Here is a 56,814-nt window from a genome sequence, read left to right as displayed (position 1 = left end):
TTAAAGCGCCTCAACCGAAGAAATATCTTCCGACGACAAACGATCCCGTAAATTCAGCGCTGTTTCGCCTGACACAGGGTGGCTCCAGTCAGCACCGATGTCACATAAGGGAATCAACACAAAACTACGATCTTGCAAACGAGGGTGCGGAAGAATCAGTTCATCTGGTGCTGATTTTATTTGCGTTTGCAGGTCCAAATCGCGCCATTTCGCATATTTATCCAAATTTGGAAGAATCGCATTTCCAAAAGAAAGCAAATCCAGATCTAATGTTCGCCCCCCCCAACGTTCCTCGCGGACACGTGAAAAATGTGTTTCAACGTGATGCAACTCTGTCAGCAAGGCCCCTGCAGAAAGCGTCGTTTTTACCGACATCGCAGCATTCACATAGTCAGGCCCGCCCCCTTTCGGGAAGCAAGGCGTCCTGTAAAACTTTGAAATTGAACAAATTTGAATATCACGACTCGCAATCATCTCAATTGCTTCAGACAGCGTTCTTTCAGGTTTTTCTGCACCTCGTGGCAAGTTTCCCCCTAAAGCAATCCATGCTGTTGTCCTAATTTCATGCATTTTTGACCTTATTTCATAACGATGATACACTTGCGGCAGACGCTAATAGATTTAAATTACATGTAACTGCATCGCCAGAATTTTAATCACCACTCACGGAACGGCGTCGCAGATTTATACCGAAGGGACATATTTATGTTTTACAAAGACGAACGGCTCGCGCTGTTCATTGACGGGTCGAATCTTTACGCCGCAGCGAAGGCGCTGGGATTTGATATCGACTATAAACTGCTGCGACAGGAATTTATGCGTCGTGGCAAGCTACTGCGCGCATTCTACTACACTGCTCTCTTGGAGAATGATGAATACTCTCCAATCCGCCCACTGGTGGACTGGTTGAACTACAACGGCTTCACCATGGTCACAAAACCCGCCAAAGAATATACCGACAGCATGGGGCGTCGGAAAGTCAAAGGCAACATGGATATCGAGCTGACAGTCGATGCTATGGAACTTGCGCCACGTGTGGATCATATCGTGCTATTTTCGGGCGATGGGGATTTCCGCCCGTTGATTGCCAGCTTGCAACGTCAGGGGGTCCGGGTTTCGGTCGTCTCGACGATCCGCAGCCAGCCACCAATGATTTCAGACGAACTGCGCCGCCAAGCGGACAACTTCATTGAACTTGATGGCCTCAGAGATGTCATTGGCCGTCCTCCGCGCGAAGGCTCTGGAGATGTCGGCTATCCGGTAGAAAGTAGCGAGTAACCTCCTCAAACAACCAAACCAACGGGGCTCCCATAGGGGGCCCTGTTTGCTGTGATAAAAGCACAAGCAACATATCCACAGATCACTGGACCTCTCGCGCCAAAGTGCTTACCTCTCAATGTCAAGGAGAGACCACATCATGACAACACCCGAACTGACATTGTATCTTGCTGCCCCTCGTGGATTTTGCGCAGGCGTAGACCGGGCCATCAAGATTGTTGAAATGGCGCTCACAAAATGGGGCGCTCCTGTCTATGTACGCCATGAGATCGTACATAATAAATTCGTGGTCGATTCCCTGAGAGAGAAAGGTGCGGTGTTCGTCGAAGAGTTGGACGAATGCCCAAATGATCGTCCGGTGATTTTCTCTGCGCATGGCGTGCCAAAATCAGTTCCTGCGGCTGCCGAGCAGCGCAATATGGTCTATGTTGATGCCACCTGCCCGCTGGTTTCCAAAGTCCATATCGAAGCACAGCGTCATGCGGAAAATGGGCTGCAGATGATTATGATTGGCCACAAAGGCCACCCCGAGACGATCGGCACCATGGGACAGCTGCCTGATGGTGAAGTATTATTGGTTGAAACCGTCGCCGATGTTGCCGCTGTCGATGTCCGCGACCCGGATAAAATCGCATTCGTCACACAAACGACTCTGTCCGTTGATGACACCAAGGATATAATTGCCGCCCTTGAAATCCGGTTCCCTAATATCATCGGGCCACATAAAGAAGACATTTGCTACGCCACCACCAATCGCCAAGACGCGGTTAAGGCTGTGGCGCCAAAGGCCGATGCGCTTTTGGTGGTTGGGGCTCCGAACTCTTCCAATTCACGCCGCCTGGTCGAAGTGGGCGCAAAAGCCGGTTGTGACTACGCGCAGCTGGTTCAGCGCGCTGAAAACATCGACTGGCGCGCGCTTGAAGGTATTCGCTCTGTGGCGATTACCGCAGGCGCATCTGCACCTGAACTGCTGGTCAACGAAGTTATTGATGCGTTCAAAGCCCGTTTTGACGTCACGGTAGAGCTTGTTGAAACAGCCGTGGAAACAGTGGAGTTCAAAGTACCGCGCGTCTTACGCGAACCGGCCTGATCGTTCAAATTTCCCACTGTTTCAGGACATCCATTCATGATCACAGCACAATTCCTGTTTACGACACTTGTTGTCGTGCTAATCCCCGGCACCGGTGTGATCTTTACCCTTGCGATGGGCCTCAGTCAGGGACGTATTGCTGCACTTTGGGCGGCTCTGGGCTGCACATTGGGGATTGTCCCACATCTGGTTGCTGCAACGTTTGGGCTGGCTGCCATTTTGCACAGTTCAGCCCTTTTGTTTCAAGCTGTCAAATGGGCCGGTGTTGTTTATCTTTTGTGGCTTGCACTGAAAAGCCTGCAAACCAGTGGAGCACTCGCGATCAATGGGCAACAGCCCAGAGCAAACGGCGTCGCAATCGCGCGGCGTGCCGCATTGATCAACATTCTCAACCCCAAACTTTCACTGTTCTTTCTCGCCCTTATACCACCATTTTTGACCGGCAATGCAGAAACGGCCACTCTCGAAATGACATCATTGGGTGGTGTCTTTATGCTGCTGACACTTGCAATCTTTACCATCTACGGCCTCTTTGCAGCGCAGGCACGCGATTTATTGCTGACCAGCGAGAAAGCGATGCGTTGGCTTAACTACAGCTTTGCAGGCATTTTTGCGTTGCTTGCAGGGCGTCTGGCGCTAGAGCGCAGCTAAATCTGTATCATCTCAAATCTGACAAACACCAAGAAAAGCCAGATCTGCTCGTTTTCACGCTTTGCGCTCCCCTTCCTTTCCCGTTAAGGGTCAAAACATGGCACAACTTTTTGCATATACAGATGGCGCCTGCTCCGGGAATCCCGGCCCCGGCGGATGGGGCGCGCTATTGCGTGCAATGGACGGCGACAACATCGTGAAAGAGCGCGAGCTCAGCGGTGGCGACGCTGAAACCACAAACAACAAAATGGAGTTGATGGCTGCCATTCAGGCACTGGAAAGCCTGTCGCGCCCATCAACTATCACAGTGGTCACCGATAGCGCTTATGTCAAAAACGGCGTCACCGGCTGGATTTTCGGTTGGAAAAAGAATGGCTGGAAAACAGCCTCTAAGAAACCTGTAAAAAACGTCGAACTCTGGCAGCGTTTGGATGCAGCGCAAGCACGTCATCAGGTAACCTGGGAATGGGTCAAAGGCCACGCAGGCCATCCTGAAAACGAACGGGCCGATGAATTGGCACGCGCAGGCATGGCCCCATTCAAAGCATCCAAAAATTAAATGGATCTGCCGACGATCCTAGATACAGCGTCTGTGGTGGTTTTTGCATTGACAGGTGCATTGGTCGCCAGCCGCGCGCAGTTGGACATTGTTGGTTTTGCTTTTGTCGCCTGTCTGACTGCAGTTGGCGGCGGCACAATTCGCGATCTTTTATTAGACCGCCACCCGGTATTTTGGGTTGCAGAACCTGCCTATATCCTTTGGGCGACAGCAGCAGCAGTCGGAATCTTTGTCACAGCGCATTTGCTTGAAAGCCGTATGAAATGGGTTATCTGGCTCGACAGTTTTGCGCTCGCCGTTGCAGTCCCGGCTGGGGTGGCTGCAGCCTTGGAAACGCAGCAACACCCCGTCGTTGTCGTTCTTATGGGGATGGCGACCGGGTCTTTGGGCGGCTTGATGCGTGACGTCGTCTGCAACGAGGTGCCTTTGGTCTTAAAACAGGGTGAACTATACATCTCTTGCGCTATGGCAGGCGCGATTGCTGGATTGATCACCCTGCAATTTGGGCTGCCCATCAATACGGCACTGCTGGTCTGCGCAGCAACAACATGGGCGCTTCGGGCAGGGTCTATCACCTTCGGGTGGCACATCCCAGTCTACAAAAGCCGCCCTCCGCGACAATGAGACCGCTTAGAGCTGCTGGCCCTTGACGATGGGAAACCCGCGCAAGAAAACCTCCCGGTCCTGAGCGCCCTTGCCTGCCCGTTGCAAGCGTAAAAGCTCCACTGCACCTTTGCCACAGGCAACCGTCAGCGTCTCGTCCAAAACCGTTCCCGGTTTACCTGCCCCGCTCGCCAAACGCGACACCAAAAGTTTCACGCGCTGCCCGTCGATTTCACACCAAGCACCGGGGAAAGGTGACAAGCCGCGAATCTTGCGATCCACCTCTTCCGCAGGCCTTGACCAATCGATCTGCGCCTCTGCTTTGTCGATCTTTTCTGCATAGGTCACGCCCTGTTCAGGCTGAGTTTCTGGGGTGAGGGACGACAATTGCGCAAGCGCTTTCACAATCAATACAGACCCCTGTTCAGACAGGCGATCATGCAGGATTGCTGTTGTTTCTTCTGCGCCGATCATCAGGACATCGCGCAACAGCACCGGCCCTGTATCAAGCCCGGCCTCCATTTGCATAATGCAAACGCCCGTTTCCGCATCCCCAGCCATAATTGCACGGTGGATCGGAGCAGCCCCGCGCCAGCGAGGCAAAAGGCTTGCGTGAATGTTCAAACAGCCAAATTTCGGCGCATCCAACAGCGCTTGTGGTAAAATCAACCCATAGGCCACAACAACCGCAACATCAGCATTGAGTGCTGCGAAGGCTTCCTGTTCCTTTAAAGACTTAACAGAAACCGGATGTCGCACCTCAAACCCCAGTGCCGCAGCGCGGGCGTGAACGGGGGTGGGGCGGTCTTTTTTGCCGCGGCCGGCAGGCCGTGGAGGTTGGCAATACACAGCGGCAATTTCATGCCCCGCGGCAACCAACGCATCCAGAACCGGAACCGAAAAATCCGGCGTGCCCATAAATACCACACGCATCAGCAGCACCCACAGCTGGGTTTCGCGAATTTCTTGGACTTTTTAACCAACATGTCCCGCTTCATTTTTGACAAGTGGTCAAAGTACATTTTGCCATTCAGATGATCGATTTGATGCTGAACACTGGTGGCTTCAATACCGACAAAATCACGCTCGACCACTGCACCGGTTTCATCCATGAAACGTACCGTGACAGCCCGGGGGCGCTTAATCGTAGCAGAAACGCCTGGCAAGTTTGGGCTGGCTTCTTCATGCTCGCGCAGCTCAATCGATTTGTGCAAAATCTCAGGGTTGGCCATACGCACGGCCTTCCCACGCTCGGTTGAGCCATCCACAACTGCAAGACGCTGTAGGACGCCGATCTGGTTCGCCCCCAGACCAACCCCCGGCATGGCTTCCATCGTATCAATCATATCCTGCCAAATCTGGCGCGTTTCCTCTGTGATCTCGACCACAGGATCAGCAACGCTACGCAAGCACTGATGAGGCCATGGCAGGCATTTACGAACAGTCATGGCACTTCCCTTCAACCGCGCGCGCGCTCGCGTTTTAGCTTTTGCATTTTGCGCGTAATCATCTGGCGCTTAAGAGGCTTGAGATAATCAATGAACAGTTTTCCTTCGAGATGGTCGATTTCATGCTGAACGCAGGTCGCCCACAGATCATCAAAGGTTTCGGTCTGCAAATTCCCATCCCGGTCCATCCACTCCACATCGACAACCTTAGGACGGGTGACTTCTGCGTACTGATCCGGGATCGACAAGCACCCTTCTTCATAGACGTTCGTCTCGTCCGAGGCGGCCACAATACGCGGGTTGAACATCACGAGCGGCCGCGAGACCTCACCTTCTTCCTTAACGCAATCCAGCACGATCACCCGCTGCAACACGCCGACCTGCGGGCCTGCAAGGCCGACACCAGGTGCGTCATACATAGTCGCCAACATATCATCAGCCAAAGTGCGCAACGCGTCTGTGATGTCCTCAACAGGTTCACAGACCTTTTTCAGGCGGGGATCAGGATGGATCAAAATCGGACGTATCATGATTTGCATGTAAGACATTGTACCCCTGCTCGCAACGCCTCTTGCAGATCTGATCAAAGCCGATAGCTTCGCCCTAATGATAAAAGGAGCATCCCTTTGGATTTTGATACGCTGATTGACCGCCGCAACACCCATTCAACCAAGTGGGACAAGATGGAACGCCTTTATGGCGTATCACCCGATGAAGGGCTGTCCATGTGGGTGGCAGACAGTGATTTTCAGGTCGCAGGCCCGATCCGTGACAAGCTGCAACAACTCGTAGATCAAGCAGTCTTTGGCTATGCTGACGCAGAAGGACCTTATCGCGAGGCCGTTCAATGGTGGATGCAGAGCCGACACAACTGGACAATCGATACAGATTCGATCTTTAGCACCACGGGATTGTGTAACGCGATCGGTCTTTGCCTTGACACCTACACCCAGCCTGGAGATGGCATCGTCCTATTTACGCCCGTCTATCACGCCTTTGCCCGTGTTGTACGTGCAGCCGGGCGAGATGTCGTTGAATGCCCGCTGGTGAACACATCAGGCCAGTATGAAATGGACTTTGACGCCTATGACGCGCAAATGACCGGGAAAGAAACGATGGTCATTCTCTGTTCTCCTCATAATCCAGGCGGTCGTGTCTGGACCCAAGATGAACTGCGTGGGGTCGCCGATTTTGCAAAGCGCCACAATCTGCTTCTGGTTTCAGATGAAATCCATCAGGATCTGGTCTTCAAAGGACATCGCCACATCGCAATGCAAAACGCGGCTCCAGACATCACAGATCGTTTGTTGATGCTGACAGCCCCATCAAAAACATTCAACATCGCTGGGCTCCATACAGGCCAGGTGATCATCCCAGATCCAGCGTTACGTGCGCGCTTTGCCGCAAAAATGTCTGCCCTTTCCATTGAGGTGAGTTCAATCGGTCAATTTGCAACCACCGCCGCCTATTCTCCCGAAGGTGCCGCCTGGGCTGATGCGCAAATTGCCTATATCGAAGAAAACACAAAGATTTTCGAACAAGCCATCAGCGAGATTCCCGGGCTGACCCCAATGCGACTGCAGTCGACCTACCTGTCCTGGATTGATTTTTCCGGCACCGGTATGGCGCATGAAGAGTTCATCCAACGCGTGGAACAGGGTGCAAAAATTGCGGCCAATCATGGCACGACCTTTGGCACCGGCGGCGAGAGCTTTCTGCGTTTTAACCTGGCCACGCAACGCACACGTGTCGAAGACGCTGGCACACGCCTGAAGACAGCCTTCTCAGATTTGCAATAAGCCTCGCTTCGCTCAATCAACAGAACCGGGCAACGCCCGGTTCACTACTACACGCGGATGGCGGACGTCCACCTATCAGCTTGGACCTTCAATAAATCCAACAGGGGCGTCAGGCGCGCGATAAAAATCCAAGGGGGCAGCATCTGTCGCTGGGGTTGCCCGTTTGAATTCATAGCGCATTTCACCTGCCTCTTCTTCGGAGGCTACGATCAGGCATTGCGATACGTAACGCGCACCATCAAAGAGGTCGACCAACCCACGCAGCTGAGGTGTGTTCGCGGCTTCGACTGAAAACCCAGTCTCCCAGAGGCGCAGGACCGCAAAGCTCTCCCCGTCTGTATAGATACGCATACGGCTTGATTTACGCATATGTTTCATGCGGGCCTCATCAAGCGCATCCTGCACAGCTTGGGGAATATAGGTTGTCATGATTTGGACCTTTCTGGTCAGCATCTTCCTACATCTGACTCTTGGCCAAACCACCTTAAAATCAAGTGAAGATTTTATGTGGTTGATCCCAAAGCGCCTGTAAAATCGCTTGTGCATAGCTGCAGATACGATGCGCGCAAGACGCCGTTTTCGCAGGTACATTCAAGCCCTATTGTATCTTAAACAACATAGGAGTGCAATTTATGGGACTGTTGATTGACGGCCAATGGCACGACAAATGGTACGATACGAAATCCCAAGGTGGTGCATTCAAACGATCTGAGGCGCAATTCCGCAACTGGATCACTCCAGACGGAAGCCTAGGACCCTCCGGCAAAAGCGGTTTTAAGGCCGAAAGTGGACGCTATCATCTTTATGTCTCACATGCGTGCCCCTGGGCACACCGCACTCTGATCTTTCGTGAACTGAAAGCACTGCAAGCCCATATTACTGTCTCTGTTGTACATCCTGACATGCTGACCGAAGGGTGGACCTTTGACACCGATGAGAACGGCGCAACGGGCGACAACCTGTTTGGCTTCAGCCGTGTACATCAGATCTACACGCGTGCTGACCCAAACTACAGCGGACGGGTCACTGTTCCTATTTTATGGGACAAAGAGCAGAACACGATCGTTTCCAACGAAAGCTCTGAAATCATCCGCATGTTCAATTCGGCCTTTAATGACGTAACAGGCAATTCGACAGACTATTGGCCTGAAAGCTTGCGCGAGCCGATTGAAGCAATCAATGACCGCATCTACCATACGGTGAACAACGGCGTTTACAAATCGGGCTTTGCCACCACACAACAGGCCTATGATGCAGCTGTCAAACCGCTGTTTGAAACGCTGGACTGGCTTGAAGATCTACTATCACAGCACCGATACTTGCTAGGCACGCGCATCACCGAGGCAGATTGGCGCCTTTTCACGACTCTTGTCCGCTTTGATCCAGTGTATCATCTACATTTCAAATGCAACCGCAACCGGCTGGTCGACTTTCCGCATCTCTGGGCTTATACACGAGAGCTTTATCAACTGCCCGGCATCAAAGAGACCGTGAATTTTGCCCATATCGAGCGGCATTATCACTATAGCCACGAAACCATCAATCCGCACCGCATCCTTCCAATCAATCCCAATATTGACTGGCAGGCCCCTCACCTGCGCGGCTGATCCGTTCTTTGCGGCATTGCTTGATTTATAGCTGTTGCTGCTTCATATGGCATAGGATCGCCGTATGAAGCGGCGTAGCAAGAGATAGCAAAGCCCCAGATGAGCATCGAGACTGCCCCTAACCCAAGCGCCAAACGGGATCACGGTGGCAATCTGTCTGCCGCCATGAAAACTTATGGCGGTCAACGAGACACATGGATTGATCTGTCCACTGGCATCAATCCAGTGCCCTACCCGGTGCAGGGCATATCTCATTCAGATTGGAGCGCTCTGCCGGATCGCACCGAACAAGAAGCTCTGCTGCAAGCGGCCCGTATATTTTGGAATGTCCCAGATGAGGCTGCTATTTTAGCCGCCCCCGGTGCTTCCGCTTTGATTGCCGCGATCCCGGCGCTTGCTGAACCGGCGCAAGTCGAGATCACACCACCGACCTACAACGAACATGCTGCAGCCTTTCGGGCACGCGGCTGGCACGTCAAAGAGACAGGCCTCTGTCCCGCGCGTGTTTTGGTACATCCAAACAATCCCGACGGGCGACTTTGGGCACCGCAAGATGCATCCGCGCCGCTCACAGTGATTGACGAGAGCTTTTGCGACGTTTGCCCAGAACACAGCCTGATTGCACAAAGCGCGATCAAAGGCCGGGTCATACTCAAAAGCTTTGGCAAGTTCTGGGGGCTAGCCGGCCTTCGTCTTGGCTTTGCAATTGGGGACTCTGACCTCATTATGCGCCTCGCGGAATGGCAGGGACCGTGGGCTGTTTCAGGCCCAGCCCTTCGGATCGGAGAACGCGCGTTAAGGGATCTCGCATGGGCAGAAACAACGCGTGTCCGTTTGGCGCAAGATGCGCAACGGCTTGATCAACTTATTTGTTCAAAAGGTGGTGCTCTTGTGGGCGGCACCGATCTGTTCCGGCTATATGAAGTTGATGATAGTACGTCCTGGCAAGATCGTCTGGCACAGGCACATATCTGGAGCCGCGTTTTCCCCTATTCCAAGACGTATCTGCGTCTCGGCCTGCCTGCACAAAATGACTGGTCCCGCCTAGAGGCTGCCCTGTGATCACCGCAATTCTCCTCGTGCCTGCCTTGATCCTAGATGCGGTATTAGGTGAACCGAAATGGCTTTGGTCGCACATACCACACCCAGCTGTACTGATGGGGCGGCTGATCGACGCCTTAGACACACGTTTAAATCAAGGCCCTCATCAACGGCTCAAAGGGGTAGCGACCGTTGTCGCCCTACTCTTCATAGGGCTTTTCATTGGCTTTGCCTTACAAACCTTGGGTGCAGTTGTAACTGTTTTGACCGCAGCAATACTTTTGGCGCAACGGTCGCTTTGTGATCATGTTCACGCTGTCGCTGAGGGATTGCAAAAGGACCTCGCAAGTGGGCGCTACGCCGTGTCCATGATCGTGAGCCGTGACACAGCAGATATGACCACGGCACAAGTTGCACGTTCTGCCATTGAAAGCGGTGCCGAAAACTTGTCAGACGGGGTGATCGCGCCTGCATTTTGGTTTCTGGTTGCAGGCCTTCCGGGACTAATCACTTACAAAATAATCAATACAGCCGACAGTATGATCGGCTACCGAACTCCTCGACATGAGGCGTTTGGATGGGCTGCCGCACGTCTTGATGATGTACTCAATTGGGTGCCTGCCCGCCTTACATCCGCATGTATCACGCTTGTCTCCCTTCAGCCAAAAGAATGGAGCAATATCTGCCGCGACGCGCGCAAGCACCGCTCGCCCAATGCTGGCTGGCCCGAAGCTGCAATGGCACGTCTTCTGAGCGTTTCACTGGCCGGTCCTCGTTCTTATGACGGAGAGATGCGGTCTTTCCCTTGGGTCTATGAGGCCGGACGCAAAGATTTAACAGCACAGGACATTCACCACTGTGTGATGGCACTTTGGAAGATATGGGGGTGCTTTCTGGTGCTAACTGTTGCGCTTGCCCTCCTGTTCTAGATAACAAGGACCAGACTTCATTTCGATTTGGATCGGATCTATGCGTTTTCTTTCCCTTGTATTTGCCACGACATTGGCACCGCTCACCGCTTTTGCGCAATGTGGCGGAAATTTTTCCAGTTTTACCGAATCCATGAAAAACGAAGCGGTCAATGCAGGGTATGAACCCGCGCTGGTCCGCCGTTTCTTTGCAAACGTGCGCCAAGACCCAAAGGTTCTGAAAGCGGATCGCGCGCAGGGCGTGTTTCAAAAACCCTTTATCGATTTCACGCGCCATCTGATTTCGCAAAATCGTATCAATCGCGGCCAGACCATGTCGCAAAAATACGATGCAATCTTTCGCCGGATTGAAAGCACATACGGTATTGACCGTGGCGTTTTGCTTGCGTTCTGGGCCTTTGAAACAGACTATGGCAGCTTCCAAGGCGATTTTAACACCCTGAATGCGCTGGTCACACTCGCACATGATTGCCGCCGCCCTGATCTTTTTCGCCCACAGGTTTTTGCGGCCCTAGAATTGTACAAGAATGGTGACTTTGATCCCAATACGACCACTGGCGCCTGGGCCGGTGAAATTGGCATGGTGCAAATGCTGCCCGGCGACATTCTGGAAAACGGTGTCGATGCAGATGGTGACGGGCATGTCCGTTTGAAAACCTCGGCCCCTGATGCGCTGATGTCTGGCGCCAAGATGCTTTCGAGTTTTGGATGGAAAGCCAGCGAACCATGGCTGCAAGAGGTCACAGTACCCGCCAACATGGATCTTTCAAAAACGGGGTCCAACCAAAAATTATCGATAAATGACTGGCAGGCCATGGGTGTTGTGCCTCGCTCAGGCACATGGGAGGCACGCGACACCGAGGCCTCACTGATCCTGCCGCAGGGACATAAAGGCCCAGCCTTTATCGCTTATCCAAATTTTGACGTTTACTTTGAATGGAACCAAAGCTTCACTTATGTTTTGACCGCTGCATATTTCGCCAATCGGTTGGAGGGTGATCCCGTTTATCAGGCTGGCAACCCTGAACAGGGACTTAGCGGGGCACAGATGAAGCAATTGCAGAAGGCATTGCAATCAAAAGGACATGACGTCGGTAAAGTCGATGGCATCTTAGGTGCAAAGACCCGCATCGCCGTTCAAAAAGAACAAAAACGTCTTGGTCTGCCTGCGGATGCATGGCCAACGCCTGCTTTGTTGCAGAAATTATAAAACGGGCTTAGCGCACCGGAAACCGGTCCCCGGTTTCCGTAATCACAACGACACGCCCCGCAGATCGCACCAAGAGATCACATCGCATGGTTCCGTTGATAAAGTCGACGCAAATGCTGCCATCTTGCGCGATATGGTAAGTGCCCCAAGCGGTGCCGGACCCATTTTCAACACCATAGGTGTAGGCATAAGCGCCGCCTGCTCCGTAAAATGATTCTCCGTCATCAAAGAACAAAAGAGACTGACCCGGGAGAGCTTGCAGCTCATCATGAGAGAAAGGCTGATCACCTGGGCGCAATTGCCAATCTGCGGCATGAAGCAAGCCCGCAGAAAGATAGAAAAAAAGGAGCATGACTAGTCTCATGCTCCCATCATAACTGAATACGGGGTGATACGGCTTTCACGTTGCCGTGACCACGTCAGGCCACCATGGTTTCTGCTTTCTTCAGGTCGACCGATACCAGTTGGCTGACACCTTTCTCCTGCATCGTGACACCAAACAAACGGTCCATCCGCGACATTGTCACTGCATGGTGCGTGATAATCAAAAAACGGGTGTCTGTCTGACGTGTCATCTCATCCAGCAAATCGCAGAACCGCGTCACATTGGCATCATCAAGCGGCGCGTCGACCTCGTCCAAGACACAAATAGGCGCTGGATTTGACAGGAAAACAGCAAAGATCAAAGCAAGCGCTGTCAACGTCTGCTCCCCCCCTGACAAGAGCGACAACGTTGATAGTTTTTTGCCCGGCGGCTGACACATGATTTCCAGACCTGCATCCAGAGGATCGTCACTTTCAACCATCATCAGCTTTGCTTCCCCACCACCAAACAGGTGTTGAAACAGCATTGAGAAACTGCTGTTTACCTGTTCAAAGGCCGTCAAAAGCCGTTCTCGCCCTTCTTTGTTGAGCCCTGCAATTCCTCCGCGCAAGGTTTTAATCGCTTCTTCAAGATCGCTTTTCTCAGAGACTAGCTGGTCATGCTCTTCCTGAACCTCACGCGCGTCTTCTTCCGCACGCAGATTTACCGCGCCTAAATTATCGCGTTGTCGTTTCAACACAGCCACTTGTTCTTCAAGAACTTCTGCGCTCTCCATATCATCGACAGCGATATCGAGCTGTTCTAACAACACCTCCGGGGTGACTTGCTGCTCTTCCAGAATACGGGCCGCAGCTGCGTTGAGTGTTTCCTTTGCACTTTCCGCCAAGGCCTCGGTTCGCGCCCGTTCCTCTCGTGCGTCAGATGCAAGGCGTTCTGCGTCGCGCTCTGCCTGAACCGCATCACGTAGCACAGCTTCAGCCGCAACCACAGCTTCGGTAGCAGATGACTTACGCAGTTCGGCTCCGGTGATCGTTTCTGCCAGCTCTTCACGTGTTTCTGCGATCTCTGCGGGCAACGCCATTGCCGCTTCCAATTCATCTTCGGCGGTTTCACGCCGTGCGATCAGTTCTGAGACGCGTTTAGCGGCCGTTTCCTGACGATGCTTCCACCCAGACAGTTCTTTTGTCACCTCTTGTGCGCGACGCAAACGGGCCGCTCCTTGGCGGCGCAGCTCATCATGAGTAGATCGATGTGTCAGCATCGTGATCCGCGCCGCTTCTACGGTGTGCTTGATATCTTCAACCGTGGCGCGTGCAGCATCCAGATCGCCAAGATGAGATTGTCCCGCCTGCGCTTCGGTCAAACGTGACTGGGCCTCAGCTGCGTCACTCTCATGACGCGCAACTGCAACGCCCAAAGTTTCCACCTTGCCCTGCGCCACATTGCGGTCTGCTTCTGCACGGCTTAACGCGCGCGCCGCCTCTGCCACACGTTGGTCTGCTGTCCGGCGCGCCTGACGCGCTGCTTGTTCGGCCTGTTTTGCCGTCTCTAGCTGACTGAGCTGTTGTTCGTGGGTTTGTCGCACAGTTTCAGTACGTGTAGCACAGTCATCTGCGTCCTGTTTGAGACGCGCAAGGCGGTTCATTTGTTCTAACCGCAACGCCGCAGCACTTGGCGCATCCTCAGCCCAGGCCCGGAACCCATCCCAACGCCAAAGATCGCCAGTCACTGTCACAAGACGCTGACCCGGGAGCAGATCGACCTGCAACGCCTGTGCTGTCTCAGCATCCACAACCCCGATTTGCGACAAACGCCGTGCCAAGGCCGCGGGAGCCTTCACATAGGCTGCAAGTGGCGTAACACCTTCAGGCAAAGCCAGGGCATTATCGTATTGGGGGAGATCCAACCAACCGCTTGGGCCGTCGGCCTGTGCCAAAGGCGCGCGCAAATCATCAGCCACCGCTGCCCCTAGCGCCTTTTCAAAACCTGACTGCACCTGCAGATCATCAATAATTTGACCGCCTTCAACCGTGTCGCGCTCCACCAATTTAGCAAGAGCGGTAACTTCAGCCTGCAGCGCGCCAAGTTCACCTTCGGCCTCGCCGCGTGCTTTGCGCGCATCTGCCTCTTGGGTTTCACAACCCGCACGCGTTTCTTCGGAGGACATCAATTGTTCTTCAGCAGCTTCCACAGCGTCGCGCGCCAGTTCTTCGGCCTCACCGGCTTGTTCCAGACGGTCTTGTGCACTTTCCAAAGCCTCACGCGCAGCTTCTGCCGCATCGCGCGCGCTTGCCCCTTCGTCAGCCGCACGTGTCAAAGCACGCTGGCAATCTTCAACAAGCCGCCGCGCAGATTGGTGACGCGCGGCAAGACGCGCCACATCTTCTGTCACCTGTGCCAGATTGTCTTCGCGCTCTTTCAGAACCTCTGTGGCAGCTTCTGCTGTTTCTTCGGCTTCCTGCAAGCGGTCATCCTGACCATCACGAGCCTTATCCAGCTCACGTGCTTCCCACTGCAGACGTTCAATCGTTTCACCGGCATCGCGGCTCAGACCGCCTTCGCGGTCAATATCCTGCCCCAGTTGGCCAATGCGATTGTTCAGCGTCTCGATGGTTTGTCGTGCTTGGGCTTCTTGCTCACTTAACGTATCTCGCTGGGCAAAAAGGCGTTGAAGCACAGCAACCGCAATCGCCTCTTCCTCCCGAAGGGGGGGCAATGCATTTTCTGCTTCACCACGCTTTTCACCAGCTAATCGTGCCAAAGCTTCAGCCTTAGCCGCCTGAGTAGACCGGGTTGTCAACGCCGCTTGTGCCGCGACGCATGCCTGATCTGCCTCAAGCCAACGACGATACAATAACGTGCCTTCCGCCATGCGGAGGTTTTCACCAATGCTACGATAGCGCATCGCCTGTTTGGCTTGACGGCCCAATTGTGAAAGCTGGCTTGCCAGTTGCTCGATCACGTCATCGACACGCAATAGGTTTTGCTCGGTGTTCTTAAGCTTCAGTTCGGCCTCGTGACGACGCTGATAGAGACCTGAAATACCTGCGGCTTCTTCCAGAATGCGACGACGTGCTTTGGGCTTTGCATTGATCAGCTCAGCAATCTGACCCTGGCGTACCAAAGACGGCGAATGCGCCCCCGTAGAGGCATCCGCAAATAGCATCTGCACATCACGTGCGCGCGTATCTTTGCCATTGGCCTTAAACGCACTACCTACATCACGGGTAATACGTCGAATGATTTCCAATTGATCCTGATCGTTAAACGCCGCTGGCGCCAGACGATCCTGATTGTCTATAGTCAAAGAGACTTCTGCAAAGTTGCGCGCAGGCCGCGAACTGGCCCCCGCAAAGATCACATCTTCCATTCCGCCACCGCGCATGGCCTTGGGGCGGGTTTCGCCCATCACCCAGCGCAATGCTTCCAAAAGATTGGATTTGCCACAACCATTGGGGCCAACAACACCTGTCAGACCATCTGCAATAGTAAGATCTGTGGGGTCCACAAAACTCTTGAAGCCGTTCAGCTTAAGTTTGGAAAAGCGCAACTTGGTCTCTCATTTTATCAGCAATGCCAGATTTCACCCCGTCCAACAGAAGCTGTCAATGAAAATACCACAGTATTAAGCATCAAATACGCTGTATTCCGCTACATCTAGTGGTATGACAGAGGCCGTTCAGACCCGGATGAGACCGATCATGTCAGGTTGACCGCGTGTAACGCTGTTTCCTTAGTCCTGCAATGGCAATGGGCGCGAACCCCATACTTTGATCCACTGGATAGCACCCAGCCAGCAAGGTTTCGCCAAAACGCTATACAGCCGTCAGCACCCGCGCCAGGCGCTGCACCCCTTCCCTAATGCTATCTGGCTTTCCACAAGAAAAGCTCAAACGGGCGGTATTTGCGCCGCTGCCATCTGCATGAAAGGCTTGGCCCGGTACGAAAGCTATTTTTTCTTGCTCAAGCGCCCGTTTTAACAGCGCAGCGCCATCAATATGCGGTGGCAAGGTCAACCACACAAACATACCGCCCTCTGGCTGGCTCCAATGCACACCATCAGGCATATAGGACGTCAGCGCATTCAACATCACATCTCGCCGCTCCCGGTAACTCTTCCGCAAATACTCCAGATGCGCAGGGAAACCCTCGCTCAACACATGTGAAACCAGCATTTGGTTCAGCGTTGGAGAATGAAGATCCGATGCCTGCTTGATCAGAACCATCTGGTCGATCAGCGGTTTCGCAGCAACAATCCATCCCACACGCAAACCTGGTGCAAGCGTTTTGGAGAAAGACCCACAATAAAGCGTTCGACACCTGTTGATATCGCCAGTACGCTTCAGCTCTAACGACAGAATAGAGGGGATCGCCTCTCCTTCGTACCGCAAGGCCTGATAGGCAGCATCTTCAATCACAGCACAATCAAGCGTTGTTGCGCGATCCAACAACGCCTCACGTGCGCCACATCCCAGCGTTTCGCCCGTTGGGTTGGAAAAATCCGGAACAACATAGGCGAATTTTACGCAGCTGCCTGCCGCTTGTGCGGCTGCAGTCGACACTTCAGGTGACTGGTTCCCTTGGACCTGCAACCGATCGTAACGCGGCTCGTAGGCATTAAAAGCAGCAAGCGCGCCCAGATAGGTCGGAGATTCGACCAAAGCCGTATCCCCCGGCGACAGGAAGAGTTTGCCAATATAATCTAGCGCCTGCTGCGACCCGGATGTGATTAAAATATTTTCAACACCACAAGGAACGCCAAGATCCGCCATATGCGCCTTTAACTGCTGGCGCAGACCAAGATCGCCCTCGCTAATCGAATATTGCAAGGGCTCTGCCTGTGTCAGAACCTCAGCCGAGGCTCTTTGAAAGGCCTCTCTTGGAAAGAATTCTGGATCCGGAATACCCCCCGCAAAGGAAATCACCTCTGGCTGATCCAACAGTTTCAAAAGCTCGCGAATTTCCGAAGCTTTCATAAAGTGATGGCGAGATGCGAGTAATCTTTCAAATTCCATGTCAAATCTTTCCACTTGATACTTCGATAGACTTACTTGAATGGAAATATATGTCAATATTGCTGACATATATTTTTACTGCACTTGAGCCCACCCCTTACTCGTGGTCATATAGGTTGACCAATTTCTGGAAGACCCAAAATCCATGCCCTTTCAAAAAGTGACACCCGAAAAACTCTCGACCTCTGTCGTGCGCCAAATAGAGCAACTGATCTTGCGCGGTGTCTTATCACCAGGGGATCGCCTGCCAGCAGAACGGGATTTGGCAGAACGCCTCGGTGTTTCACGCCCCTCCCTGCGTGACGCAATCGCAGAGCTGCAAGCCCGGGGATTACTCAGCGCGAAACCGGGGTCCGGTGTCTACGTGGCAGATGCATTGGGCTCTGCATTTTCACCTGCGCTCGTCGATCTCTTCGCCAATCACGATGAAGCAGTCTTTGACTACCTGACTTTTCGTCGTGAAATCGAAGGGCTGGCTGCCGAACGCGCTGCACGGCTTGGCTCAGAAGATGATCTAAAAGTCATACAGGCCATATTTGACAAAATGGTCGCAGCAGGAGGGCCTGCGCATTCAGATGAAGCAGCGCGACTGGACGCGCAGTTCCATGCTGCAATTATGGATGCGAGCCACAATGTGGTCATGTTACATGTCATGCGCTCTATGCTTGAACTACTGCGGGAAGGTGTTTTCTATAATCGCCGCATTATGTTCCAACGCCACACCAGCCGCGATGCGTTGATTGCCCAACATCGCGACATCAACATGGCGATACAGGCGCGTGATGCCGTTAAAGCCCGTGCCGCGGTTGAACACCATTTGGATTATGTCAAACAAGCCCTGGCAGATCATCAACGCAGCGAACGCAATGCCCATGTTGCACGTCAACGACTAGAACAAGAAGATGCGCGCAATTAGTCCCGCCTAGCAACTTAAATAGCGCAATGCTGCAACACCCGCCCAGCGCCCTGTGGCGAGACACGCTGTAAGCAAATACCCCCCTGTTGGCGCCTCCCAGTCAAGCATCTCTCCCGCACAGAAAACGCCGGCGCGGTCGCGCAACATCAATCCGCTATCAAACGCAGCTGCGTGCACACCACCTGCGGTCGAGATTGCCTCATCCATGGGGCGCAGACCTTCATGAAGCACAGTCACAGATTTCAGAAGCACGGCCAAATCAAAGGGGGCCTGCGGCAGGGGGCGCGCAAACTCCTGCAAAACAGCCAAGGCAGCGGGCGACAGCTTAAGCGTTTTTCGCATATGATTAGAAAACGACGTTTTGCCTTGAGAACGCTGTAGACGCTGCACAATTTGATCTACTGTCAAATCTGGCAGTAAATCTATCGTCAGCGCAGCCCCGTCACGTATTGCGGCCGAAACACTATAGATACCTCCGCCCTCGAGTCCTCGCTCCGACAAAACTGCCTCTCCACGCGATGTCAGATGTCCTGCACAAAGGGCGATCCCTTTTAACGGGGTACCCAAATGACGGTGTATATGACCAGACCACGTGATACTCAGCCCGGCATTGGCAGGCTTGAAGGGAGCCAATGAGATATTGGCCGTTGCCAATGTTTCAGCCCAAACACCATCGGATCCCAAACGCGCCCAACTGGCACCGCCCAGCGCAAGAATGGTAGCGCGCGCTGTTTTCTTTTGAAACCCGTCGGGGGTCTGAAATAATAACCCTTCGCCCTCCCATCCAGTCCAACGCCACCTTGTAGAGACCCTCACGCCTTGTGCCTCTAATCGGGCGAGCCAAGCACGCAACAGAGGAGACGCTTTCATTTCTGTCGGGAAAACACGACCAGTGGAGCCGCTGAACACCTGCCGCCCTAAGCCCGTGGCCCAAGCCTGCGCTTCTACCGGACCAAAGGCCTGCAGCATAGGATCCAACCATGATCGCGCGGAACCGTAGTGAGGTAAGAACGCCTCAAGCGGTTCGTCTTTGGTCAAATTCAATCCAGACTTTCCAGCCATCAAGAATTTTCGTGCGACAGAAGGCTTGGCTTCCGCAACCAGCACTGACAGGCCAGACGCACTAAGGATATCAGCTGCCATCAGCCCCGCTGGACCTGCCCCGACCACAATCACATCCCAATTCTCTGCCACTGATCTCTCCTGTCACACTCGCCCTGGACCCATCTAGCTCAGAGATCGCTCTTTTGCGAGAGATGCAATCAACGACAAACCTGTAAGATCTCATGGGCGAGTTCTGGGCGCGCGTGTGAAGCGTCATGCAACAGATCATGGGCTGTATCTATCAACTGTTCAGGCGGTACAATACGATCCACCAGCCCCCAGCTGAGTGCCTCAGCCGCGGGTATTTTCTGACCTGCAGCCAAAATCATTTTTGTACGCGCAGGTCCGATCAGCGCTTTGAGGCGTTTGACATCAGACGGCTGGGGCAGAAATCCAAGTTTCATAACAGGATAAAAGATCTTCACCTCATGCGCTGCGATCCGAAGATCACAGGCCAGCGCCATACCATTCGCCCCCCCAGCCATGGCACCGTTCAACGCAGCAATCGTCAAACACGGTAGTGCTGCCACCGCAGATGAGAGTTCTTCCCAAAGCGGCGAGATCGCAAGCCCGTTATGCGCCGCATCAAGATCAGCACCGGCGCTGAACACCTTGCCAGCACCTGTCAAAATCAATCCACGTGCCGCCTTAGCCTCATGCATTGTCTTGATCATGCTTTCCAGCATCTCAGCTGTTAATGCATTTGCTTTTTCTGGACGATCCAAAACCACCGTCCAGATATCAGTTTCGCTTTTTTGTACGTGGATCATATCAAGCCGACACGGCGACGAATGCTTTCTTCTCTTAGGGAGATTTCCTCTCCAATGAATTCATCCGCATCCGGGCTACACATCCACAAAAGCGTTCGCGCAGGCCAATCAGCCGGAATATGATCATCCCAATCCAATGCGCTGACCGGATTTATGCCACTTGCTTTGATCTCGCGCTGCATTTGGGTCGCAACTGTCCCCGGCGAAAGCCCCATAACGCGCAAACCGTTTGCACGCTCTTCCAGATCCAAAGCACTTGTGAGCATAGCAGCCCCGGCTTTTGACGTACAATAGGCGCTCCAGCCTTCCAGAGGACGATGTGCTGCACCAGATGACACCGTGATGACAGTACCGTTGCCAGCCTTTTTCATCACGGGTAAGACAGCACGCATACCGTTGAAAACGCCGCCAATATTGACATCTACCAGCCGTGTCCAAGCTGCAGGGTCAACATCTTCGAGGCGTGAAATCGGTTCAATCATGCCCGCATTATTGATCAAGACATCAATATTGCCCCAAGCTTCACAGACATGATCTATAGCACGCTGAACCGAAGCATAATCAGCAACATCACACGGCAAAGGGATCGCATTTTCACCAATTTCTTCAGCCAGCGCCAAAAGTGCATCACCATCACGCGCCAAAAGCGCCACATGTGCCCCCGCATCGGCAAAAACCCGCGCAGCTGCAGCCCCTATACCGCGGCTTGCGCCCGTTATAGCAACATATTTGTTATTGAAATCCATGGGATAAATCTCCAAGTTTCGGCTTGATAAATGTGATAAACTGATGATGGGGAACGGTCCAGTCTTTGGCACCTTGAAGCATTCAACAGCTTTACTAAATCTGATCCACCCGATCATGAAGAAAGGTATTTCTATGTCCACTCCCTTTTTAAAGCACAGCTGCAGTGCAGCAGCGCTACTGGTTCTTTCTGCCCAGATAGCCGCAGCGGACATCAATGCTCAGGATGTGTGGGGCGACTGGAAATCTTATATAACAGGCGCCGGGTATGAGCTGACGGCAACCGAGACCACTTCTGGAGACACGCTAACTGTCAGCGATATCTCAGTTGAACTGTCATTGCCCGATACTGAAGCGATGCTAACCGTTACCCTCCCTGCGGTTTCCTTTATCGAAAACGGCGACGGTACTGTTACAGTCAACATGACCGAAGAATCTCTGATCGGATTTGTTGTCGATGATGAGAGTGAATCTGCTGAGGGCGAAATCGTGTATCGTCAGGATGCAAACGCAATGTTGGTGTCCGGCGAACCAAATGACATGGTTTATGATTATGCCACCTCGCAAGCTTTGCTAGAGCTAACTTCTCTGGTTGTTGACGGAGTGGAACTTCCCGAAGACTGGCTGTCACTTTCAATTGCAATGGACGATGTGCAATCGCGCACCAATATGAAGTTGGACGAAATACGCAATTACGTCCAAGACTACTCTATCGCCGCGCTAAACTACGATATCCAGTTCAAAATTCCCGAAGAAAATGCCAATGGAGCTTTTACGGGCACTGTAAACGATCTAAAATTTACCGGCACAAGCGCTGTCCCAGCAGATACAGATAGCACTGATATTGAAGCCCTGTTTGCCGCAGGACTGTCCTTTGAAGGCACGTCTTCTATGGGCAGCGCAAGTGGCTCTGGCTCTATGACCGATGGCGAGCAGTCTTTTCAATTCAGCGGACAATCCAATGGCGGCAAAGCCGATGTTGCTGTCAGTAATCAGTCCATCAGCTACGATGTTATACAAAGCGAAGCGGATATCAGTGTCACCAGCTCAGATATCCCGTTCCCAATCAGCCTGTCACTAGCCGAGCTTGGCTTTAACGTGCTGGTACCGCTTGCGCAGTCCGAGGAAGAGCAGGACTTTGCCTTTGGCCTGACATTGCGTGACTTCAATGTACCCGATTTGTTCTGGAGCATGGTTGATCCTGGCAATGTCCTTCCCCGCGATCCAGCCTCTTTAGTGCTGAAGCTTGCAGGAAAGGGCAAAGTTCTCACCGATATCTTCGATCCAGAAGCTCTCATCGCACTGGAAGAAGGTGACGCTGAGCCCGGCGAAATCAATGCACTCTCCCTGAACGAGCTTTTGGTGTCAGCGGCGGGTGCCACGCTCACTGGTACAGGTGATTTCACCTTTAACAATGATGACCTTGATACGTTTGATGGTCTACCGGCCCCATCTGGTACTGCAAATCTGCAATTACATGGAGCAAACGGCCTGTTGGACAGTCTTGTGCAAATGGGACTTCTAAGCGACAGCGATGCAACAGGAGCACGTCTGATGATGGGTTTGCTTGCTGTGCCCGGTGACGGAGAAGATTCGCTAAAATCCGAAATTGAGATCAGCGAAAATGGTCAGATCAAAGCCAACGGCCAGCGCATAAAATAAAGCAAAATGCGCATGACACATGGAGGGGGCGTGCAACAACGGCCCCTTTTTATCCACTCAACTCTTGCAGGACCAGCAAGGGCTGGATAGCTCTGGTTTCAGCGATAATGATCTGCAGGTGCCTATGACCCAATCTCCCGAAGCTCTAAGCCATGCCCTTTTGTCTGCAGCAAAGGCAGCTGGCGCTGATACGGCTGATGCAATGGTTGCCACAGGGCAATCCCTTTCTATCGAGGTGCGGAATGGTAAGCTCGAACATGCAGAGCGATCGGAGGGGCTGGATCTGGGTTTGAGGGTCTTGATCGGTCAACGTCAAGCAGTAGTGTCGACATCCGACGCACGCCCAGAAACTCTAACAACCATGGCAGAACGTGCGGTGGCAATGGCAAAAGAAGCACCTGAAGACCCTTACGCTGGCCTTGCGTCTTCGGATCAATTGGCAAAAACATGGGACATTGACGCCTTAGAGCTCTGCGACCCTTCTGAAGAACCATCTCCTGACACATTAAAAACTGATGCGCTTGAGGCTGAAGCTGCAGCTCTGGCTGTTACTGATGTCGCACAGGTGCAAGGTGCGGGTGCAGGATATGGGCATCACCGCATACATCTGGCCAATAGCAATGGGTTTTCAGGCGGCTACACGCGCACAACGCGTTCCCTGTCTGCGACCGCAATTGCAGGATCTGGAACAGAAATGGAACGCGATTACGATGGCGATTCCAGAACCTTTCAAAGCGATCTGCGCGACGCCACTGAAATTGGCCGTACTGCTGGCGAACGTGCCGTCGCACGTTTTGGCGCGCGCAAACCTGAAACAGGCAGCTTTCCAATTTTATTCGACGAACGCATCGCCGCATCATTGATCGGTCACCTCCTGTCCGCATCAAACGGAGCTGCGATTGCGCGGGGCGCCTCTTGGTTAAAGGATTCTTTGGGAGACCAGGTGCTCCCAGCACAGATGTCCGTGATCGAAGACCCAACACGCCCACGCGTTGCGGGATCTCGCCCCTTTGATGGTGAAGGGCTTGCAACCCAGCGCCGCGCCATTATCGAAGACGGTGTTTTGACGGGCTGGACGTTAGATTTAGCGTCTGCACGCAAACTGGGTCTTCAAAGCACAGGCAATGCCGCACGTGGAATCGGCTCGATCCCCTCTCCGGCGAATTGGAATATTTCGCTGACACCAGGCGAGCACAGCCGTCGTGATCTGCTACGCGATATGGGCACAGGGCTCCTTGTGACCTCTATGATTGGCTCAACAATCAACCCCAACACCGGAGATTATTCCCGTGGAGCGTCTGGTTTCTGGGTGATTGATGGCGAGATTTCACATCCTGTGAATGAGTGCACAATCGCAGGCAATCTAAAAGACATGCTGCGCACCATGATTTCCGCCAATGACGCGCGCAGCTACTTATCACGCATCGTCCCCTCGCTCTTGATTGAAGGCATGACCGTTGCAGGCAGCTGATCTTGATCTCTTAATTCAAGCTGCAGAACAGGCAGGTGACATCGCCTGTCGCTACACCGGCCCCACCGCGAAACGATGGGACAAACCAGACGGCGCAGGCCCTGTTACCGAAGCAGATCTGGCGGTGAATGCCTATTTGGAAGATCACCTGCAGAACGCACGCCCCTCTTATGGGTGGTTGTCTGAAGAAAGCGCCGACAGTGATCTACGCCTCACAAAAGACTGTGTGTTTATCATAGATCCCATCGACGGAACCCGCAGTTTTGCCGAAGGATCACGCACCTGGGCGCATTCGTTCGCCATCGCCCAACAGGGGCATATTACCCATGCAGTCGTTTACCTGCCTCAACGCGACCTGATGTTCACCGCCAGCAGTGGCGGCGGTAGTTTCTGCAATGGTAGACAACTTGAGGTTTCAGCACATAACGATTGGAACACCGCCAATATTCTGGCACCCAAACCCAATTTGTCCCCCGAACACTGGCATACAAATGAGAGCCCCAGTTTTCAGCGCCATTTCCGCCCCTCTCTGGCCTATCGCCTTGCTTCGGTCGCCTCGGGCAAATTTGATGCGATGATAACACTACGCGCAAGCTGGGAATGGGACATCGCGGCTGGAGATTTACTGATCCGTGAAGCAGGCGGTGTAACTTCAGATCGCACGGGACAGGCCTTGCGGTTCAACACAGCAGATAAAAAACTAAACGGGGTTCTTGGCGCAAACCAAACGATACACCAAGATCTGCAAGAGGCCTTGCGAGACGTCTCTTTGTAGCGTGTTGAAACAATGGCAAGCTTGACCTAGAACTTTGATCCCCTAGGGTGCACCGTCTGACACAGCACTATCTCACAAAGGATCTGCTTTCAATGAACTGGCGTTCGCCTGAAATTGGCCGTCTTGTACAAAACCAGACCCGCCCCCAAGGGGAAGTGATCTGGGTCCATGTGAACAGCCAGGAACGCTATCTTGTACTAAGTGATCTTGGGATTCGGTTGCGCCAAAATCGTCCCGATCTTTTTTTGCTCATCAGCTACGATCATGAAGACATGAGCGCTCCTCCCTCAAAAGACATGCAAAAAGAGCGTAATGAAATCCACATGGAAACGCCGGAAAACCTAAAGGATTTCCTAGAAACATGGCAGCCTGATTTGTGCATCTGGGCGGGTGGAACACCACAGCGATCGATCATTCGCAATTTAAAAGACTTTGATACTCCAGCTCTGCTTGTCGATATGACGACAGATGAATTTCCTGCGCGCAACTCTCGCTGGCTCCCCGATCAGCGCATCCGCGCTTTGAATGGTTTTGAACGTGTCATGACCTCATCAGACGTCGTGCAAGAGCGACTGCTGCGCTCGGGACTGGAGGCAGAAAAAATCTCCCTAACCGGTGCTCTACGTGTCTCAACCTGTCCGCCCCCCTGTTCCGAAGAAGACCTGGCACATATGCAAAAACAACTGGGCGGCAGGCCAGTTTGGCTGACCACCCATACCCGATTGGAAGAGTTGACCAGCATTCTGAACGCGCATCGCAAGGCCCTGAAGCTTCTACACCGCCTTTTACTGATTGTCTCGCTGGACAATTGGGCCGATCTGGAAGCGGCACGCGCCATTATTCGTGGATGTTCTTTAAACATGGCTGATTGGGACATTGGAGAAGATCCCGAAGAGCTCACCCAAGTGTTGCTCTGTGATGGCGATGATTTAGGCCTGTGGTATCGTTTATCACCCGTCTGTCTTATGGCTGGATCGCTGGAAAGACGTTTTACGGGGCACAACCCGCTTGATGCGGCTGCCCTTGGTTCTGCTGTTCTTTATGGCAAAGGCCACCGGGATCACGCCAATCTTTATGCTCAGTTAGAGGCTGCAGGCGCGGCAATCAAAGTACGTTCAATGGGGCAACTGGCTGACGAAGTGCTGCGTCTCTCTGCCCCAGATAAAGCTGCAGCAATGGCACTGGCAGGTTGGAAAGTCGTCACCGAAGGATCCGAAGCAACAGATCACCTTCTTGAAATCACACAAGACCTTTTAGACCTTCAGGAGGCACGCCATGAAACCGCCTGAGTTTTGGAACAAACCACCTGGTGTGTTTGACCTGCGCGCAAGTCTGCTAAATCCCCTGGGGAAACTATATGCGCATGTGACACGCAACAGGCTCTCCCAAAACGAGGCTGTACATGTCGACGTCCCGGTAATCTGTGTTGGCAATCTAAATGCCGGCGGCACCGGAAAGACACCAACGGTGATCTGGCTGGTCGATACCCTACGAAACATGGGCCATGAGCCACATGTTCTATCACGCGGCTATGGTGGGTCTTTAACTGGGCCGGTCCAAGTCGATCCCTCAACACACAAAGCAGACCAAGTTGGCGATGAGCCCTTATTAATCGCGGCCTTCGCTGAGGTCTGGGTTTCTAAGGCACGCGCCGAAGGTGCGAAAGCTGCGGTGCAGGCGGGGGCCACTGTCATTGTGATGGATGACGGCTTTCAAAACCCCGACCTCTACAAGGATTTCTCTCTCATTGTTGTGGACGCCGCCAAAGGGTTTGGAAACGGGCGCTGTCTGCCTGCTGGCCCCCTCCGCGAGCCTGTCACTGAAGGTCTGAAGCGCGGTGATCTGGTAATTTCACTCGGCAAGGAGAGCGATCAGGAAAGGTTTCACGACCTCTGGTCTCGGCAATTGCAGTCATGCACTCATGTCACCGCCGAGGTGCTGCCTTTGCAAACAGGCATGCCTTGGCAGGGCGCGCGGGTGTTGGCATTTGCCGGGATAGGGCATCCTGAAAAGTTTTTTGACACATTACGTGACCTAGGCGCAGATCTGGTGCGCTGCGAAGCGCTCAGCGATCATCAACCCTTTTCAAAAACACTGCTTGCGCGGTTGGAGCAAGACGCCAAACTGCACAACGCTCAACTGGTCACCACCGAAAAAGATGCGGTTCGTTTGCCCCAAAGCTATCGCTTCAAAGTGATTACGTTGCCCGTGCGCCTGCACCTCCCAAAAGCTGAAATAATCATAGAAAAAATACGCCAAATTGCGCCGCCTCCCCCATAGGAAACGGCGCAAAAACATTAGCTGCCCAGCTCTGCTTCGATCAGTGCTTTCATGTCAGCATAAGGCTGGTTGTCCACCTTCGTGCCATTCAGCACAAAAGAAGGGGTCGCCTGAACATTGTCTGCAGTTGCATTTTCCTGATACCATGCCACCAAAGTCTGCGCTTTGGTGCCGTCTTGCAGGCAGGCGTCCAATTGCGCGTTTTCCAGACCAGCCAATTTGCCAATCTTGCGCAGCTCTTCAACGATTGCAGCAGGATCACCCGCACGTGCCCAGTGTGACTGGTCCGTGAACAACAGATCCGTAATACCAAAGAACTTCTCAGTGCCACCGCACCGCGCAATCATTGAAGCCCATAAACCGTAGCGATCAAAATACACTTCACGGTAGACAAATTTGACCTTACCCGTATCGATAAATTCCGCTTTCAGCTTCTTGTAGCCGTCAGCGTGGAACCGTGCACAATGCGGGCAAGTATAAGACGCATATTCAATAAGTGTAACAGGTGCATCTTCCGCACCTTGAACCATTTCGACAATGGTTGATGTATCTACTTCGGCCTCTTGCGCATGTGCGGCAGAGATGAAGGGCGTGCTGCTTGTTGTTGAAAAGCCGCCCAGGGCAAATGCACCAGCTGCCAGCGCAACCGCGGCAAAGACACCAGATTTAAGACGGGTCATGTATACCCCTTCCTTTGTGATTTCTGCTTACTAAGAAAACTGCGCGCCAGGTTTTCCAATGCAGCGCGCAATTCGTCGTTTTCTGCCCCTTCAGCCACCTGTACGGCAGCATATTTCACCTGTGGATCAGGCGGTGTCACCTTTTGGGTCTTAGGGGTATATTTGAACTCAACTTGACCGTCTGAAAACCCGGTCGGCGCCGTTTGAGTGAGCCGCACGCGAGAGATCGCGTTGTAACCATAAACCGCATTCACCTTTTCGCGCAGATGTTCTTTTTGCATTTCAAGCATCGGCGCATTGGCACCGGTTGTGAGGACGGTCAAAGTTGCTCCAAAAGACCCGCGCCCATAGCCAACGTTCACCGGCCGAGCAATGGCAGCAATATCCGCGCCTACGGTTTCTTCCCAATGCGTCAACAAACGTGATACGGCAAAGCCACGGGTTTCCCCGGCCTTGCGGATCTGCTCGTTCAACAACGAACTTGTGCGTTTAAAACCGCGAGTAGATGATCGTCGGACTGCCATGATTGTGGTTTTGCGTGACCTTTCGCCCTAATGTAAAGACCCCGTAGAGTAGAACCAGAAAAACCCAAAGGCCAAGGATAAACTATGCGTGATCAGACCCCGTTTTCAGATGCGCGTTCTGCGGACCTTTTACATTGGTATGATCGTCACGCCCGGACAATGCCTTGGCGTATATCTCCAGCAGATCGAAAAGACGGTGTAAAGCCAGATCCTTACCGTGTCTGGATGAGCGAAGTCATGTTGCAGCAAACAACTGTTGCAGCTGTAAAAGCCTATTTCCTGCGGTTCACAGAACGTTGGCCCACAGTCAGCGCGCTGGCAGGCGCGCGGGATGAAGATGTCATGGCGGAGTGGGCAGGTCTTGGCTATTATGCGCGCGCGCGCAATCTGCTAAAATGTGCACGGGTTGTGCATCAAGAACACGGTGGAGTGTTTCCTGAAAACCATGATGCTTTGCTGGCACTCCCTGGCATCGGCCCATATACCGCAGCCGCAATTTCCTCTATCGCCTTTGATTTGCCGGAAACGGTGCTTGACGGGAATGTAGAACGCGTCATGGCGCGGCTTTTTGATCATCACGCGCCTTTACCAGCAGCCAAATCCGCCCTGAAAGACTATGCCGCCTCGCTTACACCGCAAGAACGCCCCGGCGATTATGCTCAGGCTGTTATGGATCTCGGCGCGACAATTTGTACCCCCAAATCACCCGCCTGCGTGCTGTGTCCTTGGCGTGATCCCTGTCAGGCGCGGCGAAATGGCACAGCGGCGGAACTGCCAAAGAAAACACCAAAAACACCAAAACCGACGCGACATGGAATCGCCTACCTCGCACGAAGCGCAGCTGGGGAGTGGTTGTTAGAACGACGCCCAGAGAAAGGATTATTGGGAGGTATGCTAGGTTGGCCTGGAAGTGATTGGAGCGATACACCCACGCCTGCCCCCCCATTTCATGCGCAGTGGCGTGACCTGGGCGCAGAGGTCCGTCATACATTTACCCACTTTCATCTTTACCTGCGGGTCGAGGTGGCGGATTTGCCGCAAGGTTACAATCCACAGGTTGGGCAGCTGATTATTGGAAAAAATGATTTTAAATCAAATGACTTACCAACTGTTATGCGCAAAGCCTACGAACTGTGGGTAGAGAAAGAGGCCTTGGGCTGACCGTAAAAGCCACGTAGTCTCGCCCCCACAGAAGGATACACAGCCTTGGAGTACAGATGGCCACTCAAGATACCCCGTTAAATTGGCGCGGCGCTTTACCGTTTTGGCTTTCATTTGCTTTGGTTCCATTGGTCTGGGTTGGCGCGGTGAAAGGGGGCCTTTGGCTTCTGCTAACACCTGCGGCGACCTGGTATCTCTTTTCCATGCTTGATGGTCTACTGGGTTTAGACACAAAGAACCCTGATCCCCTACGGGCGGACCATGATCTGCGCCTATACACGCTGCTGACCTCTGCTTGGGTGCCTGTACAAGCGATCAACCTTTTTGCGCTAATCGCCTACATTGCGCCAGCAGAGCATCTGACTGCTTTCGAAAAGTTCGGTGTCTTCTTTGGCATGGGGATTTTAAGCGGCACAATTGGGATTACCTACAGCCACGAATTAATGCATCAAAAAGGCAAATTAGAACGGTGGCTTGGCGACCTTCTATTGGCAATGGTGCTCTATTCTCACTTCCGGTCCGAGCACCTCCTTGTGCATCATATTCATGTCGGCACACCCAAAGACCCAGTGACAGCGCGCTACAATGAAGGGTTCCATCGGTTTTATCCGCGTGTTCTGGCACAAAGTCTGCGTTCGTCCTTTCGCGCAGAAAAAGCCATGCTAGCGCGTAAAAAACTGCCATGGCATGACCGGCGCAACCCGTTTTTTCGATATTGGGGCCTACAGCTCACGGCGTTACTCATCGCATACATCATCGGAGGTGGCGTAGGCGTGGTGCTCTTCATCACACAAGCAGGTATCGCAATTTGGCAGTTGGAACTGGTGAATTATGTAGAACACTATGGCCTTACTCGGCGCTATAAAGGGAATGGAAAGTACGAACATGTGCAGCCACGCCATTCTTGGAATTCCGCCCATATGGCATCAAATTGGCTGCTGATTAATTTACAACGACATTCAGACCATCACTATAAACCTGATCGCCGGTTTCCTTTATTACAAAACTACAGTGAGGACGACGCCCCCCAGTTACCCTACGGCTACGCTGTTATGACCGTCGCAGCAATGATACCTCCGCTTTGGCGGCGGATCATGAATCCCAAAGTGCGCGCATGGCGGCAGAAATACTATCCAGATATCACCGATTGGAGCGCTTATAATGCAGGGCGTCAACCAGAAGAGGTGCGGTAATAAATCGAAATCGGCTCGCGAATACCCCGCACAGTCTGATCATCTTTCCGCTGAAACCCTTCGTACAGATCACGTGTGCCGGCTGGAATCTGATCGAAGGCATCTTTGCTAACCACAATGCGTGCAGGCAAAACCCGTGTCAGACCTTCAAGACGCGACGCTACATTCACTGCGGTGCCAATAACCGCGAATTCCAAGCGGTTGGCGCCAATATCGCCTAACAGCGTATCACCGTAATGGACGCCGACGCCGATCTCGATTGGCTCTTCTCCACGGCGCATGCGTTCCTGGTTCCAGTGATCCATAGCGGTCTGCATCGCGCATGCACAAGAAACCGCATGTTCAGCATCATGTTCACCCGCAATTGGCGTGCCAAATGTGGCCATCAGTCCATCGCCCAGATATTTGTCCAAAGTCCCATTGTGGCGGAACACCTCGCGCTCCATCCGGGCATGAAATTCTCGCAACATTGTAATCACCGCGTAGGGGCTTTTGGTTTCAGAAATTTGTGTGAACCCGACAATATCAACGAATAAGATCGCGACTTTTTGCCGTTTTACCTGTTTCAAAGGGTCGTCATTCTTTGACAGCTGCTCCACCACATTGGGTGAAAAGTAGCGCGATAAATTAGCCCTTTCACGGGCAAGCGCTGCGTTTGATAACAGCAATACGTCAAACCGGCGGATAGACAGGCCAAGTGTGACTGCGGTTAGCAGAAACACCATTACCTCCTGAATGCGGAAGGAGAACATAAAACTGTTCGGATCCAGAATCTCCAAAATACGGGGCGCATCTTTAAATGCCTCATAAACCACTGCTTGCAACGCGAGATCCGGCGTCGAAAACCACCATGCTAACAAAAGACCAAACATCCATATGCCAGTGGTCCATGTGCCAATCGCAACGACGGTACGCCACGAGTAAGCAAGCGTGCCCACCGCCAAAATCACATAAAAATACATGAAATTGTCGAACCTGTATTGAAAGGCAACTGGCAACTCGACGGTTGCAAATGGGTTGGGACACACGATTGCAAATGTCAGTAGGGCCAAATCGACGAAAATCAGGAATAGCTCTTGTCGCGACTGTCCCACACGGCCAACTTTTTGAATGAAATAGCCGTTCAGGCACATCAAGCCCAGTATAGCGAGATAGTAGATCACAGCCCAATCGGGATAGACAAACAGCAGAAAAATTGCCGTCGCTGCCATCGCGATCCAGCGCGCGCGCACTGCCAGCTCTAATCCGCGCTGTTTGTGCGCTTTGAGCGAGTTCAACGCATAGTCGTTATCACTCAGCTCAGTATCTCCCAACCGATCCGGCTGACGCGCAAGCGCTTCTGCAGTTGTTGGGTGCAATGCCGTATCGCTCATGAGGCGGTCCTCCATAACGCGATCACATATAGGTGCTACATCCTGAGACTGCACGTGTTTCCTGAACCATCTGTCCAGGACAAAAAGCCCCGCCTAAAGAAGGCGGGGAGTTTAGTGCCCTATATCTCAAGATGAAAGCCCCCGAAAATCGGGGCCTGTCACCGAGAAGGGCAGGCAGGATTAGTTCTGAAGTTCAGCGCGGATCTGCTGACGTAGCACATCAATCGGCACAGTTTTGCCATCACGCTTAAAGCACCAATAGGTCCAGCCATTGCAAGACGGTGCATTTTCCAGGTGAGCGCCAACTTGATGAATCGACCCTTTGACATTGTCCCCCACAAGAGTTCCGTCTGCGCGGACTTTGGCCTTGTGGCGGCGATTCATTGAAAACAGCTCTTCTCCCGGACGCAACATACCGCGTTCGACCAATTGCCCAAACGGAACGCGTGGTTCTGCACGTTTTGAAGTCGAAACCTGTAGTGCTTCACGATCGAATTTACGCACCGACTTAATCCGCTGCTCTGCAACGGTACGGTAGCTTTCCTCGCGCTCGATCCCAATGAAATTACGTCCCAGCATCTTAGCAACAGCGCCTGTCGTGCCAGTCCCGAAGAAGGGATCCAACACAACATCACCAGGATTGGTAGTGCCAAGAAGCACACGGTGCAAAAGCGACTCTGGCTTTTGCGTTGGATGCGCTTTGTCGCCGTTCTCGTCTTTCAGACGTTCATGACCGGTGCAAATCGGAAGCACCCAATCCGAGCGCATCTGCACGCCCTCATTCAAGGCTTTTAAGGCCTCATAATTGAAGGTGTATTTCGCACCCTCTTTCTTGGACGCCCAGATCAACGTTTCGTGCGCATTTGTCAGGCGCTTCCCCCGAAAGTTGGGCATCGGGTTGGATTTACGCCAAACGACATCGTTCAAAATCCAATATCCGGCATCCTGTAGGGCCGTGCCCACACGATAAATGTTGTGATAAGATCCAATGACCCAGATCGCCCCATTTGGCTTCAGCAAACGTCGTGCCGCCTTTAGCCAATCATGAGTAAAGCGATCATAGACGCCGAAACTGGAAAACTGATCCCAATGATCGTCAACCGCATCAACTTTGCTGTTGTCTGGTCTATGCAGCTGGCCTTTCAGCTGCAGATTATAGGGCGGATCTGCAAAGATCAGATCAACCGAATTTTCGGGGAGACTGTTCATTACATCGATACAGTCACCACCAACGATCGTGTTTAAAGGGAGCGCTGCCGCGCCCTTTTCAATGGTGTTATTCATTTTGCTCTGCCTCAAACCACGGCGCCTTTTGACGCTCATTTTGGTTATCCTTAGGATGAGTCATCCGGGATTCGAGGTCAATTTGTTTTTTGCACAGATGGTTAGCGCTTTACTCTTGATACAATATATTGTGTACCGGCTTAAAGGAAACCCTGTGATGTGGTGTCACCCCCAAGGCTATCAAGGCCTCGCGATGTGCTTTTGACGGGTAGCCTGCATTGGTTTCCCATCCATAACCCGGATACTGTTGCGCCAAATCAACCATGATTTTATCCCGTGCCTGCTTTGCAATGATCGATGCAGCCGCAATCGAAACAGACAGCGCGTCCCCTTTGACAACTGCTTCGCTCGAAATGGACACCCCATTGGGGATAAGATTTCCATCGATCAGCAGGTAATCTGGCGTCTTAGGCAGCGCAGTCACTGCACGTTCCATCGCCAAATGCGATGCCTTCAAGATATTGATTTCATCAATCTCAGAAACAGTGGCATGCGCAATCGCATAATCTGCGCGTTGTAGAATCTGCTCATTCAGCGCCAGCCTTCGCTTTGCGGTCAATTTTTTTGAATCATTCAGCCCTATCGGAATGTCGTCAGGGTTTAGGATCACCGCAGCCGCGGTCACAGGTCCGGCAAGCGGCCCTCGCCCCACCTCATCCACCCCGGCGATACACAAAAAGCCACGCTCTCGCGCAGCAGCTTCTAAACTATAATCTGGCTGTTCCATGCCCGAGACATGCGCCAAATTCCCGATCAAAACAAGGCAGGGGCATTGGGAGAAGATCAAGCCCTCCCCCACACCTACTACTCGATTATTATGCAGGCTTAGCGATGTACCAGACGATACCCATGTTTGCGCAGACAATGCGTACCAAACCCTTGACGATAGCGCTTGCCGTTCCAATAGGACAGGCCACACCGATGGGGCAGGCTCTGCACACGTGTATGATGACGAGTCAGACAGCCGCGCGATATGACACTGCTTTTCCCATGAAAGTGACGCTGGCATTTGATCGGTAAGTCATAGCGTGAAACACGTGACGGTACAGGTTTTGGCGTGTACGTCTTATGAGGGTGCTGAACAGTTTGACGACGTTTTTCACGTTTGTCGTCTTTGTGCTCGTGGATTGCAGCTCCGATGATCCCCAACAGTGCAGCACCTGCTATAAATTTGGCAACATCATTATCCGCTCGGGCCGGCGCCGCAGAAAACCCGCTGATTGCGACAGCTGAAGCAAGAACAAGTGCGATAAAGCCGCGATGAGGTTTTGCAGAAAAAAGACGTTTCATTATATGAGCCTTTCATAGGTATTTAGTGAACAGGCCCGTGAACCATAGGCCCTTTGCTGCTCTCAACATGGAAGCTCCCCCCTGAGACAGGCAATATCAGGCCTTTGTTATCCAATATCACCGGCCCCAACCCTCTGACGTTATTGAATATCAGCAAGGTTCCGCGCAGTATGTCCGCATGATGTACAAAACAATTTTGCCAATCTTTATCGTGCTTTCCATCGGCCTCTCTGGACCCGCTATGGCGGCGAATTGTTATGCCGACTATAAAGCCAAGAAAGACAATCCTTTGCGGCTGCACTATGGTGTCGTAGAGCTGCGTGGAGCCTGTAGTAAGGGCTCTGCCAAGTCGGAAATCGCCGCGCGTCTCTCTGGGCAGGGCTGGACCCTTCTGAACGTGATGACGGTTTTTGGACCTGAAGGTTTAAAGCAAAGGAAAGGCAATGCCGGACGCTATTATCTCCGTTTCTGAGGCCCGCGCGGTCGGCAGCCGCATCATCACCTTTGGCATTGTCACCATCGTCTTACTGCTCGCTTTAGCTGGAACAGTCTTGTTGTTGACCTTGCCAGACGCCAATGCGTTTAACACACAGGTCGAACGGCTTTTTATTGAGAGCGATATGACTGGCCAGGCAGAAATCAAACTGCTGGAAATCCTGGCACAATCAGGGACCGCCTTTGCGGATACGCTCGGCAGCTACCGGATGGTGATCTTTGTTTTGCTGGTGTTTGCCACCGCAATGATGATCGCAGCTCTTGTGGTTTTGGCGATGCTGGTCACGCTCAATCGTCATATGGCACAAATCGAACGCGCAGGCATTCAGGTAAATGAGCTCTTGATCAGCCGCGATGAAAACACAGTGTATCTAAACAATATGGGTTTCAAAATGACCCCCGCAGCAATGGAGACATTGGCCGTTTTGGCAGAGGCCCGGCTTGACGATGACGTTCTTTCAGGCGCGGAAATAGAGGCTGTGATATCAGGACGCGATGCCGCCGATTGCGAAGAGGCTGCCGGTGCCACACGCATCAAACGCCTGCGCGATACGCTGGGCAATCAATTGGTCAGCGAACTGCTTGTAAAGAATATCGCGAAACGGGGTTATGTGCTATCAATCCAGAAAGACGTCATTCGCATGATTTAGGTATGAACAGTTGCACACCTTTTGGTGCAAAGGCCTAGAAATTTAACCTATTCTTCCCATATTCTGGTCCAGCAGGCATCATTGCTGAGAGGAACTGCTGTCATGAACGTGCATGCCCCCCAACAGACGACAAGCTATGGAATCATTGTCGAACGGTTGAACCAGCCGGTTTACATACGCCATAAAGGACAGCTGATCGCGCAAAGCGCCAACGCCAAGGTGATGTATGAAACACGTCATTCACCAGCGATCTATATTCCAGTCGCAGACATGATTGCACGACTTTCCGAGCCAACTGCGCATCGAACGTTCTGTCCTTTTAAAGGTACCGCGGATTATCGTGATCTTCTGTCGCCGATGGGAACACTCTCAAATATCGCTTGGCAGTATAATTGCAGCTTCAGCGATGCCCATGAGATCTGCAATCATGTGAGCTTTCTCGCGCATGATGATCTGGAAATCGACACCGGCGGAAATGAAATTCTGGATCCACAATACCGGAGCATCAGCGGCCCTCTGGTTGATTGGCTACTGCGAGATGCGGCCTATATTGCAACCCCCGAAGCCTTTACGGAAGCACTGGCTGATAAGATGATCGAACAAGGTTTCGCCTTATCACGTCTCTCGGTTCTTGCTTGGTCTTTACATCCAATGATCGCAGGTAAACATTACCTGTGGTCAAAAACAAAAGAAGAGTTGCAGGTGTTTGCGCCTTCTTATGCGATCTATGACGAACCCAAATATCGCAACAGCCCTATGTTGCATGTATCACAAGGGTTGGGAGGGGTCCGCCATCGTTTGACGGCGGGCAACGAAATCACTGCGTTTCCGATCCTTGAGGATTTGCAAAACGAAGGCGCCACCGATTATGTCGCAATGCCTCTGCCCTTTTCGGACGGGCGGATCAACGTTATGACCGTTGCAACCGACACCCCAGATGGGTTTAGCACAGAGCACCTAGGCCTGATCTTTGAATGTTCTGCGGTTATTGCTCGCTTCTATGAAGTCTTCATGCAACGCGAAAATGCGAAATCGCTGCTAGAGACTTACGTCGGCAAACGATCTGGCGCACGGGTCTTAGGCGGGGAAATTCGTCGCGGCGATGGTGATGAAATTGATGCCGCCATTATGTTCTGCGACCTGCGCGGTTCAACGCTGTTAGAAGACCTGCTGGGGCGCAAAGCCTATATTGCGCTGCTCAATACGTTTTTTGAAAGCACCTCGGACCTGATTGAGGAAAATGGCGGCGAAGTTCTAAAATTCATTGGTGACGCGGTGCTGGCCGTCTTTCCTGCCGGTTCAAACCCTGACCTTGCTAGGCAAAACGCGCTCAAGGCGGCCCGCCTGATTGTTCAGGCTCTCAAACCGATTGGGGCTGAGATGGGCGTGCCAGATTTGGATTGTGCCATCGGAATTGCCTTTGGCAGCGTGACATATGGCAATATCGGATCACGGGAGCGGTTAGATTTCACCGTTATCGGGCAGGCTGCAAATATTGCGGCACGCCTTGGGGACTATGGTAAATCCATCAATGCGCAAATCGTTGTTGATGATCAAAGTCTGTGTAAGACCTGTACAGCCACAGCTCAACCACTCGGGCCGCTCAAGTTACATAACGTCTCGCGATCAGTTGTCAGCTACGCAATACCACCAGAGCACAATGACTGTAGCGATATCCGGTCATAGAGACATATCTATTGCGCTGCCTGCACGTCTCTCTGGCGGCGCAAGACCTGTCTCTTGGTGACAAGCGAGGCTGAGATCACACCAACAGCGACAATTGCAATCATCAGCGTCGACAACGCGTTGATTTCAGGGCTCACTCCAAGACGTACCGCCGAAAATATCTTGATCGGTAAGGTGGTCGCCGCAGGTCCAGAGGTGAACGAGGCGATCACCAAATCATCAAGCGACAGCGTAAACGCCAAAAGCCATCCAGAAATGACTGCAGGTGCAATGATTGGCAAAGTGACCAGTCGAAACGCATCCAGGGGCGTACAGCCAAGGTCTAATGCTGCTTCTTCCAAAGAACGATCAAAGCTCACCAGACGAGAGGACACCACGACGGAGACATAACACATAGCAAACGTAGTGTGAGCCAAGACAATCGTCAGCACACCACGATCAAGACCGATCCCGATAAAGAGCAAAAGCAGCGACAGACCGGTGATCACTTCGGGCATCACCAAAGGCGCATATATCATCCCCGAAAACAGCGTGCGCCCCCAGAACCGCCCAGCGCGCACCAGCACGAGCGCGGCCATCGTTCCAAGCACCGTCGCAAAGGTCGACGACAGCACAGCAACCTTAAGTGTGACCCAAGCCGCTGACAAAAACGCTTCGTTCTGAAACAGCTCCTTATACCACTTGGTCGAAAACCCAGCCCACACCGTGACCAATTTGCTTTCATTGAAGCTGAACAGGATCAAAATCAGCATGGGGATATAGAGAAAGGCAAAGCCAAGCGTCAGCGATACGGTGTTGAACCAGCTCATACGGATCATCTATCTGCCTCCTGTTGCTTTTGCTGATTGCGCTGAAACAGAACGATCGGCACGATAAGCAGTAACAAAAGAACAACCGCCACGGCCGAGGCGACGGGCCAGTCTCGATTGGAAAAGAACTCTTCCCAAAGCACTTTACCAATCATCAGCGTATCAGAGCCGCCAAGAAGTGACGGGATCACAAACTCACCCAAAACCGGAATAAAGACCAAAAAACTACCGGCAATCACCCCAGGGCGAGACAGAGGAAACGTGACCAGCCAAAACGCAGACAGGCGCGAACAGCCCAGATCTTCTGCGGCTTCGATCAACGCTCCATCCATACGTTCAAGCGCAGCATAAATGGGTAAAATCATAAAAGGCAAGTATGTGTAAACGATCCCGATATACACCGCCCAATTCGTGTTCAGGATGGTTAAGGGCGCTGAAATAACGCCAGTCCACAGCAAAAATTGGTTTAGAAAACCCTCATTTGATAAGATCCCCATCCATGCATAAACACGGATCAGAAAACTTGTCCAAAACGGCAAGATCACCAACATCATCAAGGTGGGCCGCCATTGTTCTGGCGCGCGTGCCATACCGTAGGCCATGGGATACCCCACCAAAAGCGCAAGCAGAGTAGAAATAGCCGCAATCTTCAACGAGCTAAGATAGGCTTTCCAATACAGATCATCTTCTGTCAGCCAAACGAAATTTTCAAAATCAAGCTCAGCAAGAAATACCCAAATGCCTTCCGCCCAATCAAACTGGGGAAAGTAAGGCGGGCGCGCCACTGCGATATCTGACAGGGCCATTTTAAAAACAATGGCAAAAGGCACCAAAAACAAAGCAAGAAGCCATGCATAGGGTATCAGGATGAGCAAAAAGCGCCGCATCACTTAGCCAACAACACCCCAGCGCTGGCTGCCCAAGATAGCCAAACGGGGTCTTCCCATGTAAACGCGCGGCGCGAAATCCGCCGCGTATTAGCAATCTGTGCCTTCACAACCGTGCCATTCGGCAATTCCACATGATAGGTGGAGATATTGCCGAGATAAGCAATATCCAACACTTTACCTTGCATAGTATTGTCAGCGTTTTCAGGCTTTTCAGCCGAAATCAGCACTTCTTCCGGGCGGATCGCCAAATGACAGCTTTGACCATCTGAAAAAGTAGACACGGACTGCGCGCACAAAGGCGCATGCCCTTCAGACCAGTGAATATCGTATTGCTGTGCCCCATTTGGCCGGGCTGTGCCGGTTATAATATTCACATCACCAATAAAATCAGCAACATAAACCGAATTTGGCGCTTCGTAGATTTTATCGGGTGTCGCGATCTGAATGATTTGACCTTCATCCATAACTGCAACGCGCGAGGCAACCGTCATCGCCTCTTCCTGATCATGCGTGACAATCACAAAGGTTGTACCGGTTTTTTCCTGAATATCCATCAGCTCAAACTGCGTCTCTTGGCGCAACTTCTTATCCAGTGCACCCAACGGTTCATCCAACAACAAAAGTTTCGGCGCTTTGGCCAAAGAGCGCGCCAGCGCGACCCTCTGTCGTTGTCCTCCCGAGATCTGATGGGGTTTACGACCGGAAAATTTTTCAAGTCGGGTCAGGCGCAACATCTCTTCAACGCGAGCCTTGATCAAGTCTTTGGCCATTCGTTCCCGCCGCAAACCAAAAGCAATATTGTCCCAGACGCTCAGATGCGGAAACAGCGCGTAAGACTGAAACATCATATTCACCGAACGCAGGTTGGGCGGAACCGCTCCAATCTCTTGCCCCGCAAGCATGATTTGCCCTGAGGTCGGCGTTTCGAACCCCGCCAACATCCGCATCATCGTTGTTTTCCCACAGCCGGAAGCGCCTAACAGGGCAAAAAATTCGCGCTCGTATATATCAACAGCCAGATCATCAATTGCGGTAAACGAGCCAAACCGTTTGGTCACGTTCTTAAACTGGATCAACGGCTGCGCGCTGGGATCATCCCATGGAGCAAATTCAGGAGAGGACACGCCAAATCTTTCTACAACAGGGAGCAGGCAAAGCTAGAAGGACAAAGCCCCCCTAGCCTTTTCGCAAATGGCACCTAGGTGCCAGATTTGACCTTTGTCCAAAGACGCGTGGCGGTTCGCTGCGCTTTGATCGGGTAAGCTTCTTTGATGTAGAGATTTTCAAGCGTGGCAGCGTCTGGGTAAATCGCCGGATCTTCGATCACATCTGCTTCTAAGAACTCTTGGCTCGCCTTGTTACCATTGGCGTAATACACGTAGTTTGATGCAGCCGCCATGTTATGTGCATCCATCATGAAATTCAGAAACTTATGCGCAGCATCAGGATTTGGCGCATCTACGGGAATAGCCATCTGATCAAACCACATCAACGCACCTTCTTTTGGAGCGTGATAGCTGATCTCTACACCGTTTTCGGCCTCTGCTGCACGATCGCGCGCTTGCAGGATGTCTCCAGACCAGCCAACGGCTACACAAATCTCACCATTTGCAAGTGCATTGATGTATTCGGAACTGTGGAATTTCTGCACATAGGGGCGCACAGCTTGCAAAACTGCTTCGGCCTTTGCGATGATTTTCACATCCTGACTATTGGGATCTTCACCTATGTATTTCAGCGCCGCTGGGATGATTTCATCTGGCGCATCCAAGAAATAAACCCCGCATTCCGCGAGCTTTTCCATATTCGCAGGATCAAACACCAATGCAAGAGAATCTACGGGCGCATCCTCTCCCAATGCATCCTTGACCTTTGCAGCATTACTGCCAATCCCTGTGGTGCCCCACATGTAGTTGATAGAATACTCATTGCCGGGATCATAAAGCGCTGTACGTGTTGAAATCGTATCCCACATATTGCCCAAATTGCTAAGCTTAGACGGGTCTAATTTCTGAAACGCACCTGCTTCGATCTGGCGCGCCATAAAAGAGCCCGTTGGAACAACAACGTCGTATCCCGATCCACCAGCAAGCATTTTAGTTTCGAGCAGTTCATTGCTGTCAAACACATCATAAATGAGCTTGATCCCTGTCTCTTCTTCAAATTTTGCCAGAAGGCTTTCGTCGATATAGTCAGACCAATTATAAACACGGACTTCTTCGGCAAATGCAGCCGAGGCGCTAGCAGCAGCAACAGCTGCCAGTGTGACGGATTTCAACGACATCAGTCTCTCCCCTGAATACACCGGTTTCAACGCCCGGCTAATGAGATTTGATCAAGTTTCACTCTCGCCCGCAATATCTTTATGTTTGCAGGTTCCAATTCTTGGTGCACTCTGCCTAAAAATCAGTAGGGGCAATCGTGTTGAAACAATCCGGTATTGAGATGGCACTTCCATCCGACAGGAGCGAAAAACAGCCCGCACACGAAGCTGTTTATCAGCGACTTCGCGCACAGATATTGTTTGGAGAGCTGGCGCCAGGCCAACCCATAACCATACAGGGACTTGTGAACGCGCTTGAAGTTGGTATGACACCTGTACGCGAAGCAATCCGACGCCTGATTTCAGATGGCGCATTGGTGTTCAAAGACAACCGGCGTATCTCTGTACCAATACTAAAAATATCTGATGTCGAAGCGATTGTTTACGCAAGAAAATCAATCGAATGTGAGCTGGCACACCGCGCCGCCATCAACATTAAGACCAACGATATTTCAAACCTTGAACATATCGACCTGATGCTTGATCAGGCTATCGCCGAAGGTGATATTCGGGGATACTTGGTCCACAACTATTCGTTTCACAATGCGCTTTATCGCCACGCAGAGACTCCTATTTTGGCGGATCTTGCAGAACGCCTTTGGCTTCGTTTTGGCCCGTCCCTACGTATGGTCTGTGGACGGCTTGGCACCCAGAGCGTTCCAGATCGCCACAAAGACATTCTTGCAGCGCTATACAAACACGACGGCGAAGTGGCCGCATTGGCAATGGAACGGGATGTAGTTCAGGGCATGGAACAAATCATGGAGGGTCTCACAGAAGCCAGCTGATTCGATTGACAGCGCATAATTTGATCATATTTTGAGAGCAGCATTGTTTTAGGAGCCTGTCTCATGTCCATGATCTCCAATCACCTACCCACGGCTGAATTGCAGGCCTTGGATGCTGCGCATCATATGCACCCATTTACCTGCAATAGTGAGCTGTCTCAAAAAGGGGCACGGGTAATCACGCGCGCCAAAGGTGTGACGCTGACAGATAGCGATGGTCATGAAATTCTGGATGCGATGGCAGGCTTATGGTGTGTCAATGTCGGCTATGGCCGTGATGAGCTGGCGGACGTCGCAGCCCGCCAGATGCGTGAACTCCCCTATTACAATACCTTTTTCCAAACCACACATGTACCCGCTATTGCTCTGGCCCAAAAGATTGCAGAGCTTGCCCCCGGCGATTTGAACAATGTGTTTTTCGCCGGTTCAGGGTCCGAAGCCAATGACACCAATATTCGTATGGTGCGCCACTACTGGGCAATGAAAAATAAGCCATCCAAATCTATCATCATCAGTCGGCACAATGCCTATCATGGATCCAGCGTAGGCAGCGGTTCTTTGGGGGGGATGAGCGGCATGCATGCACAAGGCGGCATGCCGATCCCAGACATCCATCACATCAACCAACCAGACTGGTGGGCAGATGGAGGAGAGCTTTCACCTAAAGAGTTTGGCCTGCAGCGGGCACAAGAGCTGGAAAAAGCGATTTTAGACCTCGGCGAAGACCGTGTTGCGGCCTTTATTGCGGAACCCGTCCAGGGGGCCGGTGGTGTCATTGTGGCGCCTGACAGCTATTGGCCAGAGATCCAACGGATCTGCGACAAATATGAAATCTTGTTGATTGCAGATGAGGTTATCTGCGGATTTGGCCGCACAGGGCAATGGTTTGGCTCTGAAACGCTCGGCATTCGACCAGACATTATGACAATCGCCAAAGGGCTGAGTTCTGGCTATGCCCCCATTGGTGGATCGATTGTCAGTGATGAGGTGGCATCAATCATCTCCAAGGGTGAATTTAATCACGGATACACCTATTCAGGCCATCCGGTTGCGGCCGCCGTCGCATTGGAAAATCTACGCATTTTGGAAGATGAAAATATCATAACCCACGTAAAGGATGTTGTAGCCCCCTATCTGGCCGAAAAATGGCAAGCGCTGGTAGGCCATCCTCTGGTGGGAGAGGCAAAGATAGTCGGCCTCATGGGTTCAATCGCGCTAACTCCAAACAAAGAAACGCGTGCACCTTTTGAGGCAGAGGTTGGAACTGTTGGTTATATTTGCCGAGAGCGCTGCTTTGCAAACAACCTCGTCATGCGCCATGTGGGCGACCGGATGATCATCGCACCACCACTGGTGATCAGCACGGATGAAATCGATACACTTATTGCCCGTGCGCGCACATCACTGGATGAGTGCCATGAAATCCTAAAAGAAAAGGGGCTGATCTAGCCCCTTTGCATCTATCGCAGTTTTTGTAATAGCCGTAGTGAGGCGTAGCCATCCGGTAATAGCCTATTCGCAGTTTGATAGTCTCGAATAGCAGCAATGGTCTTTGGACCAATGCGCCCATCTACACCCTGGGTATCAAACCCTGCACGCGTCAAGCGGCGCTGCATTTCTTGCCGCTCTTTGAACGACAACGCTCGATCGCCACGTGGCCATGCGGTTTTAAAAGCAGAATGCCCTTTTATGCGATCTGCCAGATGGCCAACTCCGATGACATAGGCATCTGCAGTGTTGTACCGTTCGATCACTGCGAAATTTTTGAAAATCATAAAGGCCACACCGCCGCTGCCTGCAGGCAAGAGAATAGAGGCTTCTCCATGATTTTTTACTGCGCGCCCATTCAGATCTGTAACGCCCAGACGAGCCCAGCCGCGCGGTGATTTGGTGATTTCCCGGTTGGCGAGGCGATAGTCAAAATTCTGCGGTAGTTTGACCTCAATGCCCCAAGGTTGCCCTGGAACCCATCCAAAGTTTGCCAGATATGCTGCAGTTGATGCCAAAGCATCCGTCGGATTGTCTGACCAGATATCCCGTTTTCCGTCGCCGGTGAAATCAACCGCATATGACAGATAAGAGGTTGGCATAAACTGCGTATGCCCCATCGCGCCAGCCCAACTCCCGGTCATCTGACGTGGCGCCACATCCCCGCTCTGCAAGATTTTCAATGCAGCTATCAGCTGTTCTTCGAAAAATGCGCCACGACGGCCATCATAAGCCAAGGTGGCAAGGGACTGAATGATATCATTGCTACCTTTGAAGGTACCGTAGGCACTTTCCAAACCCCACACCGCAACGACAATCTCTTTGTCGACACCATATCGCGCTTCGATCTCGCGGAGCGTGGTCTTGTGCTTTTCTAAGGCCGTGCGTCCGTTGCGAATACGTGTCTGTGATGCTGCGCTGTCCAGATACTCCCAAATGGCTTTGCTAAACTCAGCTTGGTTGCTGTCACGCCGAATAACATCTGCATCATAGGTCACGCCAGCAAATGCCCGGTCTAAGGTGCGACCTGAAATGCCCGCGGCACGGGCACGTGGATAAAAATCGGCAACCCAAGCGCTTAGGCTATCGTTTCTAACCGCAACCGGCTGGGCTGGACGTGTAGAAAGCGTAAGACTGTCTGGCCGAGCAAGCGGACGCAAAGACGTTGAAGTCGTTGCAAATGTCGCCTGACTAAATCCGAAACTCACTAAAAGTGCGACAATCAATCGATACATGATCCACCTCAATACGCTCTATTTTCCCCAATTGTACACGCAACTGTGACAATCAGAAAAGCCCTTGCAACCCTCATGAGAGAAGTTTCGCCGGATCACACAGCGCGAGAGTTTACTTGCGTCGGCGTTCAACCTTGCGTTTGGTCTTTGCAGCTTTCAATTTTGATTTCGCCGCCTTGCGCTTAGGAGAACGTCCCGCGGGACTGCGACGACCGCGCCCACGTCCTCTTCCGCTATCTGGCAATTTGGCATCTTCCAGGGTCAACAGTTCAAGCTCAATGCCACCTGTGATCGCTGTTGCTTCAGACAAACGCACCGTGACCCGTTGCCCCACTGAAAGTGTCATTCCTGTATCGACACCAGTCAATGCGCCTATTTCAGCATCAAAGTGGAAAAATTCACGCCCGATACTTCGCACAGGCACCAAACCATCCGCTCCGGTTTCATCCAGTTTTACAAACACGCCAAATCGCGCAACTCCACTGATGCGGCCCGAAAACTCATTCCCCACACGTTCTGACAAATAGGCCGCCAGATAGCGATCTGTTGTATCTCGTTCGGCAACCATTGAACGGCGCTCTGTATCTGAGATCTGCTTCGCAGTCTCTTCAAGCTGTTCAACATCCTGCTCTGACAGTCCATCCTCTGCCCATACATGAGATTTGATCAACGAACGATGAACAATCAAATCCGCATAGCGCCGTATCGGAGAGGTAAAGTGTGCATAATTGCGGAGAGCCAAACCAAAATGGCCAAAATTTTCAGGAGAATAATACGCCTGCTGCATCGAACGCAGGGTTGAGATATTGATCAACTCTGCATCATCCGTCCCCGCTGCCGCATCCAACAGACCGTTCAGGTGGCGCGTTTGCAAAACCTGTCCTTTTGCGAGGTTCAACCCAGCGGCACGTGCTGTTTCGCGCAATGCATCCAATTTGTCGTCTGCAGGCTCTTCATGCACCCGGAACAGCTGTGGTGCGCGCTTTTCGATCAATGTTTCAGCCGCCGCCACATTCGCCAGAACCATGAACTCTTCAATCAAACGGTGCGCATCCAAGCGATCCCGGAAAGCAACAGACGTGACCTGACCGTGATCATCCAGAACAATTTTTCTCTCTGGCAGATCCAACTCCAAAGGCTGGCGCACTGCCCGCGCACGCAAAAGCGCGGTATAGGCGGCGTAAAGCGGTTCAATCACGTTAATCAGAAACGGCGCAGTCTTATCTGACACACGGCCATCCATCGCCGCCTGCACCTCAGCGTAATGCAATGAGGCTGCTGATTTCATCAGCCCGCGGACAAAGCGATGGCTTATCTTATTGCCTTCAGCATCGATTTGCATACGAACTGCAATACATGGGCGCGGCACCCCCTCATGCAGCGAGCACAAATCACCAGACAAACGATCCGGCAACATCGGTACCACCCGATCTGGAAAATAGCTGGAATTGCCACGCTTGCGGGCTTCTCGATCCAGATTAGATCCGGATTTCACATACGCAGCTACATCAGCAATCGCGACCCAGATGATATGACCGCCGGGATTGTTTGGATCATCATCCGCGTGCGCATAACAGGCGTCATCGTGATCACGTGCGTCAGGTGGATCGATTGTGACCAAGGGTAATTCACGCAGATCTTCACGCCCTTTTAACCCCATTGGCTTTGCCTGATCTGCTTCTGCTATCACACGGTCAGGGAATTGGTCAGGGATACCATGCTGGTAGATGGCAATCAGCGATACCGCTTTTGGCGCAGTCGGATCACCTAGGCGTTCGACTATCCGTGCCCGTGGCAGGCCAAGGCGACCTTTAGGACCGGATTGCTCAGCCTCAACCAATTCTCCATCTTTTGCACCACCTGCGGCCTCTGGTGGCACAAACCACTCGTTTGAGCTGGCTTTATCAATAGGAACAATACGTCCGCCTTCTGCTCCTTGCCGATAAAGGCCCAAAATCCGCTTTGGGTTTGTACCAATCCGACGTATCAGGCGAGCCTCGAAATCGTAATCAGCTTCAGATACTTTGGTGAGCCGCGCTAGAATTTTATCGCCACGCCCAAGTGCTGGGTCAGACGCCCGTGTGATCACCAATACGCGTGGGGCCTCGCCTTCCCCATGCCACTCCATCGGATGCGCAAAAAGGTCACCATCCTCATTAGGTGCTTTTACAGTCAAAACGCTGACTGGTGGCAAACCTTCAGGATCACGATAGGTTTTACTGCGTTTTTGCAGATGACCTTCGGCCTCCAACTCTTTTAAGATCCGCTTCAAATCTATGCGGTCAGCCCCTTTGATACCAAAGGCTTTGGCGATATCGCGTTTTGAGGTCTGTGTCGGGTGGGCGCTGATCCAATCGAGGATTTCGGCCTTGGAGGGTATACGGCTCATATGTGTGGGCCTATCACGCTGCTCAATAGAGGTCATGAACAAAATGTGAGGCCAACACAGCTAAATGCGCCAATATAACGCGCGCTATAATTTATTTAATCAACCGTTCCATGTCGCGATGTGGGATACCACCATCATCATAAACGGGACCACATAGGGTAAAACCAAGCTTTTCATAAAAGCCAATTGCGTATTCTTGCGCGCCAAGCATCAATCGTGTCAGCTCGGGTTCGTTTTCCAAACGCGCAATCGCTGCCCGCACGATTGCAGCGCCAAGACCTGTTCCTCGCTGGCTCTTTACCACACAAATACGACCGATTTTGCCGGTCTCACCATTTCTGAGCAAACGAGCTGTTCCAACCGGAGAGCCATCAATGGTGGCAATTAAATGTATCGCGTCATCGTCCAGAGTGTCCCACTCATCTGCTTCGGGCACACCTTGTTCTTCGATAAAGATTGCACGTCGCAGAGCATGACAGACTGAAAAATCACGTGTCTCTTCAATGATCCAAGTCATGCAAAATAATCTCGCAGGATACGGGTATAAATCGCTTTCAATTGTGGAATCTGCGCGACCTCAACTCGTTCATCCACCTGGTGCATGGTTTTTCCAACCAGTCCAAATTCGACCACGGGGCAATGATTTTTTACAAATCGCGCATCAGACGTGCCTCCTGTGGTGGATAAAGCAGGCACAACGCCGGTTTCCGCTGCGACCGCTGTCGCCACCAGCTCTGACAACTCACCGGGGGGAGTGATAAAACTTTCACCCGAGATCTTGATCTTCACATCGATTTGCAAACCATAGGCCTGCGCAACCTTATCAGCCTCATCCTGCAACCACTGGCTAAGGCTTTCGCCGCTATGCGCATCATTGAACCGGATGTTCACCGCCGAACTGCACCGTTCCGGAATCACATTCGTTGCCGGGTTTCCTGTGTCCACAGTGACAACGGCAAGTGTAGACGCATCAAAATGCGCGGTCCCATTGTCCAGTTCATAGCTCGCTAAGATATCCATCAAACGCACCATCGCAGTCAGCGGGTTTTTGGCGCGATGTGGGTAGGCTGCGTGTCCTTGCACACCTATCACCGTAAACCATGCATTCAATGATCCCCGGCGACCGATTTTGATCATCTCACCCATCTCATTTGGACAGGTCGGTTCCCCCACAAGGCAGACATCCATTTTTTCATTTTCCCGCTGCATATAATCCAGCAGGGCCGTCGTACCGTGTAAAGCCTCGGCCTCTTCATCACCGGTGATTGTCAGGATAATGGCCCCATTGGGTGGTGTATCTTTTACGAAATCGATGGCGGCCGCAGCAAAAGCTGCAACACCCGATTTCATATCAGTGGCCCCACGCCCATACATAAAACCGTCTTTCACCTCAGCCCCAAACGGCGACATAGTCCAAGCAGTTTCGTCCCCCAATGGAACCACATCGGTGTGTCCGTTAAACCCAAAAGTACGTTCAGCGCCCTTGTCGCCCCAACGGGCAAACAAATTGCAAATCCCGCCACGATCGACGCGTTCACATGTAAACCCCGCGGCGCTCAGTACTTTTTCAAGCAGAATCAATGCACCTCCTTCCTCAGGCGTAACAGAAGGACAACGAATCAAATCAGCGGTGAGTTGCACGGGATCGATGGTAGACATCATAGGCTCCTGAACTGAGAGGTGAAAAAGGCCTACCGTGGAACGCGATTAGGTGCAATGCAGACAAAATAACACTGCCATCCTATCGCACACTCCTGTAATCGTAAGGCTTACACTACTTGCGAACTTACGTACTCCTCCCTAATGACACAAAGCACGTTCACGCTCGCATCACGTAACTTGAGGTTCAAACCTTGCTTCGGTCACTCTCTTTTCTGATGTTTTTACTCCTTGCCGCCCCAGTCGCGGCAGAGGTTGTCACTGTCAACACCGTGACACGCCCGCCCTTTTCAATGGAAGAGAACGGAGAGCACACAGGCTTCACAATCGAATTGCTGCGCGCCCTAAGTGATCAGTTGGATTGGGAACTTGATATAAACCGTGAAGACAGTTTTGCGGATATGCTAGATGGGGTCGCCGCGCAAACGGCGGATATCGCTGCCGCAAACATATCAATCACGGCGACCCGTGAAATAAATATGGACTTTAGCCATCCAATTTTTGAAAGCGGCTTACAGATCATGATTGCCGCAGATGACATCAGAGAGCCGTCACTCATCAAGGCATTATGGTCCTTTGATCTGTTGATCGCTATCTGTGTGGCCTTTGTTCTATTGTTTGGCGGCGGCATGCTAATGTGGACCTTTGAACGTCGCGCTCAGCCCTACTTTGATCGCCCCTTGAAGGAAGCATGGTTTCCCTCTTTTTGGTGGGCATTGAATTTGGTCGTAAATGGTGGGTTCGAAGAACGGGTCCCACGCACGCCAATAGGCCGGATTTTTGGGGTCATCCTCGTCATCTCATCACTGTTCGTTGTCTCTGTTTTCGTGGCAAAAATCACCGCAGTTATGACCGTGGAAGCCATCAGCGGCTCTGTAAATTCCGTCAACGATCTCTATGGGAAGCAAGTTGGGACCATCAAAAACTCAACCGCTGCAGGGTTTCTCGACCGCAGGGACGTGGATTACAAAGGGTACGACGGGCTGGAAGAGATGATACAAGCCTTTGAAGAGAGGCGTATTCGGATCGTCGTCTTTGACGCACCGATTCTTGACTATTACGTCGTCAAAGGTGGCAGCGAGTTTGGACGCACCGTCGGGCAACCCTTTTTACAAGAAAACTACGGGCTGGCTTTCCCAACAGGATCCCCCCTGAAAGAACAAGCGAACCAAGTCATTTTGCGTATGCGCGAAAACGGCAGATACGATGAAATCTATCAAAAGTGGTTTGGACACGCACCCTGACGACAGCCGCTAGTGCAGGGTTTGCGGCTCATCATCAAAAAATGGCGTCATCTGCGCGACGATAACGGCGTTTTCGTCCAAGGCACGTTGCATAAGATCGCGTTCATCTGTGTCAATCTCGTGCCCCTCAGCGAGGCGCTCTTCCAACGTGCCATAACCTGTCACGTCCAGCGGGGCAGTATCAGCTTGTTTTAGAATCGCAACGGTTTCACGAACCGCTTCAGCCTCATCAATACCGGAAGCATAGACCATCAATGCGGCTCCGCTTGCCCCTTCCGGCAAGCCGTCTCCCTCTTTTCGGCCGATCTGGACCAGTAGAGTATAGACCTGCTGACGTGACTTTTTCTTTTGCTTTTCCATGCTGCCTCATTGCGAGGAGCCTGCGCAAAAGTCAAGTTGCCTTTGTGAGGGCGAAAACGTAATAACATCACACTACGTCTGGAATCATGCCCTGATATGTCTAAAAACCTAAACACCTCTATGAAACGTCGGCACAGCACGCTGTCGGAGTTTGACCAGCTCCCGCGAGAGCTACGGTTTTGGCTGACTGAAGCAAAATTACCTTGGTCTGCACGGTCCGTCACACGGCTGTGGTCCAAGGCTTTGCGCCAAACAGGTGGTGACCGGCAAGCCGCTGTCAAATTTCTGAGCGATGTCGAGAGGCGCACATTAAAAAAGGACGCGCCCAAGGTTTGGGGCACGTCCTATCCAATCAGCGAGAAAACCGAAGTTAGTCGCGCAACAGCTCGTTGATCCCTGTTTTCGAACGGGTCTTTTCATCAACACGCTTCACAATCACAGCACAGTAGAGATTGACGTTGTTCTTAGAGGGCATAGAGCCTGCAACAACTACAGAATAAGGCGGAACCTCACCGTACATTACCTCACCAGTTTCGCGATCAACGATCTTGGTCGACTGGCCAATGAAGACGCCCATGCCCAGCACAGAACCTTCGCGTACGATACAGCCTTCAACAACCTCGGAGCGTGCACCGATAAAGCAGTTGTCTTCAATGATGGTTGGCCCGGCCTGCATCGGCTCCAGTACGCCACCGATACCAACACCGCCAGACAGGTGCACGTTTTTACCAATTTGCGCACAAGAGCCAACAGTCGCCCAAGTGTCGACCATTGTGCCTTCATCCACATAGGCACCAAGGTTCACAAAAGACGGCATCAAAACGGTGCCAGGCGCAATATATGCGGACTTGCGAACAACAGCATTGGGCACAGCGCGGAAGCCTGCAGATTTCCACTGCTCTTCGCCCCAGCCTTTGAATTTGCTGTCAACTTTGTCCCACCAGCCTGAGCCTTGCGGGCCGCCAGATTGCTCTTCCATGTCTTTGATACGGAAGCCCAACAGAACGGCTTTTTTAGCCCATTGATTGACGTGCCAATCGCCATTTTCCAGCTTTTCAGCGACACGCAGACTACCGCTGTCCAGCGCGTTTAGCGTATTTTCAATGGCCTCACGGGTTTCGCCTGTGGTGGCAGGGGTGATGGAATCACGGGCCTCCCAGGCAGCTTCGATTGCGGTTTCCAGCTGGGCGTTGGACATGATGCGGTCTCCGGCGTCAAAAGGTTTCGAGGCTTCATAACGGGAAACCGACGGGACGTCATGTGCTGAATGCACACAAGGGACAATTAGCCCACGCGTCGCAGATGCCGTTTAAGAGCTGCGCAAGCTGCACCGGTATCGCGCTGCTCAATCGCTTGGAAAATCGCGGCATGGTCATGATCCACCCGTGGCCGCCATCGAGACTGCCAATGCGCGAAAAGGTGACGTGCGGCAGCAAGATGCAAATCTTCGACAGAATTTAACAGGCGCGGCATCTGGCAGGGGGCTAAAATAGCCATGTGAAACGCACGATTTTCTACATCCCATGTCGCCATATCTGTCGCACGATCGCAGGCCACCATATGATGGTGCGCCACCTCAAGATCCGCCGCACGTGCCTGTGGAACCGCATAAGACAAGGCCAGCAGTTCAAGCGACACGCGCATTTCAACAATTTCGCGAATCTCTGCAGGATCAAGCGCACTTACGCGTGTACCTCGACGTGGAAGCGATTCTGCTAGACCTCGTGCTTCAAGACGCAATAACGCTTCACGCACGGGTACATGACTGGTGCTGAAATCGCGCGCGATGTGATCCTGGCGCAGCTTTACCCCGGCCTCAAGCACACCTGTCACGATCTGTAGGCTCAGACTCTCAAAAATCTTATCGGAAATCGTTTCACTCATGGCTCTATGATAGATTTTGAAAGCAGCGATCGCAGGCTACGCGTTTGCAGTCATCTGCGCAATTGCACTTACTGCTTTTCGCAGGCAGGGTGGAACAAAACCGATTGAGAGACAAAGAGCCTATTCAATGACAGAAGATCGACACAGCCGATTTCCCGATGCACATTCCGACCGGGACCGGGCAGGCCATGTGCCCCTAACCCCGCAAACCCAATCGCCTGCCTATGCGCTCGCCTTTGCAGACGAGGAATTCCTGTGCCGTGAAGAGCTGCGTCCCGTGCGCCTGCAGCTAGAACTTTTAAAACCGCAGCTGATGCTGGATGAACAAGGCATCGAAAGCACCATTGTGATGTTTGGCGGCGCACGCATTCCCGAACCCAAGAACAAAGACAAAGCCCGCACAAACACTCTGGCAGAGCTAACCCATTTCTATGACGAAGCCCGCAAGTTCGCGCGCCTCATGACCGAAAAGTCACTCGAAAGTGGAGGTCGAGAGAATGTGGTTGTAACAGGCGGTGGCCCCGGCGTGATGGAAGCCGGCAATCGCGGCGCTGTCGATGCCGGCGGACGCTCGATCGGGTTGAGCATTGTATTACCGCACGAACAGGCGCCCAATGCCTATGTTACCCCTGAACTCAGCTTTAATTTCCATTATTTTGCCATTCGCAAAATGCACTTCCTGATGCGCGCGGCAGCAATCACCGTATTCCCCGGTGGGTTTGGCACGTTGGATGAGTTATTTGAGGCGCTCACGCTCATTCAAACAGGTCGGATGGAGCGCGTGCCCTTCCTGCTGTTTGGCAAACAATTCTGGGAAAGCATCATCAATTGGGAAACGCTTGCCGATGCCGGCACGATTGCTGACAAAGACCTTGAGTTGTTCAAGTTTGTAGATACCGCCGAAGAAGCGATGGAACTGTTTGAAAACTGGGCACCAGAACCTCCACGCGAAGAGCTTCCCGGTCGCGAGCGCTGAACAATATCTAACATGACCCTGCCTTTTACAAAAGGCAGGGTTAATTGGCGCTCTTATGACTGGGACAGTCCAGCCTCTGCCTCAATCTGCTTACGTGACTTACGCGCACGTTCCGTTGCAGATTTCAACTGACCGCAAGCTGCCATGATATCATCACCACGGGTTTTGCGAATCGGTGAGGCATAGCCTGCCTGATAAATGATATTCGCAAACGCGCGAATGCGATTATTGGATGAGCGTTTGTAAGGGGCCCCGGGCCACTCGTTAAACGGAATCAGGTTGATCTTAGCCGGAATATTATAGCGCTTGATGTGATCCAACAGGCGGTGTGCGTCTTCATCACTGTCATTCACCCCGTCCAACATCACGTATTCAAAGGTAATACGTTCAGAATTAGAGACCTTAGGGTAATTTGCCAGCGCCTGCAGCAATTCATCAATATTCCAACGCTTGTTGATCGGAACCAACACATCACGGGTTTCATTAGTAGTGGCGTGAAAAGACACAGCTAGCAGGCAGCCGATTTCTTCAGCAGTCCTGGCGATCTCTGGAACGACACCAGACGTCGACAATGTGATCCGGCGGCGGCTCAGACTGATGCCTTCGGGATCCATAGCGATATTCATCGCATCCCGCACATTATCGAAATTATACAGTGGCTCGCCCATCCCCATCAAAACGATATTGGAAAGCAGACGTGTCTCATCCTTTGGTGCACCGGGTATTGGCCATTCATCCAAGTCATCCCGCGCCATCATCACCTGGCCCACAATCTCTGCCGGTGTCAGGTTCCGCACCAGTTTCTGGGTGCCGGTATGACAGAATGAACAAGTCAGGGTGCATCCAACCTGACTGGAAATACACAGAGTGCCCCGGCCTTCTTCAGGAATATAGACCACCTCAACCTCATGACCGCCAGCGATCCGCACCAAGTATTTGCGCGTACCATCGGTTGAAACCTGTTTGCTCACCACCTCAGGAATTGAAATTTCAAAGTTTTCAGCCAACTGAGCGCGATAAGCTTTGGCCAGATTGGTCATATCAGCGAAATCGCGTTTGCCCCATTGGTAGATCCACTGCCAGATCTGACCAACGCGCATCTTGGCCTGCTTTTCAGGCGTCCCGTTTTCGATCAGGACACTGCGCATCTGATCACGCGTTAGACCGACAAGATTGATCTTACCGCCCTCGGGCAACTTGCGGGGCAAAGTCAGAACATCTTGCGTGATCGGCGCAGGGGTGGGCATGGCGGCGAACCTTTAAAGCTTGGACGGTGGATGCTGCTCTATATAGGAGAGAATCTGAACTTCCAAACAAAAGATGTCGCTTCACCTCTTGAGACATCGAAAAAGCCACTCTCTTCAGAGTGGCTCAAACTAAAGAACCTCAGTCACGGGCTTAGTTATTGCACCGCTTATCCGCATCTTCCACAGCCGCAGTGAAGCCAAGCAATGAAAACGTATCTTTGGTCTGCGTGCCTCTTGCAGAACGCGCTGTTAGAACTGCATTTGCCCCGCGCTTCATTGCAGAGATGATGTTGCCATCATCGCCGGGCGCAGGCCAGGCCCATTCGCCATCAGTGATCATATCAAAATTACTGTCACCAATGACCATGCTTACAGTCGATCCCGGCGCAAAAGGATACCCTCCGGTAAAGGTAACTTGCCCTTCTTTACCAACCTCCGGCCGATAGAAAACAAACAATTGGATATCGCTACGACGCACGGCAACCACACGACCATCACGTGTGTTTACTGTCTCTTTAGGCTGAGAAACGCCCCAGCATTCCTTTGGACTGTCCCCTTGGAACACATTCCAATCAGCATTTACGCCGACGCGGTTTTCGGATGTTGCCTGCTGCGCAAGTGATGCTGTGCTCGTCACACATGCCATGCTCAGGCACGCAATAAAACGGACAAATTTCGATGTCATTGGTCCCGACTCCAAGACTGCCTCATTAACCTCATATGCCAAAAGGTACGCAGCGTTTATCGCACTGTCTCTTCCCTGTCCGGCACTTGCGCTACACAAACACACTAACGTATCAAGTTCCACGGGTTAATGTTCATTTTGGCAGAAATTTGCCCAGAAAAAGGCGTTTTCAATGACATCACCAATTCCCATGGTAGAAATTTGGCGAGGACCGCTCCTCGAAAGCTTACATTCGGGCCACGCTGTTATTTGCGATGCCAAAGGAAACATCCGGCGCAGTTGGGGGAACCCTCAAGCGACAATCTATCCGCGCAGCTCTGCCAAAATGATCCAGGCACTACCACTTGTGACCTCAGGGGCGGCAGCAAAGTTTGGTCTTGGCTCTGAACAGCTCGCCCTTGCTTGCGCCTCGCACAACGGCGCAGAAATGCACACCCGCCGGGTCAATGACTGGATCAAACAACTAGGGCTATCGGATCAGGACTTGCGATGCGGCACGCAATTGCCGAACGATATTCCCGCACGGAACGCGCTTATCAAAACCGATCGCGCGCCCTGTCAGGCACATAACAACTGCTCAGGCAAACATGCTGGATTTTTAACTTTAACAAAGCACCTTGGAGCCACACCTGAATACATCGATCCAGATCACCCCGTCCAAAAAGCTGCCCTTGATGCGTTTGAGTACGTTACTGATGAAACAAGTCCAGGCTTTGGAATAGATGGGTGCTCAGCTCCGAATTTTGTAACGTCTCTACATGGACTTGCGCGTGCGATGGCATGGTTTGCCTCCGCGCATCAACGGACTGACACAACCTCGCGCGCAGCAAATTCCCTTGTCAACGCAATGATAACCCATCCGGAACTTGTCGCAGGCGAACCCCGTGCCTGCACAAACCTTATGCGAGCGATGCGAGGAAAGGCTGCCGTCAAAACCGGTGCAGAAGCCGTTTTTGTGGCTATCATACCCGAACAGAAACTGGGAGTTGCTCTCAAAATAACGGATGGTGCAACGCGCGCCAGTGAATGCGCAATCACCGCCCTTTTGGTAAGCCTTGGCCTACTTCACCGATCTGATCCAGTGGTGGCACAATATATGAATGCACCTTTACTCAATCGTCGTAAAATAAACTGTGGCTCCATTCGCCCTACACAAACGCTCTTGTTCTAGAACCCTGTATCTTCCATCTGGCCTCTGAATGCCCCGCAGCTGTTGGCGGGGCA

The 56,814-nt window shown here is 52.3% G+C and carries 57 protein-coding genes; 27 read left to right on the top strand and 30 right to left on the bottom strand.

The window, feature by feature from the left end:
* Positions 1-570, bottom strand: a complete 570-nt coding sequence (folK, locus tag BLP79_RS15025; RefSeq protein WP_090220333.1) for a 2-amino-4-hydroxy-6-hydroxymethyldihydropteridine diphosphokinase — start codon at positions 568-570, stop codon at positions 1-3.
* Positions 571-705: 135 nt separating this feature from the next.
* Here folK and BLP79_RS15020 point away from each other — a divergent pair, with 135 nt between their 5' ends.
* The 5 genes from BLP79_RS15020 (at position 706) to BLP79_RS15000 (ending at position 4,202) form a co-directional block, all read left to right on the top strand.
* A complete protein-coding gene (locus tag BLP79_RS15020) occupies positions 706-1,278 on the top strand; it encodes a LabA-like NYN domain-containing protein (RefSeq protein WP_090220332.1) in 573 nt (190 codons plus the stop codon).
* Positions 1,279-1,417: 139 nt separating this feature from the next.
* The gene (gene ispH, locus BLP79_RS15015) at positions 1,418-2,368 is read left to right on the top strand and encodes a 4-hydroxy-3-methylbut-2-enyl diphosphate reductase (protein WP_090220330.1); all 951 of its coding nucleotides are present in this window, start codon (positions 1,418-1,420) and stop codon (positions 2,366-2,368) included.
* Positions 2,369-2,404: 36 nt separating this feature from the next.
* Positions 2,405-3,019 (top strand): LysE family translocator, encoded by a 615-nt coding sequence (locus BLP79_RS15010; protein ID WP_090220328.1) that lies wholly within the window; start codon positions 2,405-2,407, stop codon positions 3,017-3,019.
* A 97-nt stretch (positions 3,020-3,116) separates the two neighbouring features.
* The gene (gene rnhA / locus BLP79_RS15005) at positions 3,117-3,578 is read left to right on the top strand and encodes a ribonuclease HI (protein ID WP_090220326.1); all 462 of its coding nucleotides are present in this window, start codon (positions 3,117-3,119) and stop codon (positions 3,576-3,578) included.
* Positions 3,579-4,202, top strand: coding sequence for a trimeric intracellular cation channel family protein (locus tag BLP79_RS15000; protein WP_090220324.1), 624 nt, complete (start codon positions 3,579-3,581; stop codon positions 4,200-4,202).
* Between the two features lie 6 nt (positions 4,203-4,208).
* Here BLP79_RS15000 and fmt read toward each other — a convergent pair whose 3' ends face one another.
* The 3 genes from fmt to def (BLP79_RS14985) are packed head-to-tail and all read right to left on the bottom strand — an operon-like array spanning position 4,209 to position 6,159.
* Positions 4,209-5,114: a methionyl-tRNA formyltransferase gene (gene fmt, locus BLP79_RS14995; RefSeq protein ID WP_090220323.1), complete on the bottom strand. Its 906-nt coding sequence runs from the start codon at positions 5,112-5,114 to the stop codon at positions 4,209-4,211.
* Positions 5,114-5,629: a peptide deformylase gene (gene def, locus BLP79_RS14990; protein ID WP_090220321.1), complete on the bottom strand. Its 516-nt coding sequence runs from the start codon at positions 5,627-5,629 to the stop codon at positions 5,114-5,116. The genes fmt and def (BLP79_RS14990) overlap by 1 nt, the downstream gene beginning before the upstream one ends.
* Before the next feature lie 11 nt (positions 5,630-5,640).
* Positions 5,641-6,159, bottom strand: a complete 519-nt coding sequence (def, locus tag BLP79_RS14985; protein WP_090220409.1) for a peptide deformylase — start codon at positions 6,157-6,159, stop codon at positions 5,641-5,643.
* A 96-nt stretch (positions 6,160-6,255) separates the two neighbouring features.
* On the opposite strand from def (BLP79_RS14985), the gene BLP79_RS14980 reads away from it, so the two are divergent.
* Positions 6,256-7,428: a MalY/PatB family protein gene (locus BLP79_RS14980; protein WP_090220320.1), complete on the top strand. Its 1,173-nt coding sequence runs from the start codon at positions 6,256-6,258 to the stop codon at positions 7,426-7,428.
* A 75-nt stretch (positions 7,429-7,503) separates the two neighbouring features.
* Here the strand turns inward: BLP79_RS14980 and BLP79_RS14975 are convergent, their stop codons facing one another.
* On the bottom strand, positions 7,504-7,857 hold the full coding sequence (locus BLP79_RS14975) for a hypothetical protein (protein WP_090220318.1): 354 nt from the start codon (positions 7,855-7,857) through the stop codon (positions 7,504-7,506).
* A 203-nt stretch (positions 7,858-8,060) separates the two neighbouring features.
* Between BLP79_RS14975 and BLP79_RS14970 the strand changes: the two genes are divergently transcribed.
* The 4 genes from BLP79_RS14970 to BLP79_RS14955 all read left to right on the top strand — a co-directional run bounded on the left by BLP79_RS14970 (position 8,061) and on the right by BLP79_RS14955 (position 12,215).
* Positions 8,061-9,035, top strand: a complete 975-nt coding sequence (locus BLP79_RS14970) for a glutathione S-transferase family protein (RefSeq protein ID WP_090220316.1) — start codon at positions 8,061-8,063, stop codon at positions 9,033-9,035.
* 99 nt (positions 9,036-9,134) lie between these two features.
* Positions 9,135-10,097, top strand: coding sequence for a threonine-phosphate decarboxylase (locus BLP79_RS14965; RefSeq protein WP_090220315.1), 963 nt, complete (start codon positions 9,135-9,137; stop codon positions 10,095-10,097).
* Positions 10,094-11,005, top strand: coding sequence for an adenosylcobinamide-phosphate synthase CbiB (gene cbiB, locus BLP79_RS14960; protein ID WP_090220313.1), 912 nt, complete (start codon positions 10,094-10,096; stop codon positions 11,003-11,005). Before BLP79_RS14965 ends, cbiB begins: the two co-directional genes overlap by 4 nt.
* 40 nt (positions 11,006-11,045) lie before the next feature.
* Positions 11,046-12,215 (top strand): lytic murein transglycosylase, encoded by a 1,170-nt coding sequence (locus BLP79_RS14955; RefSeq protein ID WP_090220312.1) that lies wholly within the window; start codon positions 11,046-11,048, stop codon positions 12,213-12,215.
* Positions 12,216-12,222: 7 nt separating this feature from the next.
* On the opposite strand, the gene BLP79_RS14950 is transcribed toward BLP79_RS14955, so the two are convergent.
* The 3 genes from BLP79_RS14950 to BLP79_RS14940 all read right to left on the bottom strand — a co-directional run bounded on the left by BLP79_RS14950 (position 12,223) and on the right by BLP79_RS14940 (position 17,555).
* Positions 12,223-12,567: a hypothetical protein gene (locus BLP79_RS14950; protein ID WP_232716579.1), complete on the bottom strand. Its 345-nt coding sequence runs from the start codon at positions 12,565-12,567 to the stop codon at positions 12,223-12,225.
* Positions 12,568-12,634: 67 nt separating this feature from the next.
* Positions 12,635-16,090: a chromosome segregation SMC family protein gene (locus tag BLP79_RS14945; protein WP_090220309.1), complete on the bottom strand. Its 3,456-nt coding sequence runs from the start codon at positions 16,088-16,090 to the stop codon at positions 12,635-12,637.
* Positions 16,091-16,355: 265 nt separating this feature from the next.
* The gene (locus BLP79_RS14940; protein WP_090220307.1) at positions 16,356-17,555 is read right to left on the bottom strand and encodes an aminotransferase-like domain-containing protein; all 1,200 of its coding nucleotides are present in this window, start codon (positions 17,553-17,555) and stop codon (positions 16,356-16,358) included.
* Positions 17,556-17,700: 145 nt separating this feature from the next.
* Between BLP79_RS14940 and BLP79_RS14935 the strand changes: the two genes are divergently transcribed.
* Positions 17,701-18,471 (top strand): FadR/GntR family transcriptional regulator, encoded by a 771-nt coding sequence (locus tag BLP79_RS14935; protein WP_090220305.1) that lies wholly within the window; start codon positions 17,701-17,703, stop codon positions 18,469-18,471.
* A 6-nt stretch (positions 18,472-18,477) separates the two neighbouring features.
* Here BLP79_RS14935 and BLP79_RS14930 read toward each other — a convergent pair whose 3' ends face one another.
* The 3 genes from BLP79_RS14930 to BLP79_RS14920 all read right to left on the bottom strand — a co-directional run bounded on the left by BLP79_RS14930 (position 18,478) and on the right by BLP79_RS14920 (position 21,091).
* On the bottom strand, positions 18,478-19,665 hold the full coding sequence (locus tag BLP79_RS14930; RefSeq protein ID WP_090220304.1) for a TIGR03862 family flavoprotein: 1,188 nt from the start codon (positions 19,663-19,665) through the stop codon (positions 18,478-18,480).
* A gap of 68 nt (positions 19,666-19,733) precedes the next feature.
* Positions 19,734-20,345: an enoyl-CoA hydratase/isomerase family protein gene (locus tag BLP79_RS14925; protein ID WP_090220302.1), complete on the bottom strand. Its 612-nt coding sequence runs from the start codon at positions 20,343-20,345 to the stop codon at positions 19,734-19,736.
* Positions 20,342-21,091, bottom strand: coding sequence for an SDR family oxidoreductase (locus BLP79_RS14920; RefSeq protein WP_090220301.1), 750 nt, complete (start codon positions 21,089-21,091; stop codon positions 20,342-20,344). The genes BLP79_RS14925 and BLP79_RS14920 overlap by 4 nt, the downstream gene beginning before the upstream one ends.
* 133 nt (positions 21,092-21,224) lie before the next feature.
* On the opposite strand from BLP79_RS14920, the gene BLP79_RS14915 reads away from it, so the two are divergent.
* The 5 genes from BLP79_RS14915 to lpxK all read left to right on the top strand — a co-directional run bounded on the left by BLP79_RS14915 (position 21,225) and on the right by lpxK (position 27,277).
* Complete coding sequence (locus tag BLP79_RS14915) at positions 21,225-22,751, top strand: DUF2125 domain-containing protein (protein WP_090220407.1); 1,527 nt, start codon at positions 21,225-21,227, stop codon at positions 22,749-22,751.
* Between the two features lie 124 nt (positions 22,752-22,875).
* Positions 22,876-24,222, top strand: coding sequence for a TldD/PmbA family protein (locus tag BLP79_RS14910; RefSeq protein WP_090220406.1), 1,347 nt, complete (start codon positions 22,876-22,878; stop codon positions 24,220-24,222).
* Complete coding sequence (locus BLP79_RS14905) at positions 24,209-24,997, top strand: inositol monophosphatase family protein (RefSeq protein ID WP_090220300.1); 789 nt, start codon at positions 24,209-24,211, stop codon at positions 24,995-24,997. The genes BLP79_RS14910 and BLP79_RS14905 overlap by 14 nt, the downstream gene beginning before the upstream one ends.
* Before the next feature lie 92 nt (positions 24,998-25,089).
* Positions 25,090-26,286 (top strand): 3-deoxy-D-manno-octulosonic acid transferase, encoded by a 1,197-nt coding sequence (locus tag BLP79_RS14900; RefSeq protein ID WP_090220299.1) that lies wholly within the window; start codon positions 25,090-25,092, stop codon positions 26,284-26,286.
* Entirely contained in the window at positions 26,273-27,277 is a 1,005-nt protein-coding gene (gene lpxK, locus BLP79_RS14895) for a tetraacyldisaccharide 4'-kinase (RefSeq protein WP_090220298.1), read from the top strand. Before BLP79_RS14900 ends, lpxK begins: the two co-directional genes overlap by 14 nt.
* Positions 27,278-27,294: 17 nt before the next feature.
* Here lpxK and BLP79_RS14890 read toward each other — a convergent pair whose 3' ends face one another.
* Together BLP79_RS14890 and BLP79_RS14885 are read right to left on the bottom strand one after the other, a co-directional pair.
* Complete coding sequence (locus BLP79_RS14890) at positions 27,295-27,957, bottom strand: DsbA family protein (protein ID WP_090220297.1); 663 nt, start codon at positions 27,955-27,957, stop codon at positions 27,295-27,297.
* Positions 27,954-28,481, bottom strand: a complete 528-nt coding sequence (locus BLP79_RS14885; RefSeq protein ID WP_090220296.1) for a DUF721 domain-containing protein — start codon at positions 28,479-28,481, stop codon at positions 27,954-27,956. Before BLP79_RS14885 ends, BLP79_RS14890 begins: the two co-directional genes overlap by 4 nt.
* 84 nt (positions 28,482-28,565) lie before the next feature.
* On the opposite strand from BLP79_RS14885, the gene mutY reads away from it, so the two are divergent.
* Both mutY and BLP79_RS14875 read left to right on the top strand, forming a co-directional pair.
* Complete coding sequence (gene mutY / locus BLP79_RS14880) at positions 28,566-29,642, top strand: A/G-specific adenine glycosylase (protein ID WP_090220295.1); 1,077 nt, start codon at positions 28,566-28,568, stop codon at positions 29,640-29,642.
* 56 nt (positions 29,643-29,698) lie between these two features.
* Entirely contained in the window at positions 29,699-30,835 is a 1,137-nt protein-coding gene (locus BLP79_RS14875; protein WP_090220294.1) for an alkane 1-monooxygenase, read from the top strand.
* Here the strand turns inward: BLP79_RS14875 and BLP79_RS14870 are convergent.
* The 4 genes from BLP79_RS14870 to BLP79_RS14855 all read right to left on the bottom strand — a co-directional run bounded on the left by BLP79_RS14870 (position 30,814) and on the right by BLP79_RS14855 (position 34,782).
* The gene (locus BLP79_RS14870; protein WP_090220293.1) at positions 30,814-32,208 is read right to left on the bottom strand and encodes an adenylate/guanylate cyclase domain-containing protein; all 1,395 of its coding nucleotides are present in this window, start codon (positions 32,206-32,208) and stop codon (positions 30,814-30,816) included. The two genes, BLP79_RS14875 and BLP79_RS14870, sit on opposite strands and share 22 nt — an antisense overlap.
* Before the next feature lie 180 nt (positions 32,209-32,388).
* A complete protein-coding gene (locus BLP79_RS14865; RefSeq protein ID WP_090220404.1) occupies positions 32,389-33,492 on the bottom strand; it encodes a site-specific DNA-methyltransferase in 1,104 nt (367 codons plus the stop codon).
* Positions 33,493-33,601: 109 nt separating this feature from the next.
* Positions 33,602-34,219, bottom strand: coding sequence for a ribonuclease HII (locus BLP79_RS14860; RefSeq protein ID WP_090220403.1), 618 nt, complete (start codon positions 34,217-34,219; stop codon positions 33,602-33,604).
* Positions 34,220-34,317: 98 nt separating this feature from the next.
* Complete coding sequence (locus tag BLP79_RS14855) at positions 34,318-34,782, bottom strand: hypothetical protein (RefSeq protein WP_090220292.1); 465 nt, start codon at positions 34,780-34,782, stop codon at positions 34,318-34,320.
* A gap of 178 nt (positions 34,783-34,960) precedes the next feature.
* On the opposite strand from BLP79_RS14855, the gene BLP79_RS14850 reads away from it, so the two are divergent.
* The 3 genes from BLP79_RS14850 to BLP79_RS14840 all read left to right on the top strand — a co-directional run bounded on the left by BLP79_RS14850 (position 34,961) and on the right by BLP79_RS14840 (position 37,613).
* Positions 34,961-35,254 carry a hypothetical protein gene (locus tag BLP79_RS14850; protein WP_090220291.1) on the top strand — a complete coding sequence of 98 codons (294 nt, stop codon included), beginning with the start codon at positions 34,961-34,963 and terminating at the stop codon, positions 35,252-35,254.
* Positions 35,226-35,927: a winged helix-turn-helix domain-containing protein gene (locus BLP79_RS14845; protein ID WP_090220290.1), complete on the top strand. Its 702-nt coding sequence runs from the start codon at positions 35,226-35,228 to the stop codon at positions 35,925-35,927. Before BLP79_RS14850 ends, BLP79_RS14845 begins: the two co-directional genes overlap by 29 nt.
* 102 nt (positions 35,928-36,029) lie before the next feature.
* Positions 36,030-37,613 carry a DUF427 domain-containing protein gene (locus BLP79_RS14840; protein WP_090220289.1) on the top strand — a complete coding sequence of 528 codons (1,584 nt, stop codon included), beginning with the start codon at positions 36,030-36,032 and terminating at the stop codon, positions 37,611-37,613.
* 8 nt (positions 37,614-37,621) lie between these two features.
* On the opposite strand, the gene BLP79_RS14835 is transcribed toward BLP79_RS14840, so the two are convergent.
* From BLP79_RS14835 to BLP79_RS14820, 4 genes are all read right to left on the bottom strand, one after another.
* The gene (locus BLP79_RS14835; protein WP_090220288.1) at positions 37,622-38,431 is read right to left on the bottom strand and encodes an ABC transporter permease subunit; all 810 of its coding nucleotides are present in this window, start codon (positions 38,429-38,431) and stop codon (positions 37,622-37,624) included.
* The gene (locus tag BLP79_RS14830; protein ID WP_090220287.1) at positions 38,428-39,309 is read right to left on the bottom strand and encodes an ABC transporter permease subunit; all 882 of its coding nucleotides are present in this window, start codon (positions 39,307-39,309) and stop codon (positions 38,428-38,430) included. The genes BLP79_RS14835 and BLP79_RS14830 overlap by 4 nt, the downstream gene beginning before the upstream one ends.
* Positions 39,309-40,436 carry an ABC transporter ATP-binding protein gene (locus BLP79_RS14825; protein ID WP_090220286.1) on the bottom strand — a complete coding sequence of 376 codons (1,128 nt, stop codon included), beginning with the start codon at positions 40,434-40,436 and terminating at the stop codon, positions 39,309-39,311. The genes BLP79_RS14830 and BLP79_RS14825 overlap by 1 nt, the downstream gene beginning before the upstream one ends.
* Before the next feature lie 74 nt (positions 40,437-40,510).
* Positions 40,511-41,596: a polyamine ABC transporter substrate-binding protein gene (locus BLP79_RS14820; protein ID WP_090220285.1), complete on the bottom strand. Its 1,086-nt coding sequence runs from the start codon at positions 41,594-41,596 to the stop codon at positions 40,511-40,513.
* 161 nt (positions 41,597-41,757) lie between these two features.
* Here BLP79_RS14820 and BLP79_RS14815 point away from each other — a divergent pair, with 161 nt between their 5' ends.
* Together BLP79_RS14815 and BLP79_RS14810 are read left to right on the top strand one after the other, a co-directional pair.
* Positions 41,758-42,423, top strand: coding sequence for a GntR family transcriptional regulator (locus tag BLP79_RS14815; RefSeq protein WP_090220401.1), 666 nt, complete (start codon positions 41,758-41,760; stop codon positions 42,421-42,423).
* 63 nt (positions 42,424-42,486) lie between these two features.
* Entirely contained in the window at positions 42,487-43,872 is a 1,386-nt protein-coding gene (locus BLP79_RS14810) for an aspartate aminotransferase family protein (protein ID WP_090220284.1), read from the top strand.
* An 11-nt stretch (positions 43,873-43,883) separates the two neighbouring features.
* Here BLP79_RS14810 and BLP79_RS14805 read toward each other — a convergent pair whose 3' ends face one another.
* The 4 genes from BLP79_RS14805 to dapE all read right to left on the bottom strand — a co-directional run bounded on the left by BLP79_RS14805 (position 43,884) and on the right by dapE (position 49,194).
* Positions 43,884-45,146 (bottom strand): lytic murein transglycosylase, encoded by a 1,263-nt coding sequence (locus tag BLP79_RS14805; protein WP_090220282.1) that lies wholly within the window; start codon positions 45,144-45,146, stop codon positions 43,884-43,886.
* A 112-nt stretch (positions 45,147-45,258) separates the two neighbouring features.
* A complete protein-coding gene (rnr, locus tag BLP79_RS14800; RefSeq protein WP_090220281.1) occupies positions 45,259-47,535 on the bottom strand; it encodes a ribonuclease R in 2,277 nt (758 codons plus the stop codon).
* 91 nt (positions 47,536-47,626) lie between these two features.
* The gene (locus tag BLP79_RS14795) at positions 47,627-48,052 is read right to left on the bottom strand and encodes a GNAT family N-acetyltransferase (RefSeq protein ID WP_090220279.1); all 426 of its coding nucleotides are present in this window, start codon (positions 48,050-48,052) and stop codon (positions 47,627-47,629) included.
* Complete coding sequence (gene dapE / locus BLP79_RS14790; RefSeq protein WP_090220278.1) at positions 48,049-49,194, bottom strand: succinyl-diaminopimelate desuccinylase; 1,146 nt, start codon at positions 49,192-49,194, stop codon at positions 48,049-48,051. Before dapE ends, BLP79_RS14795 begins: the two co-directional genes overlap by 4 nt.
* Positions 49,195-49,412: 218 nt before the next feature.
* On the opposite strand from dapE, the gene BLP79_RS14785 reads away from it, so the two are divergent.
* The gene (locus BLP79_RS14785; protein ID WP_090220276.1) at positions 49,413-50,438 is read left to right on the top strand and encodes a transporter substrate-binding domain-containing protein; all 1,026 of its coding nucleotides are present in this window, start codon (positions 49,413-49,415) and stop codon (positions 50,436-50,438) included.
* A gap of 9 nt (positions 50,439-50,447) precedes the next feature.
* Here BLP79_RS14785 and BLP79_RS14780 read toward each other — a convergent pair whose 3' ends face one another.
* Positions 50,448-50,798, bottom strand: a complete 351-nt coding sequence (locus BLP79_RS14780; protein WP_090220274.1) for a hypothetical protein — start codon at positions 50,796-50,798, stop codon at positions 50,448-50,450.
* Between the two features lie 96 nt (positions 50,799-50,894).
* Here BLP79_RS14780 and BLP79_RS20030 point away from each other — a divergent pair, with 96 nt between their 5' ends.
* Positions 50,895-51,191, top strand: a complete 297-nt coding sequence (locus BLP79_RS20030; protein WP_269799329.1) for a DUF6525 family protein — start codon at positions 50,895-50,897, stop codon at positions 51,189-51,191.
* Here the strand turns inward: BLP79_RS20030 and dapD are convergent.
* Both dapD and BLP79_RS14765 read right to left on the bottom strand, forming a co-directional pair.
* Positions 51,169-51,996, bottom strand: a complete 828-nt coding sequence (gene dapD, locus BLP79_RS14770) for a 2,3,4,5-tetrahydropyridine-2,6-dicarboxylate N-succinyltransferase (protein ID WP_090220273.1) — start codon at positions 51,994-51,996, stop codon at positions 51,169-51,171. The genes BLP79_RS20030 and dapD overlap by 23 nt on opposite strands.
* 86 nt (positions 51,997-52,082) lie before the next feature.
* On the bottom strand, positions 52,083-52,682 hold the full coding sequence (locus tag BLP79_RS14765; protein WP_090220271.1) for a GntR family transcriptional regulator: 600 nt from the start codon (positions 52,680-52,682) through the stop codon (positions 52,083-52,085).
* Positions 52,683-52,809: 127 nt separating this feature from the next.
* Here BLP79_RS14765 and BLP79_RS14760 point away from each other — a divergent pair, with 127 nt between their 5' ends.
* A complete protein-coding gene (locus BLP79_RS14760; RefSeq protein ID WP_090220269.1) occupies positions 52,810-53,658 on the top strand; it encodes an LOG family protein in 849 nt (282 codons plus the stop codon).
* Positions 53,659-53,711: 53 nt separating this feature from the next.
* On the opposite strand, the gene rlmN is transcribed toward BLP79_RS14760, so the two are convergent.
* Positions 53,712-54,905: a dual-specificity RNA methyltransferase RlmN gene (gene rlmN, locus BLP79_RS14755; RefSeq protein ID WP_090220268.1), complete on the bottom strand. Its 1,194-nt coding sequence runs from the start codon at positions 54,903-54,905 to the stop codon at positions 53,712-53,714.
* Between the two features lie 151 nt (positions 54,906-55,056).
* Positions 55,057-55,590, bottom strand: a complete 534-nt coding sequence (locus BLP79_RS14750) for an invasion associated locus B family protein (protein ID WP_090220266.1) — start codon at positions 55,588-55,590, stop codon at positions 55,057-55,059.
* 172 nt (positions 55,591-55,762) lie between these two features.
* Here BLP79_RS14750 and BLP79_RS14745 point away from each other — a divergent pair, with 172 nt between their 5' ends.
* Positions 55,763-56,761 carry an asparaginase gene (locus BLP79_RS14745; protein WP_090220265.1) on the top strand — a complete coding sequence of 333 codons (999 nt, stop codon included), beginning with the start codon at positions 55,763-55,765 and terminating at the stop codon, positions 56,759-56,761.
* The last annotated feature ends 53 nt before the right edge of the window (positions 56,762-56,814 follow it).

Source organism: Epibacterium ulvae (assembly GCF_900102795.1).
Lineage (GTDB): Bacteria > Pseudomonadota > Alphaproteobacteria > Rhodobacterales > Rhodobacteraceae > Epibacterium > Epibacterium ulvae.
The sequence above is the reverse complement of the archived record's forward strand: the minus strand, read 5'-3'. Positions and strand labels throughout refer to the sequence as shown.

Excerpts from the sequence above, each read along its gene's own strand:
- folK (WP_090220333.1), bottom strand. The coding sequence starts at position 570 with ATGCATGAAATTAGGACAACAGCATGGATTGCTTTAGGGGGAAACTTG.
- BLP79_RS15020 (WP_090220332.1), top strand. The coding sequence starts at position 706 with ATGTTTTACAAAGACGAACGGCTCGCGCTGTTCATTGACGGGTCGAAT.
- ispH (WP_090220330.1), top strand. The coding sequence starts at position 1,418 with ATGACAACACCCGAACTGACATTGTATCTTGCTGCCCCTCGTGGATTT.
- BLP79_RS15010 (WP_090220328.1), top strand. The coding sequence starts at position 2,405 with ATGATCACAGCACAATTCCTGTTTACGACACTTGTTGTCGTGCTAATC.
- rnhA (WP_090220326.1), top strand. The coding sequence starts at position 3,117 with ATGGCACAACTTTTTGCATATACAGATGGCGCCTGCTCCGGGAATCCC.
- BLP79_RS15000 (WP_090220324.1), top strand. The coding sequence starts at position 3,579 with ATGGATCTGCCGACGATCCTAGATACAGCGTCTGTGGTGGTTTTTGCA.
- fmt (WP_090220323.1), bottom strand. The coding sequence starts at position 5,114 with ATGCGTGTGGTATTTATGGGCACGCCGGATTTTTCGGTTCCGGTTCTG.
- def (WP_090220321.1), bottom strand. The coding sequence starts at position 5,629 with ATGACTGTTCGTAAATGCCTGCCATGGCCTCATCAGTGCTTGCGTAGC.
- def (WP_090220409.1), bottom strand. The coding sequence starts at position 6,159 with ATGATACGTCCGATTTTGATCCATCCTGATCCCCGCCTGAAAAAGGTC.
- BLP79_RS14975 (WP_090220318.1), bottom strand. The coding sequence starts at position 7,857 with ATGACAACCTATATTCCCCAAGCTGTGCAGGATGCGCTTGATGAGGCC.
- BLP79_RS14970 (WP_090220316.1), top strand. The coding sequence starts at position 8,061 with ATGGGACTGTTGATTGACGGCCAATGGCACGACAAATGGTACGATACG.
- BLP79_RS14965 (WP_090220315.1), top strand. The coding sequence starts at position 9,135 with ATGAGCATCGAGACTGCCCCTAACCCAAGCGCCAAACGGGATCACGGT.
- BLP79_RS14955 (WP_090220312.1), top strand. The coding sequence starts at position 11,046 with ATGCGTTTTCTTTCCCTTGTATTTGCCACGACATTGGCACCGCTCACC.
- BLP79_RS14950 (WP_232716579.1), bottom strand. The coding sequence starts at position 12,567 with ATGCTCCTTTTTTTCTATCTTTCTGCGGGCTTGCTTCATGCCGCAGAT.
- BLP79_RS14940 (WP_090220307.1), bottom strand. The coding sequence starts at position 17,555 with ATGGAATTTGAAAGATTACTCGCATCTCGCCATCACTTTATGAAAGCT.
- BLP79_RS14935 (WP_090220305.1), top strand. The coding sequence starts at position 17,701 with ATGCCCTTTCAAAAAGTGACACCCGAAAAACTCTCGACCTCTGTCGTG.
- BLP79_RS14925 (WP_090220302.1), bottom strand. The coding sequence starts at position 20,345 with ATGATCCACGTACAAAAAAGCGAAACTGATATCTGGACGGTGGTTTTG.
- BLP79_RS14920 (WP_090220301.1), bottom strand. The coding sequence starts at position 21,091 with ATGGATTTCAATAACAAATATGTTGCTATAACGGGCGCAAGCCGCGGT.
- BLP79_RS14915 (WP_090220407.1), top strand. The coding sequence starts at position 21,225 with ATGTCCACTCCCTTTTTAAAGCACAGCTGCAGTGCAGCAGCGCTACTG.
- BLP79_RS14910 (WP_090220406.1), top strand. The coding sequence starts at position 22,876 with ATGACCCAATCTCCCGAAGCTCTAAGCCATGCCCTTTTGTCTGCAGCA.
- BLP79_RS14900 (WP_090220299.1), top strand. The coding sequence starts at position 25,090 with ATGAACTGGCGTTCGCCTGAAATTGGCCGTCTTGTACAAAACCAGACC.
- lpxK (WP_090220298.1), top strand. The coding sequence starts at position 26,273 with ATGAAACCGCCTGAGTTTTGGAACAAACCACCTGGTGTGTTTGACCTG.
- BLP79_RS14890 (WP_090220297.1), bottom strand. The coding sequence starts at position 27,957 with ATGACCCGTCTTAAATCTGGTGTCTTTGCCGCGGTTGCGCTGGCAGCT.
- BLP79_RS14885 (WP_090220296.1), bottom strand. The coding sequence starts at position 28,481 with ATGGCAGTCCGACGATCATCTACTCGCGGTTTTAAACGCACAAGTTCG.
- mutY (WP_090220295.1), top strand. The coding sequence starts at position 28,566 with ATGCGTGATCAGACCCCGTTTTCAGATGCGCGTTCTGCGGACCTTTTA.
- BLP79_RS14875 (WP_090220294.1), top strand. The coding sequence starts at position 29,699 with ATGGCCACTCAAGATACCCCGTTAAATTGGCGCGGCGCTTTACCGTTT.
- BLP79_RS14870 (WP_090220293.1), bottom strand. The coding sequence starts at position 32,208 with ATGAGCGATACGGCATTGCACCCAACAACTGCAGAAGCGCTTGCGCGT.
- BLP79_RS14865 (WP_090220404.1), bottom strand. The coding sequence starts at position 33,492 with ATGAATAACACCATTGAAAAGGGCGCGGCAGCGCTCCCTTTAAACACG.
- BLP79_RS14860 (WP_090220403.1), bottom strand. The coding sequence starts at position 34,219 with ATGGAACAGCCAGATTATAGTTTAGAAGCTGCTGCGCGAGAGCGTGGC.
- BLP79_RS14855 (WP_090220292.1), bottom strand. The coding sequence starts at position 34,782 with ATGAAACGTCTTTTTTCTGCAAAACCTCATCGCGGCTTTATCGCACTT.
- BLP79_RS14850 (WP_090220291.1), top strand. The coding sequence starts at position 34,961 with ATGATGTACAAAACAATTTTGCCAATCTTTATCGTGCTTTCCATCGGC.
- BLP79_RS14845 (WP_090220290.1), top strand. The coding sequence starts at position 35,226 with ATGCCGGACGCTATTATCTCCGTTTCTGAGGCCCGCGCGGTCGGCAGC.
- BLP79_RS14840 (WP_090220289.1), top strand. The coding sequence starts at position 36,030 with ATGAACGTGCATGCCCCCCAACAGACGACAAGCTATGGAATCATTGTC.
- BLP79_RS14835 (WP_090220288.1), bottom strand. The coding sequence starts at position 38,431 with ATGATCCGTATGAGCTGGTTCAACACCGTATCGCTGACGCTTGGCTTT.
- BLP79_RS14830 (WP_090220287.1), bottom strand. The coding sequence starts at position 39,309 with ATGCGGCGCTTTTTGCTCATCCTGATACCCTATGCATGGCTTCTTGCT.
- BLP79_RS14820 (WP_090220285.1), bottom strand. The coding sequence starts at position 41,596 with ATGTCGTTGAAATCCGTCACACTGGCAGCTGTTGCTGCTGCTAGCGCC.
- BLP79_RS14815 (WP_090220401.1), top strand. The coding sequence starts at position 41,758 with ATGGCACTTCCATCCGACAGGAGCGAAAAACAGCCCGCACACGAAGCT.
- BLP79_RS14810 (WP_090220284.1), top strand. The coding sequence starts at position 42,487 with ATGTCCATGATCTCCAATCACCTACCCACGGCTGAATTGCAGGCCTTG.
- BLP79_RS14805 (WP_090220282.1), bottom strand. The coding sequence starts at position 45,146 with ATGTATCGATTGATTGTCGCACTTTTAGTGAGTTTCGGATTTAGTCAG.
- rnr (WP_090220281.1), bottom strand. The coding sequence starts at position 47,535 with ATGAGCCGTATACCCTCCAAGGCCGAAATCCTCGATTGGATCAGCGCC.
- BLP79_RS14795 (WP_090220279.1), bottom strand. The coding sequence starts at position 48,052 with ATGACTTGGATCATTGAAGAGACACGTGATTTTTCAGTCTGTCATGCT.
- dapE (WP_090220278.1), bottom strand. The coding sequence starts at position 49,194 with ATGTCTACCATCGATCCCGTGCAACTCACCGCTGATTTGATTCGTTGT.
- BLP79_RS14785 (WP_090220276.1), top strand. The coding sequence starts at position 49,413 with ATGTTTTTACTCCTTGCCGCCCCAGTCGCGGCAGAGGTTGTCACTGTC.
- BLP79_RS14780 (WP_090220274.1), bottom strand. The coding sequence starts at position 50,798 with ATGGAAAAGCAAAAGAAAAAGTCACGTCAGCAGGTCTATACTCTACTG.
- BLP79_RS20030 (WP_269799329.1), top strand. The coding sequence starts at position 50,895 with ATGTCTAAAAACCTAAACACCTCTATGAAACGTCGGCACAGCACGCTG.
- dapD (WP_090220273.1), bottom strand. The coding sequence starts at position 51,996 with ATGTCCAACGCCCAGCTGGAAACCGCAATCGAAGCTGCCTGGGAGGCC.
- BLP79_RS14765 (WP_090220271.1), bottom strand. The coding sequence starts at position 52,682 with ATGAGTGAAACGATTTCCGATAAGATTTTTGAGAGTCTGAGCCTACAG.
- BLP79_RS14760 (WP_090220269.1), top strand. The coding sequence starts at position 52,810 with ATGACAGAAGATCGACACAGCCGATTTCCCGATGCACATTCCGACCGG.
- rlmN (WP_090220268.1), bottom strand. The coding sequence starts at position 54,905 with ATGCCCACCCCTGCGCCGATCACGCAAGATGTTCTGACTTTGCCCCGC.
- BLP79_RS14750 (WP_090220266.1), bottom strand. The coding sequence starts at position 55,590 with ATGACATCGAAATTTGTCCGTTTTATTGCGTGCCTGAGCATGGCATGT.
- BLP79_RS14745 (WP_090220265.1), top strand. The coding sequence starts at position 55,763 with ATGACATCACCAATTCCCATGGTAGAAATTTGGCGAGGACCGCTCCTC.